Raw genomic sequence first — 55,702 nt, forward strand, 5'->3', positions numbered from 1 at the left:
ACAGCCAGATCTTCTCGGGGCGCACGGACACGCTGACGGCGGCGCCGTCGTCGATACCGCTCCGCGTTCCGACCGGCAGGGCGGGCCCCTGGTCGAGAGTGACCTCACCGCCCCGGTAGGTGCCGGTCATCAGGTTGGAGGTGCCCATGAAGGAGGCGACGAAGCGGGTGGCGGGGTGCTCGTAGATGTCCTCGGGGGTGCCGCACTGTTCGATGCGCCCCTCGTTCATGACCGCGATCCGGTCCGACATGGTCAGCGCCTCGTCCTGGTCGTGGGTGACGAAGACGAAGGTGACGCCGACCTCGCGCTGGATCTGCTTCAGCTCCACCTGCATCTGGCGGCGCAGCTTCAGGTCCAGCGCGGCCAGCGGCTCGTCGAGGAGCAGGACGGCCGGACGGTTGACGAGCGCGCGGGCGAGCGCGACGCGCTGGCGCTGGCCGCCGGACAGGGTACGGGGCTTGCGGTCGGCGAGGCCGGAGAGCTGGACCAGCTCCAGCATCTCGCCGACGCGCCGGCGGATCTCGGTCCTGGCGACGCCCTGGCGCTTGAGGCCGAAGGCCACGTTGTCGGCGACGCTCAGGTGGTCGAAGAGCGCGTAGCTCTGGAAGACGGTGTTGACGTTGCGCTTGTTCGGTGGCAGCGCGGTCACGTCGTCACCGGCGAGCAGCACCGAGCCCTCGCTGGGATCGCTGAACCCGCCGATCATGCGCAGCGTGGTGGTCTTGCCGCAGCCGGAGGGGCCCAGCAGGGAGAAGAAGTGGCCGGCCTCGATGTCGAGGTCCAGGTGGTGGACGGCGTAGGAGTCGGCGAACCGCTTGGAGACGCCTTCGAGCCGGACGGCGGGGGTCACGTCCATGAGTCACTCTCCGGAGAGGATGTCGAGGCCGCCACGGCGGCCGAAGAGGCGCGGGATGAACAGGGCCAGGGCGATCAGGCCGATGGATCCCGCGAGCATCAGCGTGCCGACCGCGTTGATGGTCGGCTGCACGCCGAAGCGGATCGCCGAGTAGATGCGCACCGACAGCGGCTGGGGGTCGACGCCGGTGGTGAAGTAGGCGAGGACGAAGTCGTCGAAGACCAGCGCGAAGATCAGTACGGCACTGGCCAGTACGGCGGGGAGCAGGGCGGGCAGCGTCACCAGGCGGACCGCCTGCCAGCGGGTGGCGCCGAGGTCCATCGCGGCCTCCTCCACCTCCGGGTTCAGCGTGGCGACCCGGGACCGGAGGATGACCGTGACGTAGGAGATGGAGAAGGTGATCTCGGCGAGCATCACCGTGCCGGTGGACAGGGCCACGCCCAGGCCCTTGAACAGCAGCATCGACGCCACTCCCGTGACGATCTCCGGCGTGATCAGCGGCACCAGCATGATCAGGCCGGCCAGCGAGCCGAGCCGGGTGCGGCAGCGGACCAGGCCGAGCGCGAGCGCCACCCCGAGGACGACCGAACCGGCCATCGCCACCAGGGAGATCCGCAGGCTGGTGCCCAGCGACGCGATGAGGACGTCGTCGTGGACGAACGCGCGGTACCAGCGCAGGCTGAACCCGCCGAAGACGGTCAGGGACTTCTTGGAGTTGAAGGAGAACAGCGCCACGACCGCGATCGGCAGGTAGAGCAGGGCGAGGAAGAGCGCGGTCACGGCGATGAGGACGCGGGGCTTGCGATCGGCACGGCCCCGCTTGGTGCGGGTCCGGGCGGCCGGCCGGGCCGGGGCGGTGACGGAGGGCTGTTTGACCATGGTCATCGGCGGGCCTCCGCCTCGTCCTTGCGGGTGCGCCGCAGGTAGCCGAACATCCCGACCAGCAGGACCAGCATCAGCAGCATGGTGAGCGCGGAGCCCAGCGGCCAGTTCTGGCCCTGGAAGAACTTGTCCTGGATGAGGTTGCCGATCATGATCTGGTCCGGTCCTCCCATGAGCTGTGCGCTGACGAAGTCGCCCATGGCGGGCAGGAAGACCAGCACCAGCCCGGCCGCCGCGCCCTGCCGGGTGGCGGGCAGGGTGACGTGGAAGAAGGTGCGGACCGGACCGCCGTACAGATCGCGGCCGGCCTCGATGAGGGAGACGTCCAGCCGTTCCAGGGCCGCGTACAGCGGGATGATCATGAAGACGACGAAGCCGTAGACGAGTCCCGCGACCACGCCGACGCCGGTGTTGAGGATCTTCGTGCCGCTGTCGGCCAGCCCCACCGCGCGCAGGGCGCGCAGCACGGGCCCGTCGTCGGACAGGACGACGGACCAGCCGTACATCCGGACCAGGTAGTTGGCGAAGAAGGGCACCACGATCGCGGCGATCAGCGCGTTCTTGTACCGGCCGCCGTACAGGGCGATCGTGTACGCCACCGGGTAGGCGATCAGCAGGCAGAGCGCGCAGGTCAGCAGGGCGTAGCCGAGGGAGCGGGCCAGGACCTCGGTGTAGGCGGGGTCGGCGAGGGCGCGGACGCCGGCCAGGTCGAAGCCGAAGCGCGGGTTGCCGAGGTCGTCGGTGGTGCCGACGGCGAGTACGGCGACGAGCACCAGCGAGGCGATCAGGAAGCCGGTCATCCACAGGGTGCCGGGCAGCATGAACCAGGTCCACATGCGGGTGCCGGTGGCATCCCGGCCGCGGCGGCGGGCGCGTGCGAAGTGGCGGAGCAGTGCCATGGGTCAGCCCGCCTTCACATGGGTCCAGGCGGTGTCGCGGGCGTCCTCCGCCGCGCGGCCGCCGTTGCGGAAGAACAGGTCCGCCTTCAGGTCGTCCTCGGTGACCAGGCACTCGGGGAAGGGTTTGACCAGCTCGGCGTAGACCTTCTCGGAGCCCGCCACCGGCATCGGGTAGCCGATGTACTCGATGTTCTTCTTCACGTTCTCCGGCCGCAGCATGTAGTCGATGAACAGCATCGCGGTGCCGGGGTGCGGGGCGTTCCAGGGGATGGCGTAGCAGTCGGAGTTGATCGGCGTGCCCTCCCTCGGCGCCTCGAAGCCGAACACCGAGGGGTCCTTGGCCTGGTTGAGCATGGCGGCCATGTCGCCGCTCCAGGCCTGCGTCATGACCGCGTTGCCGTTGAGGAGGTTGTTGTAGCTGTCGCTGGAGAAGCCGCGCAGTCGCGGCCGCAGGGTGTTCAGCAGGGCGGTGATCCGGTCGAGGTCGCCGCTGTCACCGGTGCTGACGTCCAGGCCGAGTTCCAGGGCGCCCATGCCGAGGACCTCGTCCCGGTCGTCCAGCAGGAACACCTTGCCCCTGGCCTTGTCGTTCCACAGGTCCTTCCAGGAACCGGTCAGCTCGCCGATCCGGTCGCGGCGCCAGCCGATGCCGGTCTTGTACGCCGTGAAGGGGACGGTGTGTGCGGAACCGGGGTCGTACCAGGGGTCGGCGAAGTAGTCGTAGGAGCCGAATATGGCGTGCGCGTTGGCGAGCCGGGAGTGGTCGATACGGCGCAGCCGGCCGCCGCGGACCAGGCGCTGGGCCCATTTGGCGGTGGGAAAGATGATGTCGTAACGGTTTCCGGCGTTGAGCTTGGCGACCATGCCCTCCATCGAGTCGAAGTTCGACTGGACGACCTTGACGCCGTACTCCTTCTGGAAGCCCTTGAACACGGACGGGTCGACGAAGTCGGCCCAGTTGAAGTAGACGAGATCGCCGTCGACATGCGGCTCGATCGGGGCGAGCTGCCGGGCGTCGGGGGTTTTCGCGGGCATGAACCCGCAGCCGGCGGCTGCGGCGCCCAGCAGACCGCAGGCGCCCGCCCGCAGCACGGCGCGTCGGGTCGGCGGTGGTACCTCGGGGGACATCGAACGTCCTCTCCGTCGAGGAACGGCACAACTCCAGGGCGGGACCGGTTGGTCGGCTCACGGAGGCCCTGACTCCGTAGGGAAGACCGGTCTGGGGAGGGTGCGAGGGTGCGTCAGCGGGCGCGGGGTAAGCCCGACCGCGGGCCTGTGACGGCGTGCGGGTGCGACGCGTGCGCTGTGCCGGGAGGAGTCACGGCGTGGGCCCCTCCACGTCGTCGCGGATGCGGCGGGCGAACCAGCCGACGGCGGCCTCGCGCTGCGACAGCGGCCCCGGCTCGAAACCGGGCGTCCGCAGGCCGGCCTGTACCCGCTCCACCAGCTCGGCGTCCTCGTCGTTGGTGACCCAGCCGATGTGGATGTTCAGCCGCCGGGCCAGCCGGGTGCGGATGCTCTCCCCGTGCCGTGTGTAGAAGCCGCCCGGGATCGCCGCCCGGTCCTGGGCGGTCGGCAGGGCGGTCCATGCGAGCACGTGGTCAGGGTAGAAGTCGATGAGCGTGTTCGGGTAGATCACGGCGTACCGCCACACCCGCCGGTCGGCCTCGGTCAGTCCCGGCATCGGGGTCGCGAGGCGCTGGTAGAGCCGCTCGGTCCAGTTCGAGGAGGGCTTGTCGCGCAGCGGAGACTCGAACAGGACGTAGTTCTCCTGCACGTCCACCGTGTACGCCTGGTAGTCGAGTAGTCGCATGAGCGCGGGGTGGGCCACGGGGACGTGGTAGCCCTCCAGATAGTTGTCGACGATCACCTTCCAGTTGGCGTTCTGCTCCTCGCCCTCCGCCAGATCGTGGATGCGGTGCTTTCCGACGGGTACGAGGCCGGGTCCGGCGTAGTGGCCGACGGCCTCGGCGAGACCGGCGCAGCTCTCGGCGAGCGGGGTCGCCTCCATGTCGAGGTTGACGAAGACGAAGCCGAGGAAGGACTCCACGTTGACCGGGTGCAGTCCGAGCCGGGGCTTGTCCAGGCAGGGGATCCGGCGCGCCTCGGGGGCGCCGACCAGCCGTCCGTCCAGCTTGTAGGTCCAGCCGTGGTACGGGCAGCGGATCGCCTTGCCCGACGGTTCGGGGGCGGTGACCAGGCGGGTGCCGCGGTGCCGGCAGACGTTGAGGTGGGCGGCGAGGCCGCCGTCCTCGGTCCGCACGACCAGCACTTCCCGGGCGGCGGCGGTGGCGGTCAGCCGGGCGCCGGGGCCGGGCAGGTCGGACTCGTGGCAGACGAGCTGCCAGGACTTGGCGAAGACGCGGTCGGTCTCGGCCTCGGCGATGGCCGGATCGGTGTAGTAGCGGGCGGGCAGGGCCTCCCCGGGGTGCTCGGGGGGCGGCTCGGGCGGGGCAGGGGAGACGGTGTCGGCTGCCCGGGTGGTCGAGGGGTGCATCGGGTCCTCCTCGGCGCCGCCGCGGCGGCGATGGGCGGTGAGTCCGTGGGCGGAACGCAGGGTGGGCGCGGCGTCGGACGACGCGTCCCGGCCTGCCGGAATCCGGCTGACTAATTGGTTAGTCAGAGTGAGACGAGGGCGGGATCAAGTCAAGGCTTGTGGGCTGACTAATTAGTTAGTTAGTGTCGTGGCAGGCGGACGACCTGGTCCCGCAGCCGCTCGGCCGGGCCCGTACCGCCGCATCGCGGACCACCGTCCGCACAGATCCGGACACCCTCGGTCCACGCCGGTCCGGGCAACCTCGCCCACACCGGTCCGGCCACCCTCCGTCCACGCGGTGCACGGCCCCGGCCGGGCACCCCGCACAGCTCCCCGCCCCTCTCGTCGCGGCGCCGGAGCACCCCCGTCCACGCCATCGCCCCGCCACCCCGTCTCCGGACCACCCGGAATCGGTGCGACCCCGGAGGCACGCATGAGCGCACGCCGAAGTCTGGAATGGCTCGGCCTCACGCCGGAGCCCGAACAGGAACTGCCCGCCGCCGTGGCCGCCCTGCGCGCCCCCGCGGCCGACCGACCGCCGACGGCCCTGATCGCCGCCGAGCGGCACCGCGTCGAGCGGCTCGTGCTGCGCGGCACCCAACGCGGCTGGCTGCGCTACCTCCGCGAGGTCACCGAACTGGTCGTCGAGGCCGCGGCCGGATCCGCGACCGCCGACCCACGGCCGGCGCTGGTGGCCGGCGAGGTCGTCCTCGACCACCACCGCATGCTGATCGGCCTGCCCGGGGCCGGCTACGCGCACACCGCCACGCAACGGCGCGATCTCGAACGGGCGCTGGCCCGCCTGAGGTCCCGCCAAACCCGCGAGCCGCAGCGCGCTGCCGCCCCCATCGGCCACTTCGAGCCCAGGAGCACCGTATGACCGGCGTCTTCTCCCTCCTTCCCGAAGGACGACCCGGCCTCCTCGTCCCCGTGCCGGGTGCCGTGCCCGGCGGGAGCGAGGACCTCGCCCGGTACCTCGCCGTGGGCGGCTACGCGCCGCTGCCCGCGCCCGACCGGCTGCTCGACCGGATCGCCGAGGCGGGACTGCGCGGCCGCGGCGGGGCCGGATTCCCCGCCGCCGTCAAGCTCCGCGCCGTCCGCGACGCACCGGGCAGAGCTGTCGTGGTCGCCAACGGAGAGGAGGGCGAGCCGGGCTCGGTCAAGGACCGCTGGCTGCTGCGCCACCGACCGCACGTGGTCCTCGACGGCCTGCGCCTCGCCGCGACCATGACCGGAGCCGGGCGCGGCTGCGTGTACCTCTCCGACACGCCCGCCGAGCGGGCCGTCAGCCGGGCGCTCGCCGAGCGTCCCCCGGAGCTGCCCATCGACGTCGTACGCACGGAGCACGCCTACGTCGCGGGAGAGGAGACCGCGGTCGTACGACGCATCGACGGCGGACCGGCGCTGCCCACGGCGAAACCCCCGCGCCCCTTCGAGAGCGGTGTCGGCGGTGCCCCCACCCTCGTCGCCAATGTGGAGACGCTGGCCCGGCTCGCGCTGCTGCACGCGCGCCCCGACGCCACGGACGCCGTCGCGGGCAGTCACCTGGTGACCCTCTCGGGCGGCGTCGGCCGGTCCGGCGCGGGCGGTGCCGCCGCGCTCGTCGAGGTCCCCGTCGGCACGCACCTGAAGGTCCTCGCCGACCTGTGCCGGCACGGCAGGGCCGAGGCGGTCCTGCTGGGCGGCCTGTTCGGAGGCCTGCACGGCGCGGGCTGGACCGACCTCCAGCTCGACCACGACCGCCTGCGCGCGGCCGGCGGGGCCCTCGGCTGCGGGGCGCTGCACTTCCTGCACCCTGAGGACTGCCCGGTCTCCGTCGCCACCGAAGCCACCGCCTACCTCGCGGCACAGAGCGCCCGGCAGTGCGGGGTGTGCGTCTCCGGCACCGGAGCGCTGGCCCGCACCCTCACCGCCGTCGCACACGGCGAGGCGGACGACGACGCGGCCGACAAGCTGCTCCGCTGGTCGTCGCAGCTGCCCGGCCGCGGAGCCTGCGGCCTGCTCGACGCCGCCGCCCGCATCGTCGCCACCCTCCTCGCCCACTTCCCCGACCGGGTCGACGCCCACCGCCGCGCCGCCTGCCCCGCCTGCGCCGGCGCCACGCCCGAGGACGGGCGCCGCTTCGCGGTGCCGGTGCCCTGACCCGGCCCGCGCCACTCACCCCACCGAGCCGCCCGAACCTCCGCACCGAAAGGACAACATGAAACTCCTGTTGGACTCCACCCGCTGCCAGGGCTACGGCCTCTGCCAGGAACCCGCGCCCGAACTGATCGACCTCGACGAGTGGGGCTACGCGCAGGTGCGCGCGACCGAGGTTCCGCGGGACGGCCAGGACGCCGCCCTGACCGCCGTCGCCGCCTGCCCCAACTCCGCCCTGCGGCTGGTGAAGTGACATGGGACGCGATCTGTCGGCCCTCTTCGACCCCGTCTCCGTGGCCGTCGTCGGAGCGAGCGACGACCCGGCCAAGTACGGCCACGCCATCGCCGCGCAGGCCGTCCGCGCGGACGGCCGCCGCCCCGTCCACCTGGTCAACCGCCGCGGCGGCACGGTCCTCGGCCGCACCGCCGCCCCGAGCCTGAGCGCGATCGGCGAGCCCGTCGACCTGGCCGTGGTCTCCGTGCCCGCCGCCGGCTTCGAGGACGCCGTCGACGAGGCGCTGCGGTGCGGGGCCCGGGCGATCGTCGCGATCACCGCCGGCTTCGCCGAGACCGGCGACGCGGGACGTGCGCGCCAGCTCGCCGTCGCCGAACGCGTGCGCGCCGCCGGTGCCGTCATGGTCGGGCCCAACTGCCTCGGGCTGGCCGACAACACCACCGACCTCTTCCTGGCCTCCGACACCTTCACCCCCGGCGGCGTCGCGCTCCTCAGCCAGAGTGGCAACCTCGCCCTCGAACTCCAGCTCCGCTTCCGCCCGCACGGCCTCGGCTTCTCCCGCTTCGTCTCGCTCGGCAACCAGGCCGACGTCACCCTCGTCGACCTGCTCGCCGACTGCGCCCGCCACGAGGGCACCCATGCCATCGCCGTGTACGCCGAGGACTTCGCCGACGGACGCGCCTTCGCCGAGGCGGCCGCCGTCGCCGGGAAGCCCGTGGTGCTGCTCACCGCCGGACGCGGCGACGCCTCCGCACGCAGCGCGCAGTCGCACACCGGGGCGCTGACCACCTCCGCCGACGTGGTGACGGCGGCCTGCCGCGACGCCGGCGTGGAACTGGTCGCCACCCCCCGCGAACTCACCGTCGTCCTGGCCGCGTTGAACGGCGCACGGCGCGCGGCCGGCCGCCGGGTCGCCGTGCTCACGGACGGCGGCGGGCACGGCGTCGTCGCCGCCGACGCCGTCGAAGCGGCCGGCCTGACCGTGCCCGAACTCCGCGAGCCCACACGGCGGTACCTGCGCGAAGCCCTGTGGGAGCAGTCGGCCGTCGCCAACCCGGTCGACCTCGCCGGGATGGGCGAGCAGGACCCCGGTTCGTACGCGGCGACCGTCGCCGCGCTGCTGGCGGCCGAGGAGACCGACGCCGTGGTGATGACCGGCTACTTCGGCGGCTACGCGGCGGCCGACGGCGGCCTCGGCGGCGGAGGCACGGTGCTCGCGGACGGGGAACAGGCCGCCGCCCACCTCATCGCCGACCGGCACCGGGCCACCGCGAAACCACTCGTGGTGCAGTCGATGTACCCCGACTCTCCCAGCTGCCGCGCCCTTGCCGCCGCCGGCATCCCGGTGTTCGACGCCACCGAGGACGCCGCCCGCGCCCTCGCCGCCACGGCACCCGGCGCACCGCACACCGGCGTCACGCCGCTTCCCCGCCCCGCGCCGCCGCTGCGCGCGAGCGGCTACATGGAGACCCGCAGAGCCCTCGAAGAGGCCGGACTCCCCTTCCCGGCCGCCCGGGAGATCCACGACGAGGCCGAACTACTCGCTGTCACCGCGGAGTTCACCGGCCCGTACGTCCTCAAGGCCCTCCACCTGCTGCACAAGTCCGACGCGGGCGGTGTGGCGCTGGGCCTGGCCGGACCCGACGAACTGCTCGCCGCCTTCTGTGAGATGCACGCCCGGCTCGGCGCCTCCGCCTACTCGGTGGAGGCCATGGCGGACCTGACCGACGGCATCGAGCTGATCGTCGGCGTCAACCGGGACCCCCGGTTCGGCCCCGTCGCGATGGTGGGTCTGGGCGGCGTGCTCGCGGAGGCCCTGCACGACGTCGCCTTCACGCTGGCCCCGGTGCCCGCCGACCGCGCCCTGCGCCTGCTGCGCGGGCTGCGCACCGCCGCACTGCTCGACGGTGTCCGCGGCCGCCCGCCGGTCGACGTCGAGGCGGCCGCCGCGGCCATCGAGGCGATCACGGCGTTCGCCGCCGCCCACCCGGAGATCGCCGAGATCGAGGTCAACCCCCTGCTCGTGCGCCCGCGCGGTGCCCTCGCCCTCGACTCCCGAGCCGTCCTCGACTGACCGTCACCACGACCCTGATCGCCACCACGACCCTGACCGTCACCACAGCCCTGATCGCCACCACGACCCTGCCCTCCGCCACCACCCCGCCCCTCCGCCCGCCCGCCCGCCGTCCCACGACCGAAGAGGCCCCCATGGACATGCGCTACACCCCCGAGCAGGCCGACCTCAAGCGTCGCGCCGCCGACTACGCACGCCTGCTCATGCGTTACGAGGACCAGTCCGAGCGGGCCGGCGGACCCCTGCCGCCGCAGCTCGTGACCGAACTGACCCGGGCCGCCATGGACGCCGGCGTCTACGCCATCAACATGCCCGCCGAGTGGGGCGGCGCAGGCCTCAGCCTCCTCGACCAGGTCATCGTCGAGGAGGAGTTCGGCAAGGTCACCAACTGCCTGTGGGACATCCCCTGGCGGCCCGCCAACGTCCTCGCCCAGGGCGACGAGCGGCAGCGCGAGAAGTACCTGCTGCCGGTGATCCGCGCGGAGAAGTTCGACGCGTTCGCCGTCACCGAGCCCGGCGCGGGCTCCGACCCGTCGTCCGGCACCTCCACGGCCACCCGCACCGAGGGCGGCTGGCTGCTCAACGGCGAGAAGTGGTTCGTCACCTGTGGCGACATCGCCGACTTCCTGCTGGTGCAGGCGGACGCCGGACCCGAACGGCTGGCCACGCTGTTCTTCGTGGACAAGGCCGCGCCCGGCGTCGAGATGACCCGGGTCCCGCACTTCATGCACTCCGCGGTCAACGGGCATCCCGAATTCACCTTCACCGACGTCTTCGTGGCCGACGAGGACGTGCTCGGCGGCGTCGGCAACGGCTACGAGCTGACCAAGGAATGGTTCACCGACGAACGCCTGATGATCGCGGCCCGCACCGTCGGCGCGGCCGAACGGGCGCTGCAACTGGCCCGTGACTGGGCGGTGGAGCGGGAGCAGTTCGGGGCGCCGATCGCCTCGTACCAGCTGATCCAGGGGATGCTCGCGGACTGCGCCGTGGACATCGCCGTCAACCGGGCCTACACCCACCAGGTCGCCTGGGAGGCCGACCAGCCGCACACCGACCGCAAGACACTGCACGCCAAGGCCTCCACCGCCAAGCTCGCCGCCAGCGAGGCCGCGGGCCGGGTCGCCGACCGCTGTCTGCAGATCTTCGGCGGCCGGGGCTACGACCGCACCTATCCCGTCGAGCGCATGTACCGCGAGCTGCGCGTCGACCGGATCTGGGAGGGCACCTCCGAGATCCAGCGGCTGATCATCGCCAACGAGCTCATCAAGCGCGGCACCGGCGCGCTGGCCCTGCCCACGCACTGACGCCGGCCACCCCTCTCGACGAGCGCACCACCGCCGCCTTCCACCCCTTCACCGCACAGCGAGGACTTCCATGGACTTCCGCTTCACCCCGCGCCAGGAGCAGCTCAAGGCCGACGCGCGCGCCCTCACCGACCTCATCACCGCGTACGAGCTCCCGTGCGAGGAGGACAACGGCCTCCCGGCGAGCGCCCACGCCAAGATCCGCGACGCGGTCCTGGACGCGGGACTCCAGGCCGTCAACATGCCGGCCGAATGGGGCGGCGCCGGACTCACCATCGCCGAGCAGGTCACCGTGCAGGAGGAGCTGGGGCGGCTCACCGGCGCGTTGTGGGACATGGTGTGGCGGCCCGCCAACGCCCTCCGGTTCTGCACCCCCGAGCAGCGCGAGCGCTTCCTCGTCCCGGTGATCAAGGGAGAGCGGCGCGACTGCTACGCGGTCACCGAGCCCGGCGCCGGCTCGGACCCGCAGAACCTGGCCACCACCGCGACCAAGAACGACCAGGGCTGGGTGCTCGACGGGGAGAAGTGGTTCGTGACCGTCGGCGACCACGCCGACTTCATGATCGTGCTCGCCGCGGCGGGCCCGGAGCGCGCGCCGACGCTGTTCCTCGTCGACAAGGACACCCCCGGCATCGAAATGACGCGCGTGCCGCGTTTCATGCACACCTTCGTCTACGAGCACCCCGAGTTCACCTTCACCGACGTCCAGGTCGGCGAGGACGCCGTGCTCGGCGGTATCGGCGAGGGGTACGACATCACCCGCTCGTGGTTCACCGAGGAGCGCCTGATGATCGCGGCCCGTACGACGGGTGCCGCCGAGCGGGCCCTGGAACTGGCCCGTGACTGGGCGGTGGAGCGGGAGCAGTTCGGGGCGCCGATCGCCTCGTACCAGCTGATCCAGGGGATGCTCGCGGACTGCGCCGTGGACATCGCCGTCAACCGCGCCTACACCCACCAGGTCGCCTGGGAGATCGACCAGGCCTCGCCCGAGGACCGCAAGACGCTGCACGCCAAGGCGGCCATCGCCAAGCTCTCCGCGAGCGAGGCCTCCGGCCGCGTGATCGACCGCTGCCTGCAGATCCACGGCGGCCGCGGCTACGACCGCTCGTACGCCGTCGAGCGGCTCTACCGCGAGCTGCGCGTGGACCGGATCTGGGAGGGCACCTCCGAGATCCAGCGGCTGATCATCGCCAACGAGCTCGTCCGGCGCGGGACGGGAGTCCTGGACCTGCCCGTCGCCTGACGCTGACCACGGCCGGGGCCACGCGCCCCGGCCCCCCTTCCCGGCCCCTTCCCCCGGCCGGATCGGAGAGGAGATCGGATGACCGACATCAAGCGCGTCGGCGTGGTCGGCTGCGGCCTCATGGGCGCGGGCATCGCCGAGGTCTGCGCGCGGGCCGACATGCCGGTGACGGTCGTGGAGCGTGACGCGGAGGCGGCCCGCTGGGGCCGACTGCGCATCGCCCGCTCGCTCGACCGGGCCACCGCCCACGGCAGGCTCACCGCCGAACGACGCGAGACGGCCGCGGCCCGCATCACGGTGGTCGACCAGATCGAGGCCCTGCACGAGCACGACCTGGTGATCGAGGCCGTGGCGGAGGACGAGGCGCTCAAGCTCGACGTCTTCACCCGCCTCGACTCCGTCGTCACCGGCGACCACACCATCCTCGCGACCAACACCTCCTCGATCCCGGTCATCCGGCTCGCCGCCGCGACCAGCCGCCCCGATCGCGTCGTCGGCGTGCACTTCTTCAACCCCGTTCCGGTGCTGCGCCTGGTCGAACTCGTCCCCTCGCTGCTGACCTCGGCCGACACGGCGGCACGCGCGGAGGCCTTCGTGACCGGCACGCTCGGCAAGGAGGTCGTACGGACCCAGGACCGAGCCGGTTTCATCGTCAACGCGCTGCTCGTCCCGTACCTGCTGGCCGCCGTCCGCATGGTGGAGTCGGGCAGCGCGACCGTCGAGGACATCGACCGAGGCATGGTGCTCGGCTGCGCGCACCCCCTCGGACCGCTGGCCCTGACGGACCTGATCGGCCTGGACACCACCCGTGCCATCGCCGAATCCCTGTACGCCGAGTTCCGCGAGCCGCTCTACTCACCGCCCCCTCTCCTGTCCCGGATGGTGGAGGCGGGCCTGCTGGGGCGAAAATCGGGGCGGGGCTTCCACACGTACGCCGGCCGGCCGGAACGCGAGGCGGCGGTACCGCAGGAGCGGCCGTGAGGGAAAATGGTCTTGGCGTACGACCGTCGAACGAGGGGAGCCGCAGGGTGTCCAGCAAGGTGCGCACGGCAGACACACGCGAGCGCATCCTGACCGCGGCGTGCGAGGCCATCGCCGAGATCGGTTTCGAGAAGATCCGGATGCGCATGGTCGCCGAGCGGGCCGGTGTGTCGACCGCCCTGCTGCACTACCACTTCGACACGCGCGAGAAGCTGTTCACCGAGGCGATGACCCACTCCTTCGCCAACACCGCCGTCGACGTCGAACGCGACGCCGGAACGGCACCGGCCTCGGTCATCCTCGCCCGTATCGTGCGCAGCCTGTTGCCGACCGACCCCGAACTGCGCCAGGACTGGCGCCTGTGGCAGGAACTGTGGGCACGGGCGCTGCGCGACGAGACGACCCGCGTCTTCGCCGTGGACCTGTACGCCCAACTGCACGCCTGGGTGGCCGACGCGGTCCGGCGGGGCATCGCGTCGGGCGAGTTCACCCCGACCGATGTCGACGACCTCAGTACGCTCGTCCTGTCCCTGAGCGACGGATACGGCATCCGCCTGATGCTGCGCGACCCCACCGTCACCCTGGACACGGCGCTCGGCTCCATCTGGCGCCACATCTCCACCGCGCTGGGCCTGCCGGAGGTCATGCCGACCGAGTGACCACGGCGGGGCCGGGCAGGCCCGTGCAGGCTGACACCGACCAATTCAGCCTGTGCCAGCAGCTCATGACCATGATCAGGGGGATTCATCCATGCGTACTGCCGTCGAACGCCGACGCTTACTGGCCGCCGTGGCCGTCGTGCCCGTGCTGGCCCTGGTTCCGGCATGCTCGTCCGGCCACAGCGACACCGCCCGCCCAGGTGAAGCGCGTCAGGCCGTCGATGCCTATGTCGACGCGCTCAACAGCCGCAGCGCGGACGACCTGATGGCGGTCGGCGGCGTGCCCGACGCGGCCTGGTCCCGACGCGAGGCGGCGCGGATCCTCGCCGACAAGGGCGGACGGGGCTGGACCGTCAAGAACGTCCGCATCGAGTACGACATCAGCCCGGACGTGGGCAGCGCCCGCGTCGAGGCGACGGACAAGAGCGGTCGGGCCCTGCGGGACAGGTTCACCCTCTTGCGGGAGAAGGGCGACTGGCACCTGATCGTCTTCGAGGACGCCCCCGCGCCGACGAACAAGCCGAGTTCGTCCGTCGATCAACCGGCCTGAACTCCTTCGGAGCTGAAGGTCGCCGGCCTCAGCGGGTCGGCAGTCGCGTACCCACGATCACGCTGAGGTCCGGCGCGAGGCGGAGTTCGGTGGCCCGGAGTTCGGGGTGTTCGAGACCGGCATCCCCTCAGCTTCCGCTCGCGGAGGAGGCCGCGGGGTGGGCCGCCGCCTCCTCTCCCGGGCTCCGGCTGTGTCACGCGGCTCCGCTGACCCCGGGGGCGATGAAGCGCCGGTGCAGCGGAGCGAAATCACTCTCGGGCGCGCCGGTGATGCCGGCCTTCTCGACCGCGGGGGCCAGTCGTTCGGCGAAGAAGGTCTGGAAGGTCTCCTCCGACTCCCAGACGTCGATCACGTGCAGCCCGTGGTCGTCGAACCAGGCCACGTGCACCTGGCCGCCCACGGGTGCGACCTCCTCCCACCGCACCGCCTCGCGCACCGTCTCGTACTGCTCAGGACTCACCCCTGCCCAGCTCATGGACATCACGACAGCCATGTTCCCCTCCTGGTCCCCATCGGGTACGACCCGCCCGCACGGCGGTCACAGGCCGGCGACCGCTTCGGCATCGTCCCGCGGGGGTGCGCCCGGGGCGAAGAGCGTGCGGAGGCGCGGCACGGGAACCCCTCGACCCTCTGCGCCCAGCACACGCTCCTTCTCCCGGTGGGGGCGCCCCTGTCACAGCCCGTTCGTGGCCCGGGCGCGCGCCCTCTCGAACTCGGACAGCGGGTCGCCGTCGACGCGCCAGGGCCAGGCGGTGACCGTGCCGCCGATGGCCTCGAAGACCGGACGGGCCTCGCCTCGCCGTTCGGCGGCCATCAGGGCGTAGGCGAGCAGGTTCAGGTCGGCCAGAGCCGCCGCGTGCTGGAAGAAGTCGGGCCGGGCCCAGCTGCCGGCGGCACGGTCCAGGGCCTGGGCGGCCGTGGCGTGGGTCCAGTGCTTGCGTGCCATGAGCGCCTCGACGCCGCCCAGGGTGAGGACGGAGTGGTACTGGAGTACCTGGGCGGTGAGTTCCGTCGCCGCGCAGGCCGCGTTCTCGGGCGTACGGGCGCGGACGGCGTCGACGAAGTCCAGCACCTGGATGCGCGATCCCATCTCCTCCGGGCCCAGATAGCCCAGCATGCTCAGGTACGCCTCACGATTCCAGCGGTCGCGGGTCAGCACCTCGTTCCACAGGCCGAACACCTCCGACTGATTGCGGCGCTCCAGCCGCGCCAGCCCCAGCAGCACCACCCAGGGCGTGGGATCCGCCGGCGCGAGTTCGGCGGCGCGGAAGCAGCTCTTGGCGATGGCATCAGCGTCCTCCAGGTTCCCCTGGGAGCGTCCGCGTACGAGATGCGCCCAGGCGAACAGCACGAGCGCGCTCACATTGCCCGGCTCACGCGTGGCCCAGGCCCGAGGCACGTGCGACTCGGACAGGCTGAACGCCAGGACGGACAGCTGGTGCGTACGCCGGTCCCAGTCGACCGTCTCCTGGTCCAGGAGACGGGATATCTGGGCCGTACACAGATCCGTCGTCGCGATCGTGCCGGTGCTGGTTGTCGCCTGGAGCGACTTCAGCAGCCGCTTGAGGGCGACGTCGTCCAGCTCGGGGGCGAGGCGTGCCCTTCTGCGGCGACTTGAGAGAAATGCCATGTCCGGAGGCTAGAGGTGATCAGCGGGCGCGCAAGGTGTGCGCCGCGATCGTTATCCATTGCACGTGTCACTGTGCCCTACTCGCTCGTACGGCGAGACATGTGCACGCGCCACTCATCATTCCCGGGGGTGCCGGCCCCCCGAGCGAGCCATGAGTGTCGCGACCTCTTCACCGATGACGTCCCAGGCCGTGGCGTGCAGGGAGCCGATCTCCGTGCCCCGCAGATCGTCGAGGATCTGCTCGGTGTCGGCGTCGCCATCGGCGTCGTACCCGGTGCTGTCGCTGATCACCTCGTAGCCGTCGCGAACGGCGACACGAAGGCGGGTGCGTCCCCCCTCGTCGTCGGCGTGCAGGGCGGTGGCGACGACCAGGGGCGGCTCCCCGCCGGCCTCGCCGGAGAACTTCCGGTACCCGCTGGCTATCGGTTCCTTCCAGTGGAGGCTGAGCAGGACGTGGCGCTTGGCCACGACCTCGGCCAGGTCGGTCTCGTAGAGGGAGCGTGCTCCGAGCACCGTGCATCGGGCGTCCAGTACGAGGGCCGGAGGCAGCAGGCAGCGCAGTGTGCTGCCGACGAGGTTGCCGCCGACCGTCGCGGTACGGCGCACGGCTCCCGTCCCCACCGAGGCCGCCGCCCGTCGCAGCACCTCCGGCAAGGGATCGCCGATCTGATTCAGCATCACGGCGGCCCCCAGCGCCTCATGCCCGACGACGTTGGCCTCCGGTACGTCACGCAGGGAAACGGCCTGGTCGGGAAAGCCGTCGCGTTGCCAGACGGCCCACACGAGGGTGGCGCCGCCGATCGGCACCGCCCCCTCGGAGAGGCACTCCTGCGCTTCGGACACGGACTTGGGGAGACGCAACAGCACGGGAGCGGACCTGCTTTCCTCGAACGCTGGGCCATGCGTGACGCATTGACTCAGCCAGATGACCGCCGACATGGCGCATTCTGCCCACGCACGCGGGGGCGCATACAGGGCTCACCGTTGCCCGCGACGCGCCCATCGGGCGGCCGGCGTCCAGGCCGGGGCGCTCCGCGTTGACATTATGCAGGTAGCTACCTGCATAATGGAGGTGCAAGCCTCGCGGTTGGACGCTGCGCGAGCGATCAGCGCCATGAAGAACAGGCAGAGGAGTACGTCATGACCGATGCATCCACATCCGTACCGGCCTACGTCTACGTGACCTACATCCGCGCGAGCGCGGAGCAGGTGTGGCAGGCACTGACGGACGCGGACCTGACGGCGCGCTACTGGGGACACGCCAACGTTTCGGACTGGCAGCCCGGCTCGTCCTGGGAGCACCGGCGCGTCGACGGGTCGGGCGCCGTCGATGTCGTCGGTGAGGTGCTCAAGGCCGAGCCCCCCACGCGCCTGGTGATCACCTTCGAGGACTCGCCGGACGCCGAACCGTCGAGGGAGCCGTCGGTGGTGACCTTCCTCGTGGAGCCGCACCAGGACATCGTCCGCCTCACGGTGACCCACGAGAACCTGCCCAACCTGGACATGCGCAAGGGCATTTCGCACGGCTGGCCCGCCGTGCTGGCGAACCTCAAGTCGCTGCTGGAGACCGGCGACGTCCTCCCGCAGGCGCCGTGGGAGATGTACCGCGCGCACACGTGAGACGGCGGTCGCCCCAGCCCTTCGCGCATCCGTTCCGCCTCCCACCGCGCACGTCCGCAGAAAGAAGAGACACGATGGACACCACCAAGCTTCGGGACGCCTACGGTGCCCTGCTGGACGCCGCCGCCACGGTGGCCGACTCCGGTGACACGCCGCCCGTGCCGCCGGCCGGCGAGTGGAACGCCGACCAGATCCTGGCGCACGTCTCCCTGATCAACGCCGCCACCATCACCGCGGTGTCCTCCCTCGCCTCGGGTGCGGTCACCACGTACGACAACCGTGCCGCGCTCGACACCTGGACCCTCGAACGCGTCATCGCGCTCGCCGGTGGCAACGCGGGGCTCCAGGACCGCATCCGCATCCAGGCGGACGCCCTGTGCGCCCTCGGCGGTCCGATGCTGAGCGACGCGGAACTCGACACCGTGCTGCCCACCCTGCTCCTGTCCGACGACAAGCTCCTGCTCGATCGGCCCGTGCCGCTCAGGGACCTCCTCGCGGGCCTCGCGGAGGTGGAGCTCCCCGGTCATACGCGGCAGCTTCTGAGCCTGCTGCCGTAGGGCGGCTCGGGCAGCCGCCGGCCCTGACCGCGCTGCGCGGCGAGGCCCTCGTGGACGTCATCATCTGCCGCCAAGTCACCTGTTCGGATCAAGAGCCGCGGCACGATCGAGTCAGGACCCGGGGCTCGGTCGCGTCCGAGGCCAGGACCGTGATCCCAGGTGTGCACGGGCCCGCGCGGCGGGTGTTGAGGTGTCCCGCCCCAAGAGTGTGCTGATGCGGTGGCCGCGCGGCGGTGTGACGCTCAGAGTGTCCCGTCTCGCGATGGATGCACAGCAGCGAGGTCAGCATGTCCAAGGCCACTGGAACCGCCAAGCTCCGACTCGACCCGACCGTGTGGAGCGGACTCGAAGACGCCGGAATCACCGTCACCGCGGTGGCGCCGGCCGCACCGCTCGACGACGCGACCGCCCCCGGCGCGCACTTCACCGTGGGCAGCGCGGAGGTGAGCGCGATCGGCAAGGGGTACGCCGGCTTCGAGGGCGGGCTACGGCTGGAGGACGCCGCCGGAGCCTTCATCGAGCTGACCGACCCTCAAGGGACGCTTCCCGCCGGGAAGGTCGTGTTCGCGGTCAAGACAAGCACGGACGGCAGCAGACAGCGCATCGAGGCGTTCGGCTACTCCCTGCTCAAGTCCCTCCGGGCCAACGCCTTGGAGACGTCGTTCAGCGTCGAGGACACCGAGCTGAAGGTGACGTCCGACTTCGCCGCCCTTCTCTCCGGCGTCCTCGACGGAGCCGTGGTGGACGCCGGTTCCGTCTTCGCCACGGCGTCGGCCCAGTTCACCTTCAAGCCGAACCGTCTCTGACCGGCACGTCCCGCCGGTGCCGGGCCACTGCCGCCCGGCAACCGGCCGGGTGCCCGACCCTGCCTGTCTCAGCGGATCACCGTCAGTCCACGGGGGCTCCTCCCGGCGCGGCCACGCCGACCATGGGAGCGGGAGGGCTGCACTCGTACCCGGGAGTGAGTTGGGGATGATTGCGGAACGGACAGTGCCCGCCGTGTGGTGCCCGCTCCCCTCGGCGATTCATCCGTCGTGGCAGCGGATCCATGAGGACGCGGTCGACTGGATGATGCGCATGCGGCTGTACCGGTCCCCGGCCCAGCTGTCACGCAACGCCTCTTCCGGCGCCGGTGAGTTGGCCTCCCGCGTCGCGGCGGACGCCGACGAGGAACCCATACGGCTCTACGCGCACTTCCTCATATGGCTGTTTTCCTTCGACGACGAGTGGTGCAGCGAGGGCCGCTACGGTGCGAGCCCCGAGGAGTTGGCCGTACTCGCCGCCCGGCTGCTGCGGGTGGCCGAGACACCCGGGCCCGAGCGGATGTTCGGCGACGAACCGTGGACCACCGCGCTGCGGGACATCCGGTCGCGCCTCGCCTGCGTCGCCTCCGACACCCAGATCGCCCGCTGGGCGCACGCGATGCGGATGTACCTGTTCGGCCAGGTGTGGGAGGCCGGGCTTCGGGCGAAGGGGCTGGTCCCCGACCTCAACGACTACATGGCCATGCGCATCCACTCCGGCGGGCTCGGCCCCTGCGCGGCCCTGCTCGACGTCCTGCACGGTCAGGAAGCCACCCCGGCCGAACTCCACCGACCCGAGGTCAAGGCGCTGACCGAGATGATGTCCATCATGGTGGGGGTCGACAACGACATCATCTCCCAGCACAAGGAGTCCCGCCGCAGCACCCAACCGCTGCGCCTCCTCAACGTCCTGACGCGCCATCACCAGCTCACCCAGGACGAGGCGGTCGAGGAGGTCATCGCGCTGCGGGACCAGGTGCTGACCCGGTATCTGGCGCTTCGGCGCGACACCGGCCAGGACGCCGCCCCCGGCCTTGCCGCGTACCTGACGGGCCTGGACCGATGGATCCGCGCCAACCTCGACTGGTCATACACCTGCGCCCGCTACATCCACCCCGAAGACCCCGTCACCATGCCGTGCGCCACGCTCGCGGCCCCGCGCCCCGGCCCCGCCCGCGAACGCCTGTGTATCCCCTCCATCAGCTGGTGGTGGACGTGAACGCGACGGATGCGCCACTGAGTCCCGGCACTTGGACGGTGCCGTGCCACCTGCTGGGAGGGCCGCATGAACATGAATGACCTCCGCCGTACGCTCCGGGGGTCCACCTGCGGTCGCGAGCCGTCCGGGACGCCGGACGAGGTTCCCGTGGTGGCGTTCCCCATGCCCGTCCCCGCGATGTCGCCGGCCACGGCGTCCTCGGGTCCGAAGGCCGCCGCGCTTCGCGCGCAGCTCGCCGAGACCCTGACCGCGGCGGACCCATGGAGCGGCCGGGCGGCGCTGCCGCCCCTCCTCCTCACCGCCGCGGGACTCGCGGCGCGACTGCGGGAGGAACTCGGGGTGAGCGTGTCCGGGGCATCGGTCGAGGCGTCCGTCGAACCAGCCGACACACCCGTCCACTCCGACTTCCGTACGCGCACGCTGCCCCTGACCGCCTGCCAGACGCTTGCCGAGGGTCTGGGCGTCCTGGGCCGCGCCGTCCTGGACCTGGCTCACACTCCGCTCGGCGCTCATGACGCGGTGGCCGAACTGGCCGCCCTGCGGCAGGCGATGGAGTACTGGGCGGACGCCGCGGGAGTCGGCTCGGCCGAAACGGAGATCCGGCCGTCGCGCACCGCATCGCTCCCTCCCCCCGAGGCCCAGGGGGAACCCCCGCTCGGTGCGGGTGCGGAGCGATGGTTCATCGGTCACCACAGCCGCTTCTTCCTGGAAGCGACCGCCGCCGCGCTCCTCACCCGCGCCGTCACCCATGTACGGCGCCGGCAGCCGGAACGTGCCGCGGCCGCCCTGACGCAGGCGACCGTGTGCGTCCAGGGCATGCCCGCCGCCGTCGCCCACGCCTGCGCGCTGCCGGCGGCGCATCACGGCGACGAGACCACACCCCCCGAACCGGACAGCCCCGACCGACCGCGGCCCCTGAGCGGTCGGACGCACCTGACCTACCGCCACTACCGGCAGGCACTCGCCCGAGTCCTCACGGAACTGCCCACGCCCGCCGCGGAACTCCGCGACCAGCACCCCGGCCTGGCCCACGCCCGGACCGGTCTGCTCCACGCCGACCTCATCGACGGCGAGCGCCACGTCCACATCGCCTACACCCTGCTGGGTACGGCCGGCTCTTCGGCCCAGCACCCCGTCGCCCCCACCAACGCAGTCACGGAGCTACGCCGCATCAGCCACCACCGCGCCCGCCAGTACGCTCCGCTGCTGCGCCCGCCCGATCGCTCCTGACACTCACCGGTGGGGCGTTCACCCATCGGCCCGGACGAAGACGGGCTTGAGGTGTCTTTCCGGCAGCGCGGTCGGCAGGTCCTCCCAGTCGATGACTTGGGAGACGACCCGTTCGGGGGCGACCTTGCCGGAGGCGGCCAGGGCCAGGGCGTCGGGAATGTGGGCGCGTACGTTGTCGCGGGCGACGCGCAGCGTGACGCCGGTGAGGTACATGTCGAGCAGGGGCAGTTCGCCGGGGCGGAAGTGGTTGCCCGCGCTCTCGCAGATCCCCTCCGGGGCAAGGCACTTGACGGCCAGGGCGAGGTGGTCGACACGACCGGTGGCCTCCACGGCGATGTCGAAGCCCTGCGGGATCGGTTCCAGGACTTCGGCGGTGGCGGCCCCGAAGGCGCGGGCTAGGTCACGGTGTTCGGGCTCGGGATCGACGTAGAGCACGTCGGAGGCGCCGAGCGCGCGGGCGATGTCGCAGACGTACAGGCCGATGCTGCCGCGGGCCACGACCAGCACCCGGGCTCCTGGGCGCGCCTGGAGATGGGGCGCGACCAGGCGCCAGGCCAGGGACCAGTTGTCGCTGGCCGAGGCCATGGCGACCGGGTCGAGGCCGCTGGGCAGCGGCACCGGCATGGCGTCGGCGTAGGGCACCCGGACCAGGTCGGAGAAGAGCCCGCCCCAGGTGCCGCCGATCGGTGCGCCGTACATCGCCATGTACGGCACGGCAGTGCAGTGCGCGGTCAGTCCTGCCCGACAGCGGTCGCAGGTACCGCAGTTGATGGACCAGGGCACCACGACCAGGTCGCCGGGGGCTACGGCGGTGACGGCGTCGCCGGTCTCCACGACCCTGGCGACGCACTCGTGCCCGAGGGCGAAGGGCGGCTCGACGAAGCTGTGACCGGCCAGGATCGAGGAGTCCACGTCGCAGGGGGTCGCCGCCACCGGCGCGACGATCGCCGCCCGCCCGGACCGGAGCTTCGGGTCGGGCGCCTCACGCCATTCGACCGTGCGCCGGGCGACGTAGGTCAGCTCACGCATCGCTGTTGCCCGCCTCGCCTCGCCCGGCCAGGGCGACGAGGTCGGCGTAGCGGATGACGGAGCCGCCCGCGCCCCAGGTGCCGTCGGGCTGTTCGTGCACCAGCACCCACACCCGCAGGGCGTCGTCCGGGGTGAGTCCGGCGGCGGTCAGTACGGTCCGCGTCGCCTCCTCGACCAAGCCCGCCTTGCGGCGCTCGGACAGGGCGCCCTGCGGGACGGTGACCTCCACCAGGAAGCGGGGCGCGTCGTCCTCGGCGGTGGTCTGCGCGCCCTCCGGCAGCTCGACGAGGTAGCTCCACGCCTGGGCGCGGAAGAACGCGGTGTCCGGTGCGCCCTCCCAGCGCAGCAGCACCGAGGCGAGGTCGCGCTGAACACTGTGGCGGCCCTGTTCGGTCAGGGCGCCGGCCGGGGCGGTGAGCCGGATCGACGGCATGGGCGTGCCTCTCTTCCGTTCGTTCGACGGCGTACGAGGTCTATGACACTCGTTATAGACGGCGGTCACGCTAGACTATGACGGTCGTTATAGCCAGTGGGGTCGGAAGGGATCGCGTACGTGACACAGCCCAGCGGGACAGCGCGCGAGCGGATCGTGGCCGGTGCGGCCGACATGATCAGTCGGCGCGGCCTGAACGCGACGAGCATTCGCGAGACGGCCAAGCACGCCCGGGCGCCGCTCGGCTCGACGTACCACTACTTCCCCGAGGGCAAGCAGCAGCTGGCCACCGAGGCCGTCCGGTACACGGGAGACCTCATCGCCCGAAGTCTGCGCAAGGAGCTCGAAGCCGGTCCGGTGGCCGGACTGCGCGCCTTCCTCGGCCTGTGGCGCAAGATCGTGGTCGACACCGACTTCCGGGCCGGCTGCCCCGTCCTCGCCGTCTCCATCGAGGAGCCCCCCACCGACGAGACGCCCGCCGCTCTGCTGGCCGCCGCCGCAGTCTTCGAAGAGTGGGAGAGCCTGCTGGCCGCCTCACTGCGCGACCACGGCGCCGAGCCCGAGGAGGCGGCCCAGCTCGCGACCCTCATCGTCGCGGCCGTCGAGGGAACGGTGGCCATGTGCCGAGCCAAGCGCAGCACACAGCCCCTCGACCGCACCGCCGAGCAGTTGCAGGCGCTCATTCTCGGAACGTGTCGCTGAGCGCAATCCAAATCGGCGCCGCCGACGTACAGGAGGCAGGGCCACTCTCGTGCCGCCGAGAGCCGCGCGAGACGATGAAGGAAGGGGCGTGTCCATCATGCGAGCACACAGCGTGAGGCGTCTCGTCGCGGTGTCCGCGGCCGGTCTGGTGATGGCCGGCGGCGCCGCCGTCGGCGCGGCGGGTACGGCGGAGGCGGCAGCCCCTGCCGTGCACACCCGGGTGACCACCGACTCGTGCTTCGGCCACGACGACTGGCGCTGCTTCGACCACGGCGGGTTCGGCTTCAACCACGGTGGGTTCGGCTTCGGCCGGCCCGGGTTCTGCTTCAATCACCCCGGGTTCTGCTTCAACAACGGCTTTGGCCACCGCTTCGATCACCGCTTCGATCACCGCTTCAACAACGGATCCTTCGTGATCATCTTGGTCCGATAACCGTGTCGCACGGCGTCCTGCGGCAGCACCGCGCGCAGGACACCGCGGGGATCACCGGGTTCTGACGTTTCCACGGTCCGTCCCACTCCGGGACGGACCGTTCCGCATGCCGCCGTGGCCATCGTCGCGGTCCCCGTCGCCCCGCCTCACCCCACCCCGACCTGGGGCAACGGGCCACTCGGGTGGTCCCCGACGCAAACGGCAGCCGTGGGCGGCGCGGGTCCGGGGGACCGACCTGCGATCAGCGTTTAATCGCGCCGCAGAACCGTTACGCCGGGCGCGGAGTTCCGAGCCATGCCCCCAGCGCGCGAGGGAGATTTGCCATGAGCGGCACCAAGGAGTTGCCCACACCGTCCGGTCCGTACCTGGACAGTGGAGCACTGCCCGCCGACTTCTACGCCTTCGAGGAGCTGCTGTCGGATGCGGAGCGGGAGAAGATCGAGTCCGTCCGTGCGTTCCTCCGCACGAAGGCCGCCCCGATCGTCGACGACTACTGGTCGCGGGCCGAGTTCCCCTTCCAACTGGTCGAGGGCTTCGGCGGGCTCGGTCTGCTGAACTTTGCCGACCCGGACTCCTCGGAATCGAAGCCGGGCAACCTCTTCGCGGGGTTCCTCGCGATGGAGCTCGGGCACGCCGACGCGTCGTTGGCGACGTTCTTCGGCGTGCACTCGGGTCTGGCCATGGGCACCATCCTCAGCTGCGGCTCCGAGGAACAGAGGCGGCGGTGGCTGCCCGCGATGAGCCGCTTCGAGAAGATCGGCGCGTTCGCGCTGACCGAGCCGCACGGCGGCTCCGACGTGGCCGGCGGACTGCGGACGACCGCGCGGCGTGACGGCGACGGATGGATCCTCGACGGATCCAAGCGGTGGATCGGCAACGCCACGTTCGCCGACCTGGTCGTCGTCTGGGCCCGCGATGTCGAGACGAAGCACGTCCTCGGGTTCGTCGTGGAGAAGGACACCCCCGGGTTCACCGCGACGAAGATCGAGAACAAGATGGCGCTGCGGATCGTGCAGAACGCCGACATCGTCCTCGACAACTGCCGTGTTCCGGAGGCCAACCGGCTGCAGAACGCGAACTCGTTCAAGGACACCGCCGAGATCCTGCGCCGGACGCGCAGCGGGGTGGCGTGGCAGTCGGTGGGAGTGATGTTCGGCGCCTACGAGATCGCCCTGGAGTACTCGAAGGTGCGCGAGCAGTTCGGGCGCCCGATCGGCAGCTTCCAGCTCGTGCAGGACCTGCTGGTGAAGATGCTCGGCAACGCCACGGCCTCGTGCGGGATGGTGACGCGCCTGGCCCAGTTGCAGGACGCCGGGGTCTACCGGGACGAGCAGTCCGCCCTGGCCAAGGCCTACTGCACCGTGCGGATGCGCGAGAGCGTGGGGTGGGCTCGGGAACTGCTGGCCGGCAACGGCATCGTTCTCGACTACCAGGTCGGCCGCTTCGTCGCCGATGCCGAGGCCCTCTACTCGTACGAAGGCACTCGGGAGATCCAGACACTGATCGTCGGACGTGCCGTCACCGGCGGCCTGAGCGCCTTCGTGAGGTGACGACGATGACGAGCGAATCCGTGTTTACCAGCCTCAAGGTGCTCGACGTGTCGAGCTTCATCGCGGGTCCCGCCGCGGCCACCGTGCTCTCCGACTTCGGAGCGGAGGTCATCAAGGTCGAGCCGCCGGGACAGGGCGACCCCCAGCGGCGGCTGAGCGCCCTGCCGCCCAGCCCCCGGGCACAGGCCAACTACAGCTGGCACCTCGCCAACCGCAACAAGCGCGGCATGGTCATCGACCTGAAGTCCCCGGCGGGCACCAGGATCCTCAAGCGCCTCGTCGAGTGGGCCGACGTCGTCATCACCAACTTCCCGCACGGCACACGCGAGAAGCTGCACCTCGGCTACGACGAGGTCTCGGCCTGGAACCCGAAGGTCGTCTACGCCGACATCACGGGTTTCGGGGACGCCGGTCCCGACGCCACGCAGCCGGGCTTCGACCTGACCGCCTACTGGTCGCGCAGCGGGCTGCTGGCCTCCACCCGCGACGCGGGAGCCCCGCCGACGGTGCCCGTGTGGGGCAGCGGCGACTACATGTCGGGCATCGCGATCTACGCGGCGATCGTGACCGCCCTGTACCGCCGCGAGCGGACGGGACAGGGGAGCAGTGTCGGGACGTCGCTGCTGGCCGCGGGTGTCTGGGCCACGGGAACGCTGGTGTCCGGAGCGCTCGCGAACGGTACGCCGTTCCAGCTCCATGACCGCAAGGCGCCGGTCAACCCGTTGGTCAACCCGTACACGACCTCGGACGGCGAGTGGTTCATGCTGGTCGCCTCACCTCAGCACTGGCCCGGTCTGACGCGGGCCATCGGGCACCCCGACCTGCTGGGGGACCCCCGGTTCGCGGACGTCGAGGGCTTCGCCAAGAACTCCGCCGTACTGTCCCAGCTGCTCGACACCGAGTTCCGCGCGCGGCCCTTCGCCCACTGGAAGGACGTACTGGACCAGGAACGCATCACCTACAGCCTTATTCAGACGCCGGAGGAGACCGCGCGGGATCCACAGCTGCGCGCCAACGACATCGTCGTCCCGCTCGAAGGGGTCAGCGGGCTGGAGTACACCGTCAACAGCCCGGTCAACCTGCGAGGCGTCCCGAAGGTCCCGGCCAAGCGGGCACCGGACCTGGGCGAGCACAACGACGAGATCCTCGCCGAGCTGGGATTCGGGGCCGCCGAGATCGAGGAGCTGCGGACCGAGGGAGCGATCCCCGCGGCGACGGAAGCGGGGGCTTCGGGATGAGCCCGGCGCGCGCGGCGGCCGAGGCACTGCTCCACGGGCACCGCCGCGGCGTGCCGACCGTACGCGTGCCGTCCCCGTCCTCGCACCGTTCGCGTCCGACTCCCAGGAGCAGTGACCAGCCATGAATGCGCACAGAGCCGTGCACCGCGTGGCGATCGTCGGGACCGGCACCATCGGTGCCAGCTGGGCGACGCACTGTCTCGTCCGCGGCTTCGACGTGACGGCCACCGATCCCGCCCCCACCGCGGAGGAGGCCCTGCGGTCGTACGTGGCGGCGGCCTGGGACGCGGCCGCCTCGATCGGGCTCGCGCCCGGCGCCTCGCCCGATCGCCTGAGCTTCACCGCGGACATGCGCGAGGCCGTAGGGGACGCCGACTTCGTCCAGGAGAACGCGCCGGAGCGACCCGAGCTCAAGGTCAAGCTGTTCGCCGACATCGACGACGCCACGCCGCCGGACGCGATCATCGCGTCGAGTTCGTCGGGCATCACGATGAGCGCCATCCAGGCCGGGTGCCGGCGCCCGGAGCGGACCGTCATCGGGCACCCCTTCAACCCCCCGCACATCGTCCCGCTGGTCGAGGTCGTCGGCGGAACGAAGACCGCTCCGGAGACGATCCGGGAGGCCATGGCGTTCTACGCCGCGATCGGCAAGAAGCCGATCCACCTCAAGAAGGAGCTGCCCGGGCACGTCGCCAACCGGATCCAGGCCGCGCTGTACCGCGAGGTCGTCTACCTGGTCCAGCAGGGCGTGCTGGACGTGGCCGACTCCGACGACGCGGTGTCCTGGGGGCCGGGGCTCCGCTGGGGCGTCATGGGTCCCCATCTGCTGTGGCATCTCGGTGGGGGAGCGGGCGGCATCCAGCACTTCATGGAGACCCTCATGCCGCGGATGGTGCAGTCCTGGCAGGACCTGGGCACGCCCGAGTTCACGCCGGAGCTCGGGGCAACGATCGTCAACGGCGTGCTGGCGGAGGCGGACGGACACTCGGTGGACGAACTCGCCGCCCGGCGCGACGCGATGCTCTCGGCCCTGTTGGCCGTGCGCGCCGAGCACGATCCGTCCGGAGCGCGCGGCGCCGCGGCCGGCCGCCCCGGGAAGGACGCACCGTGACGCGCGGCCAGGAGAGACTGTTCGTCCTTGAGGCCAGCAGCGGCGGCCGCCTGTTCTCCGTGAACCCCGACGGCTCCGACAAGAAGGTGATCGTCTCCGGGTGCCGGATCCCCGACGGGGTCGCCGTCGACGTCGCCGCCGGGCACGTCTACTGGACGAACATGGGCGTTCCCGCGGAGAACGACGGCTCGATCGAGCGCGTGGACCTGGACGGGGGCGACCGGACGACGATCGTCCCCAGTGGCGGCACGCACACGCCGAAGCAACTCCACTTCGACGCCGTCGGGCGGAAGTTGTACTGGGGCGACCGCGAGGGCATGCGCGTGATGCGCTGTGACCTGGACGGCTCGAACGTCGAGACCCTCGTCCAGACGGGACAGGGGGCGGACGACCAGCGCGACGAGACCAAGTGGTGCGTGGGAGTCGCCGTCGACCCGGCCGCCGGTCACCTCTACTGGTCCCAGAAGGGCCCGAGTGACGCGGGGCTCGGGAGGATCCTGCGGGCCGGGATCGACCTGCCCGCCGGACAGAGCCCGGCCGAACGCGGCGACATCGAGGTGCTGTTCGACGGCCTGCCGGAGCCGATCGACCTGGAGTTCGACCTCGCGGAGCGCACGCTGTACTGGACGGACCGCGGGGACCCGCCGCGGGGCAACACCGTGAACCGCGCGCCGATGGACTCGCCGGACGGGCCCGGGACTCCCGAGATCCTGGTGACCCACCTCATGGAGGGAATCGGCCTCGCCCTCGATCCGGACGACGGCCACATGTACGTGACCGACCTGGCCGGGAACATCTACGCGGCCGACCTCGACGGGTCGAACCAGAAGGAGATCCTTCTCCTCCAGGGCAACCTCACCGGCATCGCCCATGCCGTGCTGCCGGCCTGACCGTCACCTACCGAGCCGCGGGCTTCGCGCAGGGTGCATGCGGTGTACGGGTCGCCGCCAGCCCCAGCAATTCGTCGACCGACCACTGGTCGTAGGCGTGCTCGCCGTACTTGGCGGCGAGCACGCAGCCGTCGGGTGCGATGAGGAAGTCGGCGGGAAGGCCGAGCCGGCCGCCGTGCGGGCGGGTCGCGGGCAGGCGCTCCCGCCCGCGGGCCACCTGCCACAAGCCGCTGACGACCGCCCGGACGATCGGCCCTCAGACGCGCGGGTTGAGCAGGGCGCGGGGCGACCGCTCCACACCGAACTCCACGTACAGCCGCTTGTCGGGGTCGGCGACGACGGCGAACGGGATGTCGGGGGTGTGGGGCCGGAGTTCGTCGGCGGGCGAGTGGAAGACGACGACCTCGCGGACTCCGGCGGCCTCGAGCTCCTCGTGCCGCCGTACCTCGAGGTCATGGCGCGGCGCCTGCGCGACGCCGTGGGCGCCCACCCCGCGGTCGTCCCCCTCACCATCACCCACCGCCACCGCTCCCTCGCGGGGCTGCGCTGGTCGGAGACCGTGCTCGCCATCCTCACCGCGGCGGGGATCGAGGGCGAGCGACGGGTCATCGCCCTGCGTGGACTGCTCAGTTACGTCATCGGCGCGATCCAACTCGAACACCTCGGGGCGCTGTCCGGCCCGGGCACGGTGGCCATCGCCTCGTTGCCGCGCGAGGAGTTCCCGTACATGAGCGAGACCGCCCGGCACGCCCGAAAGGTCGGCGCGGACCGGGAGTTCCTGGGCGGGCTCGCCATGCTGCTCGACGGCCTCGGTGCGTGAGCCGCCGCTTCAGGCGACGGATGAGCCCCTCGGGTGACGGGTCGGTTCGCCGGAGGTCAGCCACCGCCAGCGTCGGCGCTCCGTGACGAGGGTGACGACGGCCATCAGGGTCACGAGCCCCGCCGCCCACACAGGCCACGCCAGCCACGAGGAAGCCACGGCCGCGACGAGTTGGAGAAGCACCAGAAGGATCGTGACCCAGCCCGGTACCGCGATGATCACGTGCACCTTGTCACCCGGGGTGGAGAAGCACGTGGGAAGACCGATCAGAACCACCACGGACAGAACGGCGAGCAGCCACGAGTGGCCTGCCAACGCCCAGGGAGTCGCCACCCAGGCGACGAGTTCCACCGCGAAGCGCAGAACGGACGCGGTGCGGTCGTCGGGCCGCGCCGAAATCGTTTCCCCAGCAGTGTCGGTCACCTGCGGACGATCTCACGACCCGAACCCAACGGCCAAGAGCCGGGGCGCCGTTGCCCGTCTCCGCGATCTCGAGTTCCACCAAGATACCGGCCCACCGCGGGCTCGCCCGTCACGACGACGAGCGGTGCGTGGCAGGGGCACGGGGTCTCCGTCCGGTACCGCCCGGCAGCACGCTGGAGCACTACCTGGATCAGGTGGGGCGGTACGAGATGCGCCGAGACGGCCGCTGACCGGTTCGCAGCCGCGTGGATCAGGGCGCGAAGGTCACCGGGTGGACGGTGTGACTCCCCGGCTAGCCCGTCTGCGCTGTCGCCGCCGTGTCGTCGAGGCCCGAGCCGGGCGGGAGCGGCTGCTCCGCCCAGATCGTCTTGCCCCGCTTGTGGTAGCGGGTGCCCCAGAGGTTGGCGAGCTGCGCGACCATGAACAGTCCGCGTCCTCCCTCGTCGGTGTCCAGGGCGCGCCGGATGTGCGGGGACGTGCTGCTGCCGTCGGAGACTTCGCAGATCAGGCTGCGGTCGCGGATCAGCCGCAGGGTGATGGGGGACGTGCCGTAGCGGATCGCGTTGGTGACCAGCTCACTGGCCAGCAGTTCGGTCGTGAAGGCCAGGTCGTCCAAGCCCCATGCGGCCAGTCTCCGCGTCACCAGACCACGTGCCCGGCCGGCCGACTCAGGTTCGGCGAGCAGCTCCCAGGACGCCTGGTGCTCGGGACTCAGGGCGCGCACCCGCGCCAGCAGCAGGGCCACGTCCTCCTGGAAGTGGTCCGGGAGGAGGCCACGCAGAATCTCGTCGCAGAGACCGTCGAGCCCTTCGGGCCGGCCGGCATCCTCCGCGCCCGAGGCCGGTCGGCGCGAGGACAGCGTCGAGCGGAGCCGCGCCAGGGTCTCGTCGCTGCCGGCACAGGGCTTGCTCGGCCGCACCGTGTGCAGGATCAGGATGTCGCCGTCGGCGATCGAGACGTGCGCGTATTCGAACGGCATGCTGCTCGTGCCCAGCGGCGCGCCCAGGGGGACGTCGATGGGCTTCACCTCTCCGCCGGCGGCCAGCAGAGCCGGCGAGGGGTGGCCCGCGCTCGCCAGGGCGCAGGACCCCGTGATCGGATCGAAGATCGTGTACAGACAGGTGAGAGACCGCTCGTCGGCGTCCGGTGTGCTGCCCTGCTCGTCATGGAGCCGCCGGACCTGGTCGTCCAGATGCGTGAGCACTTCCTCGGGCGGGTAGTCCAGCTCGGCCAGGGTGCGCACGGCAGTTCGCAGCCGGGCCATCGTGACCGCGGCGTGCAGCCCGGGACCCCCGGCATCGCCCACCACCAGACCCACGCGCGCACCCGACAAGGGGATGACGTCGAACCACGCACCGCCCAGCACCACCTGCCCATTCGCCGGCAGATAGCGCGACGCGCTCTCCACGCAGCCGAGAACCGGCAGGTGCTGCGGCAGCAGACTGCGCTGCAGCGCAGTGGCCGTGGCGCGTTCGCGGCTGTAACGGCTCGCGTTGTCGATGCAGATCCCCGCCCGCGTCACGAACTCCTCGGCCAGCAGGACGTCGTCGGCCTCGAAGGGATGCACGCGGGCGAAGCGCACGAACACCGCCGCGCCCAACGCTGCACCGCGCGCGTACATCGGGACCACCAGCCAGGAGTGGACCCCGCGCGCGCCGACCTCCGCGGCCTGCGGCACCTCCACTCTCGCCAGCTGTTCGTCCAGCTCCGGGCCGGTCAGCAGAAGCGGCCTGCCCAGGGTGAAGGCCCGGAGGGTGGCCGATTCGGACACGGCGGCGAAGGGGTCGACCTCGCCCAGACCGACCGCCATGGCGGAGCATTCCCCGGGCAGTATCGTCTCGGCGGCCCGCCGGAGCGGCATCGTGTCCGGGATCGGCCCGCTCAGCGGTTCCCCGCCGGCGAAGACCGGCTCCAGTAGATTCACAAAAGCGAAGTCGGCGAACCATGGCACGGTCACATCGGTGAGTTCCTTGGCGGTGTGCAGGACGTCCAGCGTGCTGCCGATCCGGGCACTCGCCGCGTTCACCAGGTCCAGCCGTTCCCGCGCCCGGGCCTCCTCGGTGGTGTCGAACACCATGTGGGCCAGCGCGACCACCTCGCCGAAGCTGCTGCGCAGGGGCAGGATGCTCTCCGACCACACCCTGTCGCGGTCCGGCTCCCTGGGGTCACGGCCGCGCACTTCGGTACCGATCAGCGGCTTGCCGCTGGCGAAGACCTGCCTCTGGCGCTCCTCCAGCGAGTCGGCGTCCAGCAGCCCGGGCGGAGCCACCTCCCGCATGGTGCGGCCGATGATGCTGTCGGCGAAGCCCGGGGCACGGCTGTTGGAGCGGTTCTGGGCCAGGAACCGCAGCCGCGAGTCGAAGACGTCGATGATGAACGGCGACTCGGTGAACAGGCCTCTCATGAGTGCCTGCCGCAGTTCGTACTGGCGCATCGCGTCCGTGCTCTCGGCCTGGACGAGCCATTGCTCCGCGTCGTCGCGTGCGGAGCAGTGCGCCCACATCACGGCCCCCACCGCGTGGCCGTCCCGGTGTCGCAGCTTTGCCGCGCCGAGAAAGACGGTACCCCCGGCGGGGCGGAGGTCCGCGATCCGCTCCGCGTCGCTCCGGGTGCTCAGCAGACTCACCGCGGGCAGCCCCCGCGCCTGGGGTGCGGTGTAGCCGAGCAGGCGCTCCGCCCCGGGGCTCCAGCTGACCACCACGCCCCGTGCGTCCACGACGGCAAACGCGTCCCCCCGAGGCTGCACCAGGATGTCGGCAAACATCGCGTCGCACCGTCCGTAGTCCGTGCCCCCCGGAGCGTCCCGTCCGAGGCACCTACAGGTGAATTGTCCCTCCCCCCATGATCTGCACAAGGCCACGCCCACGGCCAGGCACCGACCGGACACGCGGCCTTCCGCTGACCCCCCGGCCCGCTGGTGACACCCAGCCCGGTCTCCGGCCGACTACAGGTCGAGGACGACTTCGGCGCTCGGTTCGCTGCAGCAGACGAGGACGGTGCCCTCCTCGGGGAGTTCGAGCGGTGGCGTGGTGTAGGTGACGTCGCCGGCCAGCAGGTGGGTGATGCAGGTGTGGCAGACGCCCGTGCGGCACGACCAGCGGGTGGGGACGTCGCAGGCCTCGGCGAGATCGAGGAGTGAGGTGTGGGCGGGCGACCACGGGGTGGTGATGCCGCTGCGGGCGAAGGTGACGAGGGGGCCGGCGCCCGGTGGACCGGGTGGCTGGTGCGGCCGAACCATCGCGGTGGGCGTGACACCGGGGTTGATCGCGGGTAGGGCGCTGAACTGTTCCGTATGGATCCGCTCGGCGCTCAGGCCGTGGTCGCGCAGATAGCCGGCCAGGTCGTCCATGAAGGCTGTCGGTCCGCAGAGGTAGGCGTCGGCTTCCGTCGGAATACCCAGGGCCGCGAGTGAGCGGGCGGTCGGCCGTCCCTGGGTGATGTGGGGCCCGTCCTCGCGTGCGGCTTCGGCGCTGTAGTAGATGTGCTCGTGCGCGTGGGGGAGTTGGACCAGCAGCGCGTGGGTCTCGTCCGCGAAGGCGTGGTGGGCGCGGTCGTGGGCGGTGTGGATCCACCAGACGGGGCGTGGGTCTCTGTTCGCGGCGAGTTGGTGGAGCATCGCCAGGACGGGAGTGGCACCGATCCCCGCCGAGAGGAGGACGATCGGGCGGGTGCCCTCTTCCAGGACGAACATCCCGCGGGGGCTGGCGATGTCCACGAGGTCCCCGGGGCGCAGTGCGGCATGAATGTAGCCGCTGACCGTCCCGTGGGGTTCGTGCTTCACGCTGATGCGGTAGCCGGCGGCTGTGGGCGCGGCGGACAGGGAGTAACTGCGCACCGTGGGGGCGGCGTCGCCGATGGCGAGGCGGACGGAGAGGTACTGGCCCGGGCGGGCCTCGGGAAGAGGCGTTCCGTCGGTGGTGTCGAGGTAGATCGACGACACGGTGGGGGTCTCGGGGACGACGCGGGTGACGCGCATGGTCCTGAAGCCCGGCCATCCCGGTTGTTTCCTGGGCTGTTGGGCGCTGCTGAGTTCGCCCGGCCAACCCGGCTCCTGCGTGGGCTGCTGGGCGGCGGCGAGTTCACGGAAGGACTGCTGCCAGCCGGGGCTGAGGGCGGGGATGTTCAGCGCTCTGCGGAGCCGCGCGGGGTCGCGGTCGGGGAGGTAGAGCAGCGCGTCGGTGTCGGCCACGCTGAGTTCCTCGGGGCCCTTGCGGGTCAGGGAGATCTCGTCGCCGGCCTCGACGTGTCCCTCGGTCAGGACACGCAGATAGAAGCCGGGGCGGTGGTGGGCGACCAGCAGCGAGGCCATCGTGGGCTCGCCCAGGCGCATGCCAACGCGATAACAGGTGACGCGGGGCTGGGTGACCTCGAATTCGGCTTCGCCGATGCGGTACCGGTCGCCGATGCACACTTCGTCGTCGGGCAGGCCGTCGACGGTGAAGTTCTCCCCGAACATCCCGAAGCTCAGGTCGTCGCGACCGAGGTGCTTCCGCCAGTACTGGTAGGACTGCACCTGGTAGACCAGCACGGCACGAATGTCACCGCCGTGCCCGGCCACGTCTCCCTGGCCGTCCCCGTCGATGTTCAGCCGACGCACCATGCGGGGGCCGTGCACGGGGGACTTCCAGGCTCCGGTGTGGACGGTTCTTCCCTGCCAGGGGACGTCCTTGGGCATGCCTACGTTGACGGACAGCAGCGTCGCCATCGCGGACCTCCTGCGAGGTGTCCGGTCGGGGCAGCTCATGGCGCTGTGATCCACGCCCTTCGGCCGATGGTAGTTCTTGCGCCGGTGCCGCCGCGATTCCGGTGATCATGCGGCCCCGGCCCCGGCCCCGTCGCGGGTGCGCCGGTGGTGGCGCCTGGCCTTCATCCGGTTGCCGCAGACGGCCATGGAGCACCAGCGGGCGGTGTTGGCCCTGCTGCGGTCGAGGAGGAATCGCCGGCACTCCGCGTTGGCGCAGGGCCGCAGTCGGCCGGGCATCGACTCCCGCAGCGCACCCCACGCCATGACCGCCGCCACCGCCGACCGGCGGGCCGCGTGGGCGGCCGGCTCCCAGGACAGCCCCGCGGGGGACACGAGCGGGCGGGCTGTGACGCCGTCGAGGAGCGGGGCCGGCGAGGCGGCCGGTGCGCTGCCGCGCGCGACGGCCTGCAGGGCATCGCGCGCCCGCACGAGGTGCCGGCGCTCCTGCGCGCTGCCGTTGCCGCCGTGCGCCACCTGCCAGCTCCTGGCCGTGTCCGGGTCCGCCAGTTCGTCCCGGACCACGCCGTTCACGACCGGCGTGGTGTTGAGGAGCTCCAGCAGCGCGTCCTGCTGCTCTCGGGTGCCCTCCATCCCTCACTCTCCTAACCATCAAAAGCTTCTTGACAGGTTAGTCTATGTGTGGTCGACTAAATGCATAACCACTAAAACTCCGCAGAGAGGTTAGGGCTATGGCCTCCGCAGTCCACCACCGCACCGCCACCGTCAACGGGCTTGAGGTCTTCTACCGGGAGGCCGGCGACCCGCAGGCGCCCGTCGTGGTGCTCCTTCACGGCTTCCCGACCAGCTCGCACATGTTCCGCCACCTGATCCCGGCGCTCGCGGACCGCTACCACGTCATCGCGCCCGACCACATCGGCTTCGGCCAGTCCGCGCTGCCCGCCCTGGGGGACTTCCCGTACACCTTCGACGCCCTCGCAGAGGTCACCTCCGGCCTGCTCAAGCACCTGGGCGTCGACCGGTTCGCGATGTACGTGCAGGACTACGGCGCCCCCATCGGCTGGCGACTCGCCCTCCAGGCCCCGGACCGCATCAGCGCGATCATCACCCAGAACGGCAACGGCTACGAGGAGGGCCTCGTCGAGCCCTTCTGGGAGGCGGTCCTCGCCTACGCCAAGGCCCCGGGACCGGACACCGAGGCGCCCATGCGGGACGCCCTGACCCTTGAGTCCACCCGCTGGCAGTACCTGAACGGAGTCGCCGACCCGAGCCTGGTCAGCCCCGACACCTGGCTCCACGACCAGGCACTGCTCGACCGGCCCGGCAACGACGAGATCCAGCTCAGGATCTTCCGCGACTACCCCACCAACATCGACCTCTACCCGCAGGTCCACCAGTACTTCCGTGACTCGCGGGTGCCGCTGCTGGCGGTCTGGGGCGCCAACGACGAGATCTTCGGCCCCGACGGCGCCACGGCGTTCCGCCAGGACCTGCCCGATGCCGAGGTCCACCTGCTCGACTCCGGGCACTTCGCCCTGGAGAGCCACCTCGACACCATCACCGAGCACATCCGCGACTTCCTCGGCCGCGTCCTCGCCTGACGCCCGGCGTCGACAACGGCCGCGGCGGCCGCGGATCACACCCCGGCCGCCGCGGCCGGCGGCAAGACCCGTCATCCGTACCCGCAAGGAATCCGCCATGGGACTGTCCTGGCAGCAAGGCCCCCTCTCCGCAGGCGCCCTCGGACACTTCCTCACCCCCGAACCCCTGCCCGAGCGCCTCCTGTTCGCCGAGCGGCTGCGCCGCCGCATGCGCGTCAGGTTCAACGACACCTGGATCGCCGACAGCGAGGACGTCGTCCTGCTGCACGAGCCGGGCCGCTACCCCGTCGCCTACTTCCCCCACGCGGACGTCGACGAGAAGGCCCTGGTCGCGAGCGACAAGGTCACCCACCACAAGGATCTCGGGGGCACCGCCTGGTACGCGGTAAGCGCCGGCGACCGCACCACGGAGCGCGCCGCCTGGGAGTTCACCGCACTGCCCGGACACGCCGCCGACCTCCAGGGCCGGATCGCGTTCGCCTGGCGCGCGATGGACGGCTTCTACGAGGAGGACGAACGCATCCTCGGCCACGCCGCGGACCCCTACCACCGCATCGACATCCGGAACACCGCCCGCACCCTGGAAGTCCGGCTCGGCGACACCGTGATCGCCCGTTCCGAACACCCCGTCGTGCTCTACGAATCCGGCTTCGCCCCGCGCTGGTACGTCCCGCGCGCCGACATCGACGAGAGCAGGCTGCGCCCGGTCGAGGGCCAGACCTTCTGCCCCTACAAGGGACTGTGCGACTACTACGACATCGGCGAAGCGCCCCGCGCGGCCTGGTCCTACCGAGACGCCTACCGTGAGGTCGAGCGGATCGACGACCTGGTGTCGTTCGAAGCGGACCAGGTGGAGGTCTACCTCGACGGCGAACGCCTGCACCTGGAGCCCGGGCAGAAGGTCGTCGCCCACGGCGTCGACCGTGGTCTCGACGCCGAGGAGGTCACGGCGCGCTGACCTCCTCGGGCGTCAATCCTCTTGCCGACGGGGTCAGATGAGGGGCAGTCCCCAACGGGGCGGGTCGCCGATCGGCTCCACGGGCAAGATCGTCAGGTCGGGCCGGTCGCCCCTCGTCGTGATCAGCGCCGTCTCGTGTCTGCCCAGGGTGATGCGGAGCGTGCCGTCACCGGCGTCGGCGTACGGCAGGGCACGCCCGCGCCCGTCCCGCACGTCGACCGGACCCACGATCCCGTGCCGTACGACGCAGGGCGCGCCCGCCTCGCTGACCAGCCGCACCCAGCGCGTGGCGCCGCCCCGGCGGAGCGCGCTCAGCAAGAAGGCGCCCTGAGTACGGAAGTGATGCACGGTCAGATCCGCCCAGGCCGCCGGCAGCGCCGGGAACACCCTGATGATCCCGCCCCACGACTGACACACCATGTCGTGCAGCGACTGGGCCGCAGACAGGGGCGTCTCGATGACCGGGCCGGACTCCTTGTACATCGTGTTGGGCTGAATGAAGCGCGTCATCAGCCGACCGAGGTACTTCAGCGCGTCCTCACCCTTGCCGAGCAGCGCCGACATCGAGGCGGCACCCGTGAAGGTGTAGCCCTGCAGGGCCCCCTCGAAGCCCACCCAGTGCGCCAGTGTCGTCTCGATCAGGGCGCGTTCCTCGGGGGTCCGGCCGGTCACCTCGTACAGCGGGTAGACCGCGAGCAGGTGCGAGTAGTGGCGGTGGGACTTCGCGAAGGGAAGATCCGCGCCGATCATGAAGCCGTTCACATTCGTCGGGTACGGCACCCGCTTCGCCAGCACGTCGCGCCAGCGGGGCGCCAACGGGTCGTCGATGCCGAGCAGTTCGGCGGATTCGAGCAGGGTCCGGCAGCCCCAGGTCAGCAGCATCAGGTCGTAGTTGCAATCGCGCGAGTTGCCGCCGTACTCCGGCGAGAAGGTGGCGGGCAGGTGCAGCTTGCCGTCCGGGCCGGGCTCCAGGAAGTGCAGGTAGTAGGTGATCGCCTTGCGCAGCAGGGGGAAGAGGACGTCCCGCAGGATCGACTCGTCCATGGTGTGGCGGTAGCTGAGCCAGACGTTGTGCAGTGCCCACGTCAGATTGCCGATCTCAGGGGTCGGCGGATCCTGGCCGGGGATGCCGACGCCGTAGCCGGTGAGGGTGCCGGCCGCGCCGTTGACCAGGTGGGGGTCGGTGGTGCGGGGGATGCCGAGCGAGTCGGCGCGGTAGGACGGCGCCACCTCCTTGGCGAGATTGTCCCGGAACTCGCTCAACGCCCGGGTGATCGCGTCGAGTTCGAGGTGGTTGGAGCCATGGATGAGCCAGTACTCCAACTGCGCGTTGAGGTTCCACCAGGTGTTGGGCCACGGGGTCGGCTCCAGCCAGGGGCCGCTCGTCGCCATGACGGGGGCGTCGCGGCGGGCGGCGGAGGCGGCCTTGTACAGCTGGATCCAGTAGAAGCGCTGGATACGGGCGTCCGGAAGGGACAGGAAGCTCTTGCGGTAGTAGGCGTGCCACCAGGCGCGATGGTCCACCGCCAGGGCGGAGTAGGGGAGCGGGTCCACGGCGCGGACCGCCTTCAGCGCCCGGTCCAGGGCGGTGGTCCGCGGATGGGAGTGCGCGACGTGCACGTACAGCGTCCGTGTCCGGCCCCTGGTCCGCTCCCGCCAGGCGGTGACGTGCTGTCCGCCCGCCAGCAGTGACTGTACGGCGGCGGTCACACCGTCGTGCTCGGCGACCTCGGCGGGCGGGTTGCCCCGGTAGCCGTCCGGCAGCGGCTTGAAGGCGGCCCGCGGACTGATCGCGTCCGCCGGGTGGAACACCCAGCGGAAGCCGCGCTCGCCCGCGCTCGGCGTCACCTCCACGGCGAGGACCGAGCGGTTGTTGTGGACCAGGGCGCGCAGGGCCAGCGTGCCTTGGTCGGTGGTGAGCGTGCCGGTCAGCTCGGCGTCGTGCAGCGCCAGCCGCCAGTCGAGACCGGTGATCTCGCCCACCGGTTCCAGGGTGAAGTACCCGACGGGCAGCCGGGCCAGGCCGAAGAGGGAGCCGAACTCGGGGCGGTGGTCCTGCACTTCGGAGTGCTGGACATTGAACCGCACCGCCTTCGTCGCGGCGCCCGGCTCGGCGTAGATCCCGGAACCGAGCAGGCCGTTGCCGAGGAACGGGCCCTCGTACCAGGTCGCCGGCATCCGCTGCCAGACCAGGTCGGCGTCGTCGAGGACGGTGCGCCAGGGGTCGGAGGTGGCCGCGGCGGCCGTGTCGGGGTCCGCCGCCGTCGCCTGCCCGGGGAGCCCGGCGGCCAACAGGGCGCCGCCCAGGGTGGATCCGGTGGCGAGAACAGTTCGTCTTGACGGGCTGGGCACGTTGCCTCCAGGCGGCTCGGTCACTCATCGGAGCTATCCCGCGATGCACCGTAGGTTCAGGTCACTTTTGCGTCAACGGGGTGGGATAGCTCCGATGTATCTGCCTGCTGGTTGTTAACCGGAGCGATGTTCCGTATCGTGTTTAGCGGAACGCTGTTCCGTTTGTGTCAGCGTACTGCGCCGCAGTCGGCGTCTGCCAACGCACGAGGAGAACCATGAAGTACCGCACGCTGGGCCGGACCGGCATCAAGGTCAGCCCGTACTGTCTGGGCGCGATGATGTTCGGCGCCATCGGCAACCCCGACCACGACGACTCGATCCGCATCATCCACAAGGCGCTGGATGCGGGTGTCAACTTCGTCGACACCGCCGACGCCTACTCGCGCGGCGAGTCCGAGGAGATCGTCGGCAAGGCCCTCAAGGGCCGCAGGGACAACGTCGTTCTGGCCACCAAGGCCCATCTCCCGATGGGGGACGACCCCAACCAGCAGGGCAACTCACGGCGTTGGCTGGTCCGTGCGCTGGAGGACTCCTTGCGCCGCCTGGGCACCGACCACGTCGATCTGTTCCAGATCCACCGGCCCGCACCGGACACCGACGTGGAGGAGACCCTCTCGGCCCTCACCGACCTGGTGCGCGCGGGAAAGGTGCGGGCCGTCGGCACCTCCTCCTTCCCCGCCTCGGACATCGTCGAGGCGCAGTGGGTCGCCGAGCGGCGCGGGCTGGTTCGGTTCCGCACCGAGCAGCCGACGTACTCGATCCTCAACCGCGGTATCGAGCGCGAGGTCCTGCCCGTCTGTGAGCGCTACGGCATGGGCGTCATGGTCTACAGCCCGCTCGCGGGAGGCCTGCTCACCGGCCGCTATCGCAAGGGCCGCCAGGCCGACAGCCACCGCGCCGGCTTCGGCTTCAAGCACCTGAGCGACGAGCGTCGGCTGGAGGCCGTCGAGCGGCTCATCCCCCTTGCCGAGGAGGCCGGGATGTCGCTGACGCACCTGGCGACGGCCTTCGCGATCGCCCACCCCGGCGTCACCTCCGCGATCATCGGACCGCGCACCATGGACCACCTCGACGACCTGCTCGCCGGCGCCAAGACCTCCCTGACCGACGACATCCTCGACCGGATCGACGCCATCGTGCCTCCCGGCACCGACGTCGGAACGCTCGACATGGCCTACAACCCACCGGCCATCCAGCGCACCGTGCTGCGCCGCCGCCTGCCCGACGAGCGCTCCGCCGTCTGACCCGGCCCCGGGAACCGCGCTCGCGTCAGCCGCGAAAGGCCGCGATCCCGCGAGCCGCCCGAGCGCCCAGCCGGGCCCCGGCGAGGTAGGCCTCGCCGACCCGGAGCATGTCCATGAGGCGCTCGCCACCCGCACCGATGGCGAGGAACTCCTCGTCCGGCTCGACGATCGCGATGCGCGCATCCTGGTCGCGCAGTTCGCGCAACACCGCGTTGGTGGTTCGCTGCTGGGCGAGCGCCGCCGGGTGGATCGGGCCGGGATCCTCGGCGGTGAGCGGGAAGCAGGACACCGCGATGACCGTCTCGTGGCCGCGTGCGAGATCGGCGTTGAGCGGATCCCGCAGGCCGCCGTCGATACAGCGACGTCCATCGATGCCGATCACCGGAAACACGAAGGGGACGGAGCAACTGGCAGCGACCGCGCGGGCCAGGGCTACGGACGCATGCTCGTCCCAGACCTGAAGCCTGCCCGAGTCGATGTCCGTCCCCGTGCAGACGAACGCGGGCGGCCATGCGTCGCGGACCAGTTGCTCGAGGAGGGCGACCTAGGCCTCCTCGGGCATGGTCGGCGCGTCGGACGCCGGCCGGCCCAGAGCCCGGTTGCTCTCGCGGGGGTCGTCGGCCGAGGCCACCGCGGCCATGGCGTCGAGCAGTCCCGCGGTCGACTCGGCGTCGGGGCGCGGTGGAATCGGCGCGTCGACCGGTTCGGGGAGCAGGCCGCTCATCGCGGCCGGCTTCTCGACGGCGCCGCCGCCGGTGCCGGTGTCGATGCCGCTCTTGAGCAGCGCGCCCACCGCCGCCCCCGCGGACGTCCCGACGACGAGGTCGGCATCGGCCAGGTCGACGCCCTCGGAACGCAGCCCGGTGAGCAGTCCGATCTCCCAGGCCATGCCGACGGGCCCACCGCCGTCGACTACCAGTGCTGTACTCATCTGTGCCTCCTGTGCCAGGGGGCGCCCCGCAGACGCTGCCGAAGAATCGCAGCTCAGGACCGCTTGGCAGTCACTGTCAAGATGAGGGTGAATGCCAGCCTGTCATTCGGGTACCGTGGGCGCATGACGCGGGAGGCACAGCAGGAACAGCGGGACATCAAGGAGCGCGCCGGAGCCGGATCGGTGTGGGAGCGGTCACGGATGCTGGCCAAGCGGGAGATCCTGGAAACGGCCTTCCGTCTGTTCACCGGCCAGGGATTCGAAGAGACGACGATCGCCCAGATCGCGCGCGAGGCGGGCGTCTCCCAGCGCACCCTGTTCCGCTACTTCGGCACGAAGGAAGACCTCGTGCTCGGTGACCACGCCGAGTACGGCAGGCTCCTGCAGGCCGCCCTGGAATCCCGCCCGGCCGATGAGCGCCCGTGGACGGCGCTGCGGGCGGCCTTCGCGTCACTGGCCGCGTCCCTCCCGTACTCCCCGGAGGACATCCTGAAGATCGCGAGCCTGCTCGACACGTCACCGTCGCTCCGGGCCCGCCAGTTGGAACGACGGCAGCAGTGGACGGACCTGCTCGTGCCGGACATCACCCGCCGTCTCGACGCGCCCTCCGACCCGATGACCCAGGTACGGGCCCAGGCGCTCGTCACCTGCGCCCTGGCCTGCTCCGAGATCGCGGTCGACGCCTGGGGTCGCAGCAACGGCACCGTCGACCTGGAACGGGCCTACGACGCGGCGGTCGCCGCGGTGCGCGCCGAATAGGTGGAATGTAGCCGTCGTGCGCGCATTGGCCGTGGTCTGTTCCGTGGGTGTCTCAGGGGCGTAACCGGGTGAGAGGGCCACGGACGCGGCCCCGTACCTCGTCGCGAAGGCTCCGGGGGCCGGAGCGTACGACGCGAGGAGAGCCCGATGTTCAACAAGCACTTCGGAATGATCGCCGCCACCGCCGCTGCCGGCGTCCTGTTCCTGACCGGTTGCAACGGCGACGGCACGGACGCGGGCGCCGCCGGCACGCACGGCTCGGCCGCCGCCGGGCAGGCCGCCGGAGCCCAGGACCTGAACTTCCTGAGCGGCACCGCGCGGCACAACAAGGCCCGGCCCAGGACCGGGGACTGGGCCAACGGCCCCGGCAAGCCCGCCACGCGACCGGCCGCGAAGAAGTGGGTCCAGCTCAGCGCGGCCAGGGCGGGGAACCTGAACCCCGTCGTGGTCAACGGCGCGGGCTTCACGCTCTACCGCTTCGACAAGGACAGCGCGAACCCGTCGAAGTCCAACTGCAACGGCGACTGCGCCACCACCTGGCCGCCCGTCGTGGTCGCTCCCGGCGGCAAGATCTTCATCGACGGAGTCGACAGGTCGGACGTCGGCGTCGTCAAGCGGGACGACGGCAACCTGCAGGTGACGATCGGCGGTTGGCCGGTCTACCGCTTCAGCAAGGACCTCAAGCCCGGTGACACGAACGGGCAGGGCGTCGGTGGCACCTGGTTCGGCGTGACCCCCGACGGCCACAAGGCGGGCGGCGGGCAGAACGGCGGACAGGTTGGCGGCGACAACGGAAACGGCGGGACGGGGCAGTCCGCCACCAGCGTCACCCTCTCCGACGAGACGAACTTCGGCGACCCGTCCGAGGGCCTCGCCGGATCCGGCTGCCAGAACGTCGCCCGCGACGACAGCGCCTCGTCCCTGCAGGCCTCAGGCTCCCTGAAGATCTGGTCCGAGAAGGACTGCAAGGGCACGTCCAAGGTCGTCAGCGGCGATGTCGCCGACCTGTCCACCATCGGATTCGACAACGCGATCTCGTCGGTCTTCCTCGGCTGATCGCACGGTGACCGCAGGCCGCGACCCCTGGCCGGGGCCGCGGCCTCGCGCGTCGTCCGCTCCTTCAACGGATCGTCAACCTCCGTACGAGGCGAAGATCTTTCCGAACTCGTAGGGCGACTGCGGGATGTTGGTGCACCGGTACAGGGCGCCCGTGCAGGCGTTGCGGTCGCGCGTCGACTCCCAGAAGGCCAGCTCGCCGAGGTGCTTGTCCTTGGCGAAGGCGACCAACTGGCGGGCGTCGGCCTGGTCGTAGATGTGGCCGTCGTCGTTCTGGCCGAGCATGGGCGTCACACCGACCATCGCCCACACCTGGGCGTCCGGCCTGCCCGGGTAGAGCGACTTCAGCTGGGTGAAGGTGCTCTGCGCGGCCTGGACCGCGGCGTCGCCGTAGTCGACGGTGCGGTAGTAGTCCATGGCCATGACGTTCACGACGTCGAGGTCGACCCCGGCGTCGCGGGCCGACTTGACCACGTTGAGACCGTCCGCGGTCAGGCCCTCGGGGAGCACCGGGAGGGTGAGCGAGATCCTCAGTCCCGGATGGGCCTGCTGCAGCCGGGCCAGCGCCTGGGAGCGGCGGGTCACGGAGGCCGGGTCCGCGGTGGCCGAGCCCTCGATGTCGAAGTCCACGTACGTGAGGCCGTAGGCGTTCACGACCGCGTTGTACTCGGTGTAGAGCGAGTCCACCGAGCCGCAGGCCTGGGCCAGTTCGATGCCGGACGCGCCGCCGAAGGAGACCTTGACGTCCCCGCCGCCGGCCCGGATCGCGTCGATCTGGTCCTTGGCCCAGGCGTCACGCGGGTCATAGGCGTTGAACCACATCGCCTTGCAGCCCGAGGCGGTGATGAACGCCATGGTGTAGCTGCTGACCCCGCTCGCGGAGGCCATCTCGGGCATGCTCGGAGTGGGCCAGGCGCCCATGTCGACGTACGGCGCGGTGTGCACACCGCCGCCCGGCTGGGTGCCGCCGGAGGTGGTGGTGCCACTGACCGCCGGGCCGTAGGCGGAGGCGTTGCCCGCCGCGTCCTTGGCCCGGACCCGGAAGGAGTAACTCGTGCTCGCCTGCAGCCCGGTGGCGGTGTACGAGGTTCCCGTGACGGTGACGGGCGTGCCGCCGTCGCGCGAGACCTCGTAGCCCGCGACCGTTCCCGAGTCGTCGGTGGCGGCGGTCCACCGCACGGTCAACGACGAGTTGGTCGCCGAACCGACGGTCACTCCCGCCGGCACGCTGGGCGGTGTGGTGTCACCGCCGCCCGAACCGCCCGTGCAGGGGCCACCGTTGAGCTTGCAGTTCGCGGGGGTGCCCGTACCGCTGGACACCCAGCCGAAGGTGGCGGAGGCACCGGGCGCCAAAGTGCCGTTGTACTCGCGGTTCTTGAAGGTGTAATGGCTACCGCTCTGGGTGAGCAGGGCGTCCCAGTACGAACCGACCGTGGTGCCGCCGGGCAGGTCGAACTCGACCGACCAGCCGGACAGCGTGGAGCTGCCGCCGTTGGTGACGGTGTACGCGCCCTGGTAACCGGTGTCCCAGGCGGACGACTTGGCGAAGGTGGCGGTCGGCGAGCCCGCCGCGGTGGCGGGCGGGGCAAGAACGAGGAGCAGCGCTCCGAGGAACAGAGCGACGAGTGCCGTTGGTCTTCGCATTGCTGCCTCCAGTGGGGGTTGGCCGCCTGAGCGGCGCGCGAGGCCGCGCGGATTGGTCCATACCAAAGCTCTGTCATGTGCATACAGAGTGGCGGGCCGTCCGTCAAGCAGTGGCCAGACCTGGAACCGGCTCGGACGTCAGTCGCTCCAGCCGCTTGATCTTCTTCCGCACGACGTGGAGCGGGATGACTCCGAACACCCCGAAGGACATGTCGATGACGCTCCACCAGAAGGGAATTCCGCGGACCGGTCCGCAGATCAGCGCGAGCGGGATGATTCCGGCGCAGGCGATCATCCCGAACTCGACGACCCAGATGTTGCGTACGGGGTCGCGGTAGGGGCCGTAGAACGCGACCGCGATGACGAGGTGGGCGAAGGCGAGCCAGTCGGTGCCGTAGAGCACGAAGGGGTAGTCGGCGTCGGCGGTGTCCAGTCCTTGCCGCACGTGTGTGATCCAGTCCGTCAGGGCCGGCAGGTGCTTCGGCACGGACAGGACTCGCAGCAGGTCCTCCGTCCAGCGCAGTTCGTGCACCAGCGGGAAGGCGGTGGCGCCGCTCAGTGCCAGACATACGACGAAGAAGGCCAACCAGGTGCGGATGTCCTTGAGGAGGGCGGCTCTGTCGCTCATGGGGAGATCGTACGCCTTGAATTGAACGCGTTCAAAACTGCCTGGACTCCATTCCACCCGTACCTTCGCGACCTTCCGGTGTACGGGAGTTGACGTGCAGGCGTGGCGTGGGCGGCGAAAGGGCCGGGAGGCGGCTGACCGGCGTTTTTCCCCTTCGCCGGTGATTACGTTGGGGCTGTGCGGACACAGGAGCAGGCTGGGGGCAACAGGGCCGAGGGTTCTCGTGGGGCACCCCGCGTCGCGGGGCCGCCCGCCCCAAGTGCGGCTCCCCACGCCCTGCTCGGCTTCCAGCAGGCAGCCGGGAACGCGGCGACCACGCGGGCCTTACGGAGCGGGCAGGAGGGGGTCGCCGGACCCCGCGCCCGACAGCGGCCCTCCGCTCGGCAGCGGCCGGCCGCCCCGCCGCCCGGTGTCGACGAGCGCTCCGAGCGCGGACTCGTCCTGCCGCCCTATCTCCTGGACCTGGAGACGGGCGGCCTGTCCACGGCGTACGGACTGACCGGGCACGAGTTCGTCCGGAACGCGGTGGCCGCGGTCGTCGGACACGGCGACGGCACGGTCGCCGACATCGCCGCCGAACTGGCCGGGCGGCCGGAGACCTTCTTCGGGCAGGGCCGCGCCTTCGCCGTCCAGGGCCGAGACGGCAAGGAGTGGTACGACGTCACGGTCACCGTCTCCCCGGCGCCCGACGACCGGCCGCCGGTGTTCCACCCCAAGGCCGCCCTGAACGATGCGGTGCCGGACCCGAACGGCGCCCCCGCGGCCGAGTTGGACGACGCCGAGGGCAAGGAGACCAAGGTCGACGTCCAGCACAACACCGCGGCCACCGTGAGCGGCACGGCCGGCGGGTCGTCGAGCAAGGGCGTGGGCGGGCTGGCCTTCGGGCTCGCACCCGTGGTGCCGGGACTGTGGCTGGGCGGGGCGGCCATGGGCAACGTGCAGCCCTGGCAGTCCTCGCGGGAGTCCCGTGCCCAGCGGAACGTGGCCGAACCGCGCGTGCTGCGCAGCGACAAGGGCTCCGTCGAGGTGCCGCGCAAGGTGCGTTACGGCGTACGGGTCGGCAAGCACGGCACCGATGGCGAGCAGACCTTCCGCGGCTCGGGCACGCTCACCCAGCGGGTGCCCACCGAGCATCTGATCCCGGCCGGCACCGAACTGCCGCGCGCGCCGCGGCCGGTGCGCGCGGAGACCGCCCGGCGCGTCTCGCTCGCCGACTCCATGGCCCCGGTCGGCGTCGCCGACACCGCGGCACCGCACCAGGGCGGCGGCGGACTCTTCGACGCGGTCTCCTCCGTCCTGCACCCCTCGCTCACCGCACCCGGCGCGCCCGGCCGGGCCCGGCTGTACCAGGCGACGTCCACCACGACCGTCCTGGAGGATCTGCCCCGACTGCTGCGCGACGGCGTCGTCGGCGAGGACCTGCAGGCCAAGGACGGCAGCACGGTGGGCAGTTACCGCATGCACGCCGCCATCACCGGCCTCTCACCCGCCTGGGGCACCGGGAAGACCCAGCTGCGCACCCACCAGCAGACCCAGCACACGGTCACCGAGACCGCGGGCAAGGGGCGCGCCGTCGCGGTCGGCCTCGGTCCGGCGATCGGTGTCGGGGTGTCCGGCAGCGCCGCCGTCGTACGGGGCACCGCCATGCCGGTCGCGGCCGCCCGCAAGGCCCGGTTCACCGTGACCGAGCAGACCGTGTCCAGCCGGCAGGGCGCCGAGGTCCGGGGCGACAAGGTGCTCTACCTCGGCACCGTGCGCTTCACCGTGGAGGGCACCGGCCCCCGCTCGCCCGAGATGATCCTGAATCCGGGCTCGCGCGTCGCCGGGCACTCCATGAACGTGTGGATCAGCCTGCGCGCCGACGAGGCACGGGAGTTCGGGCTGCCGCTGCCGCCCGGGGTGACGGCGGGCGAGTTCATCAAGAAACCGAAGCGGCAGACGGAGGCCGCGGACGGCACCCGGACCGAGGAGGACGTCGAACGCCATCTGCCCTTCGGCGGCGTGGGATCGAGCGTCACGCTCAGCCAACTCGACACCGGGCCCATGGTGAAGGCCGTCCAGGAACTGTTCGCCACCGATCCGCGGCTGGCCGGCTATCTGCCCGGCTTCGGCACCACCCCGCCCTCGGCGCACACCAGCAGGGAGGAGGACGAGGTCCAGCGGCGCAACTACCGCGAGCTGATGGCCGCCCTGTCGGAGACCAACCTCCGCGTCAACAAGGACCAGTTGCTGTCCACCGGCATCCGGGTGCGGCTGCGCCGCAAGACCACCCTGCACGCCCACGACGTCCTGATCAGGGTCAAGGGCGGGCTTCGCGAGACCGGTTACCTCGGCGACACCGACGACTGGCTGGTGCGCAGCCACGTCGGTGTCACCAGCAACCTGCAGAGCGGGCGCAGCAGTTCGCGCTCCGTCGGCGGTCTGGTCCTGGCGCAGGCCCGGCTGGTGCCCGGCGTGCTGACCGGCGCGGCCCGCTACGAGCGCAACAGCACCGGCTCGCACCGCAACCAGGCCGGCCCCACCACCCGTACGGACATCCTCACCAACGGGTCGGAGAAGGCCAGTGCCTTCGGGGCCGCCCTGCGCCTGGACGTGGACGTCACCATGACGTCCCGGCAGCGCAAGCTCGCCCGGAGCCTCACTCCCGGCTCGCCCGGCCAGGACGCAACGAAGTCCCGGCTGATGGCGGGGCTGAACCTGGGTGAGCAGGACGTACGGCTGGTCACCTCGCCGGAGTTCACGCTCGACGCGGACGAGAAGCGGCGGCTCGACGCCGCCGCCCCGCAGGCACCCGTCCCCGGGCGGGCCGTCAACGCCGCGGGCATCGGGGACCTGGTCGGCCTGGCCCCGCAGCCCGCCACCGGGACGGCGCTGCCCGACTGGCAGCTCGTGGAGACCATCGGCGACGGACAGCCGGTACGCGACCTCGCCTTCCGGCTCCTGTCCCGGGCGGCGGCCCGCAACAAGGGCGTACGCGAGGACTCGGCGCTGCAGACGGAGGGACTCGCCCCGCGCCTGGCGATCGAGGAGCGGTTCAGCCCGCAGGCGATCACCGCGTCGCTGCGCCAGGCCGCGTCCGCGGGCTGGGTGGTGAAGAACCTGCGCCATCCGCGGCGCCTGGCCGCGCTGAACGGCGCGGTCGGCACCCGCCTCGCCCTGGCCAACCCGAGGCTGGTGCACGAGGGCGCGGGCCCGGGTACCGAGACCTTCGTGCTGGGCGGCCACCAGGCAGGCGGTCAGCAGGGGCACGGCACCAACAGCACGGTGCAGTTCGGAACCACCGTGTCGGAGAACGGCGCCGAATGGCGCACGGGCCAGGGCCTGTCCACGAGCCGCGCCAAGAGCCAGGGCGCCGCCGAGTCCTTCACCGTGTCCGGCACGGTGGAGCGCAACGCCCACACCCCGAAGAAGGCTCCGCTGTACCTGGTCCGGTGCGACCTGCTGGTCAGCATGGTCGCCGAGGTCAAGGTCACGGGCGGCGGCCCGTACGTGGCGACGGGGGCGCTGACGCTGCCCGCGGCGGCGGGGGTGTGGCTGACGGCGCAGCAGCTGCGGTCGGCGGGGATCGACCTGCCGACGTCGGCACGCAGGGCGCTGAAGCTGGACGAGAACGCGGCAGGAGCCGGAGCGGGGGCTGGTGCCCGGCAGGCGGGTTCCCAGGAGGCGGGCAGCCGGCCCGAGAGCTCCCGGATGGCCGCCGAACGGGCCGCCCGCCAGGGCCGGACCGCCGCGACGGCCGGCGAGACCGCGGGCGGCACGACCTCCTCCGCCGCGCCCACCCGTCCCAGGCCCACCCTCGCCCGAGCCCTCCCGCTCGGCTTCGGCATGATCGAGAACCTGCCGGACTTCACGTTCCTCCTGGAACAGCTCCGCCGGAACCTCACGACCAGTGGCCGCAAGGAGCTCGCCGACGACCTGCTGCCCAGGCAGCAGCTCCGGGACCGCAACGACAACGTGCAGCGGCTGCTGCGCGTCCTGGACCGGGACGGCAGCGCCGGTCTGCTGTCGAGCGCCATGGACGGCGGGGTCACCGTCGAACTGTTCGACGGGCGCAAGACGCCGTACTGGGCGGTGTTCAAGGTCAGCCGCGCGGCCGAGGGCGTCTTCGACAGCGAGGCGGACGACGGCCGCGACATGGAGTACATCACCTCGGCGGTCGCCCAGCAGGCCACCTCGCGGGACGAGGGCGTGACGACCGGCATGGAGGGCATCCTCGCCGGATCCGGCAAACCCGACGGCGGAGCCGGGCAGTTGAAGAGCACGGGCGCGGCGGCGGGGCTCGGTGGCGCTTCGGGCGACTCGCGGCGCCAAGGTGCCGTCGCGCGAGGTCAGCTCGGCATGAAGACGGTCGCGGAGGCCAAGACAGCGAAGTCGGTGAAGATGAACGTACCGATCACGGCGAGCCTCGAACTCCACCGGGGAGACCACCGGTTGGGCCTGGCCTCCACGGGCCGTACGTCATTCACCCACCGCATCCTGGAGAACGACCTCAAGGCCCTCCGCCGTGTCGGTGCTCCCCGCAGGAACGCGGTCCGGCCCGCGCTCGGCCCGCAGGACGCCGCGCCGGCGGGGCTCGGCACCTGGCGGGCGGGCGGTGTGCGACTGCCGATGGAGGCGCAGGTCAATGGCTTCCAAGGGGCACCGCAGGTGCGGGAGTTGGTCACCTCGGCCGTACGGTCGGCCGGCGGTGGCGACCGGTTCAAGGACAAGGGGCAGGCCGCCGCGTACACCCTGAACGAGGCCGTCTCCACCGAGTGGCTGATCGCCGCGCTGCCGCTGCTGACCTCCGCCGGAGTGGATCTGCCGCCGGTGCACGCGAGCGGCGTCGAGGGCCAGGACCTGCGCGCGTCCCTGCACGCACGGCTGCGCGCCGGGCGGGTGCTGGGCGTCGGCGACAAGATGACCTTCGAGACCGTGGGCCAGAGTCACCTGCAGGCGCCCCGCCCCACCCAGACGGACGGCCAGAGCTCCGCCGAGCACGGCAGGTCGGCACGGGGTCTGTTCGGCGCCGGTGTGCTGAACGCCGACGAGTTCCGCCTCAACCAGCTGATGGGCAACGCGGGCGGCTCGGGCGGCACGACCGACACCGCGGTGAACGCGTCCGGCCCGATGCCGCTGCACAAGCCCAAGTTCGAGTCGGTCCTCGTCCAGTTCACGCTGGACGTGCGCGTGGTGGCCCGGGTGACCAACCGCGTGCGCTCCGGCCGTACTTCCACGACCGTACGAGAACTCACGCTGCCGACGCCGGTGGTGATCCGCATGCCCGCGCCCGTGGTCCGCCGCATGCTGGCGACGCAGGGAGACCAACTCCGGGACCCCGCCGACCGCCTGGGCCTCCAGGCGACGGCTACCCCGCCGCCGAACCGATAGGGCGCCCGGACCCGTGCCCGGCGGCGGTGTGCCCGAGCGCGGGCGCCGCGTCACTCCTGCTGGGTTTCGTAGGCGGCCCTGCTGGCCTGGATCTCCGCGATGTGTTCGATGGCCCAGCCCGCGAGCGCCAGGGCGGGCGGGATGAGGCTCCTGCCCATGGGGGTGAGAGCGTACTCGACGCGCGGCGGCACCTCCGCGTACGCGGTTCGGGAGACCAGACCGTCCCGTTCGAGGTTCCGCAGGGTCAGGGTGAGCATGCGCTGCGAGATGCCGGGGACGTGCCTGTGCAACTCGGTGAAGCGCATGCTGCCCTCTTCGAGCGTGGACACGATCAACAGCGTCCACTTGTCGCAGATCCGGTCCAGGATCGCGCGGATCGCCCGGCCGCCGTCTCCCCGGATCATGCAGGTGTGCTCGTACTGCGGCGCCTGCGCCATGACAGCTCCTTGTGCGTAACGCACATCGATGTGCCTTTTGTATGCCTTCCGATAGTGACTCATGATGAGGCAACTTACGGTTCGTAACTGAAGCGAGGTCCTCATGCATGTCGCGTACTGGATCGTTGCCGGACTGCTGGCGCTGTTCTACGCCTATGCGGGAGGCAAGAAGATCCTTCAGACCCAGGAGCGGCTGCGGCCCATGATGGGCTGGGTCGACACCGTGCCCATGCCGCTCGTCAGGGCGATAGGCACCCTGGAGGTTCTCGGCGCGCTCGGCCTCCTCCTCCCGCCCCTGACCGGCATCGCGGTCCCCCTCGCCGTCGCGGCGGCGATCGGCCTCGTCCTGATCCAGATCGGCGGCATGACGCTGCACCTGTCCCGAGGCGAAGTACGCGAGATCGGGCTCAACATCACCCTGCTGACACTGGCGACGGTGGCCGCATGGCTGGCAACCGCCTGGCTCTGACTCCGGTTAGAGGCCCGCCCGCGGTGGCGGACGGCCGGAATGATCGTCGCGGCCACCGTGTACGGCATCACAATGCGCCATTCCGACACGGAGCGCACGGCGCGGGCGTCGGCATGAGCCCCCACGGTGTCGTCCCTACGAAGGCGCGGTGAGGGCGACACCCAACTCCTCGCCCAGACCGTAGTGATCGCGCCGTCCGCCGCCGAACTCGCCGTCCGGGTCGACACGTTCTGGGATCATGGCCGCGCAGTGCGCTCCTCGGGTGCCTCCCGAGCCCCCGTGTCGGGTCCTTCGGCCGGTTCGTTGACCTGCGTGGACGCCCTGTTCCGACCACGCGTGGGAGACGACATGACCGCAGATCGCCCTTGGGACAAGGCCGTTGTCATCGGCGCCAGCTACGCGGGACTGGTGACCGCGCGGGTGCTGGCCGACCATTTCGGCGAGGTCGTCCTCGTGGAACGTGATCCCGTCGACGAGGACACCGGAGCACACCCGGGCGCTCCGCAGGGGTACCATGCGCACGCGCTGCTGGCCAAGGGAGGGGAGATCCTGGAGCGGTTGTTCCCGGGGCTGCGCGAGGAGTTGAGGGCAGCGGGGGCGCCGGTCTTCGACTACGGCGAGGGCATCGACTTCCTGCTGCCCGCCGGGCTCGCCCCCCGCCAGCACACGGGCATCCCGGTCCAGTCCTTCACCCGGGACGAGCTGGAACGCCGGCTGCGCCGCAAGGTGCTCGCCCTCCCCGAGGTCACCCTGATGCCGTCCACCTCGTGCACCGGTCTGACCCGGGATTCCTGGGGCCGGGTCAGCGGGGTGACGTGCGAACCCCGGGACGCCGCCGAACCCGTCGAGCTGTCCGCCGACCTGGTCGTCGACGCCTCCGGGCGGTCCAGTTCCCTGACGGACTGGCTGGGGGCGATGGGGATCGCCGTACCGCCCAAGAGGACCGTGAAGGCGAAGGTCACGTACACCTCCATGATCTTCGACCGTCCCGAAGAGAAGCACGACGGCCACCCGGACTTCTACGTCGCCTACCAGATGCCGTTCGCACCCAGCGTGTCCCGGGCCGGGGTCCTGCTCGCCGTCGAGCGCAACCGGTGGACGTGCTCGCTGTGCGGGTTCCACGACCAGCCGCCGACCGACGACAAGGGCTACCTGGCATTCGCCGAGTCCCTCAAGAACCCGCATCTGGCCCAGCAGATCGCCCGGCGCACCGTCCAGGAACCCACCTACCGCTACACCAACGTCGACAACCAGTGGCGGCCCTACCACGCCGTCAAACACTGGCCGGACCGGCTCGTCGCCGTCGGCGACGCCGTGTGCGTCTTCAACCCCGTCTACGGCCAAGGCCTCACGGTCGCCGCGATGGAGGCGGAACTGCTGCAGGGCATGCTGGCCCGCGCCGGCGCGTCCGCTCGACTGGACGGCCTCGCGCGCGACTTCCAGAAGAAGCTGGGCCGCCTGCTGATGGGCCCCTGGACGCTGTCCACCAACTCCGACCTGATGTGGACCCCGTCCGGCCAACCCCTCGCCGCGCGCTTCGCCCATTGGTACAACACACGCCTCTTCCGCGTGGCGGTGAAGGACGCGGCCGTATGGGCGAGGTTCGCCCGCGTGATCAACATGGTGGCCTCACCGGCCCTGCTGTTCCACCCGGCGGTGGCCCTGAAGGTGCTGACGGCGCGGGCGGCCGGGTCCCTCGACGCGGAAACCTCCTAGACGTTCCGCTGGAGTGCCAGGTCGCGCTGATACCAGGTGCCCGGCTTGCCGCCGACGTCGGCCGGATCGGTCGGACCGACCGCTACGAACCCGGCCTTGGCCAGCACCCTCTGGGACGCGGCATTCTCGCGGGCCGTGCCCGCCCTGAGCGTGCGCAGCCCGTAGCGCTGCGCCGCCAGCCGGCACAGCTCCCGGACGGTCGCGGTCGCCACGCCGTGTCCGGCGACGTGCTGCGCGACCCGGTAGCCGAGTTCCGCGGTGGCGTCCTCGATGTCGACCAGGTTGAACCGGCCGAGCACCGAGCCGTCCTCGGCGACGAGCACATGGAAGGCACAGATGCCCGCCTCCTGCTCGGCCAGCAGGGCGTCGTACCGGTCGGTGAACCGGTCGAAGTAGTCGTCGCCGCGGTCGGAGACCGAGGCGGCGAAGTAGGCGCGGTTCGCCAGCTCGAACGCCAGGACCGCCGGGGCATGGCCGGCACACAGCCGTTTCAGCTCGGGCACTGCCCGACCCTACCCGGACGGCGCGTGGAGCCCATCCGGGTTTCCGCCGGTCAGTATGGAGCCGACCCAGGTCGATGGGCGGTCCGTACGGTCAGAAGGTGGGCGCGTGTGTGCCGTCGAGGTCGGCAGTCATCGCGCGCCTCAACTTGGCCGCGTTCGCGCTGCCGGGCAATGCGCTCAAGATGACGATCTTGAGCTCGGACTCGCCGTCGGTCAGGACGTCGCAGTCCACTTCCACGAGCCCGACCTCGGGATGCTCGACCGCCTTGTGGTCCTCGCGGTGGGCGGCCACCGTGCCGCTCGCCCAGAGACGGGCGAATGTCTTATTGCCCGCGGTGAGATCCCGGATCAGCTCGGCCAGCCGTGCGTCATGGGGGAAGCGGCCGCTGGCGCGGCGCAGGTCGGACACGACGGCGAGGTCCGAGGCCTCGCTGTTCTCCGTGAACACCGGCCAGGAGGCGATGCGTACGGCGTCGGAGTCGTCCGGGCCGACCGGGAACCTCTCGCGGGCGAAGTTGCGCGGCTGCGGCGGCGAGGTCGACGGGTCGCCGAGCAGCGCCGCCCACCCTGGGTTCCACCAGATCATCTGCCAGTCCGCGGCGAACACGGCGACCGCGACGTCGCCGAGCCGGTTCAGTACGCGGTGAACGCCCGGCGGCAGGTGATCGGGGATCGGGGCGTCGTTCGGGGGGACCAGCCCGGCCATGCGGTAGAGGTGGTCACGCTCGGTGGTGGTCAGTCGCAGGGCGCCCGCAAGGGAGGCGACGACCTGGGCCGACGGCGCCGTGGCCCGCCCCTGCTCCAGGCGCACCACGTAGTCGACCGACACCCCGGCCCGCTCGGCGAGTTCCTCGCGGCGCAGGCCGGTCGTGCGGCGTGTCCGGCCCGTCGGCAACCCCAGATCGGACGGGGACAACCGCTCCCGCCAGGCTCGGATCGTCGCGCCCAGCCCCACTCCCTTTTCCGGTGCCATGCCGTCCATGCTGCCCCATCCCCCTCGATGGTGGTACTGCCGTTCCTACGGTCGAAGCGTCCCTGGCAGGCCGTGCGGCGCAGGCGGACGATCGACGCATGACCACCATCTTCATCACCGGAGCCAACAAGGGTCTCGGCCACGAGACCGCCCGCCGCCTCATCGAGCTCGGTCACACCGTGATCGTGGGCGCCCGCGATCCGGAACGCGGCGCCGCGGCCGCCGCCACGCTGGGCGCGCGATTCGTCCGCATCGATGTCACCGATGACGCCTCCGTCGCCGCCGCGGCGAGCGACGTCGCGTCCCACGA

At 71.3% G+C, this 55,702-nt stretch carries 54 protein-coding genes (2 of these 54 running past the window's edge); 30 read left to right on the plus strand and 24 right to left on the minus strand.

Annotation, left to right across the window (positions count from 1 at the left end; genetic code table 11):
- From ACWGKT_RS05610 to ACWGKT_RS05630, 5 genes are all read right to left on the minus strand, one after another.
- Positions 1–856, minus strand: the 5' portion of a protein-coding gene (locus ACWGKT_RS05610; protein WP_453272589.1) for an ABC transporter ATP-binding protein. It extends 215 nt beyond the left edge of the window; the window shows 856 of its 1,071 coding nt (coding positions 1–856); the start codon lies at positions 854–856; its stop codon lies off the left edge, out of view.
- Between the two features lie 3 nt (positions 857–859).
- A complete protein-coding gene (locus ACWGKT_RS05615; RefSeq protein WP_453272590.1) occupies positions 860–1,741 on the minus strand; it encodes an ABC transporter permease in 882 nt (293 codons plus the stop codon).
- Positions 1,738–2,637, minus strand: a complete 900-nt coding sequence (locus ACWGKT_RS05620) for an ABC transporter permease (RefSeq protein WP_453272591.1) — start codon at positions 2,635–2,637, stop codon at positions 1,738–1,740. Before ACWGKT_RS05620 ends, ACWGKT_RS05615 begins: the two co-directional genes overlap by 4 nt.
- A 3-nt stretch (positions 2,638–2,640) precedes the next feature.
- Complete coding sequence (locus tag ACWGKT_RS05625; protein WP_356141067.1) at positions 2,641–3,765, minus strand: polyamine ABC transporter substrate-binding protein; 1,125 nt, start codon at positions 3,763–3,765, stop codon at positions 2,641–2,643.
- A 190-nt stretch (positions 3,766–3,955) separates the two neighbouring features.
- Positions 3,956–5,134, minus strand: a complete 1,179-nt coding sequence (locus tag ACWGKT_RS05630; protein WP_453272592.1) for an aromatic ring-hydroxylating oxygenase subunit alpha — start codon at positions 5,132–5,134, stop codon at positions 3,956–3,958.
- Between the two features lie 472 nt (positions 5,135–5,606).
- Here ACWGKT_RS05630 and ACWGKT_RS05635 point away from each other — a divergent pair, with 472 nt between their 5' ends.
- From ACWGKT_RS05635 to ACWGKT_RS05675, 9 genes are all read left to right on the plus strand, one after another.
- Positions 5,607–6,053 carry a hypothetical protein gene (locus ACWGKT_RS05635; RefSeq protein WP_453272593.1) on the plus strand — a complete coding sequence of 149 codons (447 nt, stop codon included), beginning with the start codon at positions 5,607–5,609 and terminating at the stop codon, positions 6,051–6,053.
- On the plus strand, positions 6,050–7,315 hold the full coding sequence (locus ACWGKT_RS05640) for an NADH-ubiquinone oxidoreductase-F iron-sulfur binding region domain-containing protein (protein WP_453272594.1): 1,266 nt from the start codon (positions 6,050–6,052) through the stop codon (positions 7,313–7,315). Before ACWGKT_RS05635 ends, ACWGKT_RS05640 begins: the two co-directional genes overlap by 4 nt.
- 58 nt (positions 7,316–7,373) lie before the next feature.
- Entirely contained in the window at positions 7,374–7,565 is a 192-nt protein-coding gene (locus ACWGKT_RS05645; protein WP_235460362.1) for a ferredoxin, read from the plus strand.
- Between the two features lies 1 nt (position 7,566).
- Positions 7,567–9,621 (plus strand): acetate--CoA ligase family protein, encoded by a 2,055-nt coding sequence (locus ACWGKT_RS05650; protein WP_453272595.1) that lies wholly within the window; start codon positions 7,567–7,569, stop codon positions 9,619–9,621.
- Between the two features lie 134 nt (positions 9,622–9,755).
- Entirely contained in the window at positions 9,756–10,928 is a 1,173-nt protein-coding gene (locus tag ACWGKT_RS05655; RefSeq protein WP_356141056.1) for an acyl-CoA dehydrogenase family protein, read from the plus strand.
- Between the two features lie 70 nt (positions 10,929–10,998).
- Complete coding sequence (locus ACWGKT_RS05660) at positions 10,999–12,171, plus strand: acyl-CoA dehydrogenase family protein (RefSeq protein ID WP_453272596.1); 1,173 nt, start codon at positions 10,999–11,001, stop codon at positions 12,169–12,171.
- 78 nt (positions 12,172–12,249) lie between these two features.
- The gene (locus ACWGKT_RS05665; RefSeq protein ID WP_453272597.1) at positions 12,250–13,152 is read left to right on the plus strand and encodes a 3-hydroxybutyryl-CoA dehydrogenase; all 903 of its coding nucleotides are present in this window, start codon (positions 12,250–12,252) and stop codon (positions 13,150–13,152) included.
- A gap of 47 nt (positions 13,153–13,199) precedes the next feature.
- On the plus strand, positions 13,200–13,811 hold the full coding sequence (locus ACWGKT_RS05670) for a TetR/AcrR family transcriptional regulator (protein WP_453272598.1): 612 nt from the start codon (positions 13,200–13,202) through the stop codon (positions 13,809–13,811).
- A 91-nt stretch (positions 13,812–13,902) separates the two neighbouring features.
- Positions 13,903–14,361, plus strand: coding sequence for a hypothetical protein (locus ACWGKT_RS05675; RefSeq protein ID WP_453272599.1), 459 nt, complete (start codon positions 13,903–13,905; stop codon positions 14,359–14,361).
- A 193-nt stretch (positions 14,362–14,554) separates the two neighbouring features.
- Here ACWGKT_RS05675 and ACWGKT_RS05680 read toward each other — a convergent pair whose 3' ends face one another.
- The 3 genes from ACWGKT_RS05680 to ACWGKT_RS05690 form a co-directional block, all read right to left on the minus strand.
- Entirely contained in the window at positions 14,555–14,854 is a 300-nt protein-coding gene (locus ACWGKT_RS05680; protein WP_453272600.1) for a hypothetical protein, read from the minus strand.
- Positions 14,855–15,034: 180 nt separating this feature from the next.
- Positions 15,035–15,991, minus strand: coding sequence for a hypothetical protein (locus ACWGKT_RS05685; RefSeq protein ID WP_453272601.1), 957 nt, complete (start codon positions 15,989–15,991; stop codon positions 15,035–15,037).
- Between the two features lie 117 nt (positions 15,992–16,108).
- A complete protein-coding gene (locus ACWGKT_RS05690; RefSeq protein ID WP_453272602.1) occupies positions 16,109–16,858 on the minus strand; it encodes an FAD binding domain-containing protein in 750 nt (249 codons plus the stop codon).
- A 273-nt stretch (positions 16,859–17,131) separates the two neighbouring features.
- Here ACWGKT_RS05690 and ACWGKT_RS05695 point away from each other — a divergent pair, with 273 nt between their 5' ends.
- The 5 genes from ACWGKT_RS05695 (at position 17,132) to ACWGKT_RS05715 (ending at position 21,420) form a co-directional block, all read left to right on the plus strand.
- Positions 17,132–17,611 (plus strand): SRPBCC family protein, encoded by a 480-nt coding sequence (locus ACWGKT_RS05695; protein ID WP_356141037.1) that lies wholly within the window; start codon positions 17,132–17,134, stop codon positions 17,609–17,611.
- 74 nt (positions 17,612–17,685) lie between these two features.
- Positions 17,686–18,168, plus strand: a complete 483-nt coding sequence (locus ACWGKT_RS05700; protein ID WP_453272603.1) for a hypothetical protein — start codon at positions 17,686–17,688, stop codon at positions 18,166–18,168.
- A gap of 287 nt (positions 18,169–18,455) precedes the next feature.
- Positions 18,456–18,974, plus strand: coding sequence for a hypothetical protein (locus tag ACWGKT_RS05705; protein WP_453272604.1), 519 nt, complete (start codon positions 18,456–18,458; stop codon positions 18,972–18,974).
- A 166-nt stretch (positions 18,975–19,140) separates the two neighbouring features.
- Entirely contained in the window at positions 19,141–20,190 is a 1,050-nt protein-coding gene (locus tag ACWGKT_RS05710) for a terpene synthase family protein (RefSeq protein ID WP_453272605.1), read from the plus strand.
- Between the two features lie 66 nt (positions 20,191–20,256).
- Positions 20,257–21,420: a hypothetical protein gene (locus ACWGKT_RS05715; protein ID WP_453272606.1), complete on the plus strand. Its 1,164-nt coding sequence runs from the start codon at positions 20,257–20,259 to the stop codon at positions 21,418–21,420.
- A gap of 18 nt (positions 21,421–21,438) precedes the next feature.
- Here the strand turns inward: ACWGKT_RS05715 and ACWGKT_RS05720 are convergent, their stop codons facing one another.
- Entirely contained in the window at positions 21,439–22,449 is a 1,011-nt protein-coding gene (locus ACWGKT_RS05720) for a zinc-dependent alcohol dehydrogenase (RefSeq protein ID WP_453272607.1), read from the minus strand.
- On the minus strand, positions 22,442–22,882 hold the full coding sequence (locus ACWGKT_RS05725; protein ID WP_453272608.1) for a tautomerase family protein: 441 nt from the start codon (positions 22,880–22,882) through the stop codon (positions 22,442–22,444). The genes ACWGKT_RS05720 and ACWGKT_RS05725 overlap by 8 nt, the downstream gene beginning before the upstream one ends.
- A 120-nt stretch (positions 22,883–23,002) precedes the next feature.
- Between ACWGKT_RS05725 and ACWGKT_RS05730 the strand changes: the two genes are divergently transcribed.
- From ACWGKT_RS05730 to ACWGKT_RS05755, 6 genes are all read left to right on the plus strand, one after another.
- Positions 23,003–23,584, plus strand: a complete 582-nt coding sequence (locus ACWGKT_RS05730; RefSeq protein WP_453272609.1) for a TetR/AcrR family transcriptional regulator — start codon at positions 23,003–23,005, stop codon at positions 23,582–23,584.
- A 97-nt stretch (positions 23,585–23,681) separates the two neighbouring features.
- Positions 23,682–24,017 carry a hypothetical protein gene (locus ACWGKT_RS05735; protein WP_453272716.1) on the plus strand — a complete coding sequence of 112 codons (336 nt, stop codon included), beginning with the start codon at positions 23,682–23,684 and terminating at the stop codon, positions 24,015–24,017.
- 323 nt (positions 24,018–24,340) lie between these two features.
- Positions 24,341–25,567 (plus strand): acyl-CoA dehydrogenase family protein, encoded by a 1,227-nt coding sequence (locus ACWGKT_RS05740; RefSeq protein ID WP_453272610.1) that lies wholly within the window; start codon positions 24,341–24,343, stop codon positions 25,565–25,567.
- Between the two features lie 5 nt (positions 25,568–25,572).
- Positions 25,573–26,805, plus strand: a complete 1,233-nt coding sequence (locus tag ACWGKT_RS05745) for a CaiB/BaiF CoA transferase family protein (protein WP_453272611.1) — start codon at positions 25,573–25,575, stop codon at positions 26,803–26,805.
- Positions 26,806–26,926: 121 nt separating this feature from the next.
- On the plus strand, positions 26,927–27,916 hold the full coding sequence (locus tag ACWGKT_RS05750) for a 3-hydroxyacyl-CoA dehydrogenase NAD-binding domain-containing protein (protein WP_453272612.1): 990 nt from the start codon (positions 26,927–26,929) through the stop codon (positions 27,914–27,916).
- Positions 27,913–28,806 (plus strand): 3-hydroxyacyl-CoA dehydrogenase, encoded by an 894-nt coding sequence (locus ACWGKT_RS05755; protein ID WP_356141013.1) that lies wholly within the window; start codon positions 27,913–27,915, stop codon positions 28,804–28,806. The genes ACWGKT_RS05750 and ACWGKT_RS05755 overlap by 4 nt, the downstream gene beginning before the upstream one ends.
- 7 nt (positions 28,807–28,813) lie before the next feature.
- Here the strand turns inward: ACWGKT_RS05755 and ACWGKT_RS05760 are convergent, their stop codons facing one another.
- Positions 28,814–29,032, minus strand: coding sequence for a hypothetical protein (locus ACWGKT_RS05760; RefSeq protein WP_453272613.1), 219 nt, complete (start codon positions 29,030–29,032; stop codon positions 28,814–28,816).
- A 30-nt stretch (positions 29,033–29,062) separates the two neighbouring features.
- On the minus strand, positions 29,063–29,296 hold the full coding sequence (locus tag ACWGKT_RS05765) for an AhpC/TSA family protein (protein WP_453272614.1): 234 nt from the start codon (positions 29,294–29,296) through the stop codon (positions 29,063–29,065).
- On the opposite strand from ACWGKT_RS05765, the gene ACWGKT_RS05770 reads away from it, so the two are divergent.
- Positions 29,261–29,626 carry a TetR/AcrR family transcriptional regulator C-terminal domain-containing protein gene (locus ACWGKT_RS05770; protein ID WP_453272615.1) on the plus strand — a complete coding sequence of 122 codons (366 nt, stop codon included), beginning with the start codon at positions 29,261–29,263 and terminating at the stop codon, positions 29,624–29,626. The two genes, ACWGKT_RS05765 and ACWGKT_RS05770, sit on opposite strands and share 36 nt — an antisense overlap.
- A gap of 9 nt (positions 29,627–29,635) precedes the next feature.
- Here ACWGKT_RS05770 and ACWGKT_RS05775 read toward each other — a convergent pair whose 3' ends face one another.
- The 4 genes from ACWGKT_RS05775 to ACWGKT_RS05790 all read right to left on the minus strand — a co-directional run bounded on the left by ACWGKT_RS05775 (position 29,636) and on the right by ACWGKT_RS05790 (position 35,384).
- Positions 29,636–30,049: a hypothetical protein gene (locus ACWGKT_RS05775; protein WP_453272616.1), complete on the minus strand. Its 414-nt coding sequence runs from the start codon at positions 30,047–30,049 to the stop codon at positions 29,636–29,638.
- Between the two features lie 292 nt (positions 30,050–30,341).
- Positions 30,342–32,813 (minus strand): SpoIIE family protein phosphatase, encoded by a 2,472-nt coding sequence (locus tag ACWGKT_RS05780; protein WP_453272617.1) that lies wholly within the window; start codon positions 32,811–32,813, stop codon positions 30,342–30,344.
- 180 nt (positions 32,814–32,993) lie between these two features.
- A complete protein-coding gene (locus tag ACWGKT_RS05785; RefSeq protein ID WP_453272618.1) occupies positions 32,994–34,754 on the minus strand; it encodes an MOSC domain-containing protein in 1,761 nt (586 codons plus the stop codon).
- A 105-nt stretch (positions 34,755–34,859) separates the two neighbouring features.
- Positions 34,860–35,384, minus strand: coding sequence for a CGNR zinc finger domain-containing protein (locus ACWGKT_RS05790; protein ID WP_453272619.1), 525 nt, complete (start codon positions 35,382–35,384; stop codon positions 34,860–34,862).
- A gap of 98 nt (positions 35,385–35,482) precedes the next feature.
- On the opposite strand from ACWGKT_RS05790, the gene ACWGKT_RS05795 reads away from it, so the two are divergent.
- Both ACWGKT_RS05795 and ACWGKT_RS05800 read left to right on the plus strand, forming a co-directional pair.
- Positions 35,483–36,352, plus strand: coding sequence for an alpha/beta fold hydrolase (locus ACWGKT_RS05795; RefSeq protein WP_453272620.1), 870 nt, complete (start codon positions 35,483–35,485; stop codon positions 36,350–36,352).
- A 97-nt stretch (positions 36,353–36,449) separates the two neighbouring features.
- The gene (locus ACWGKT_RS05800) at positions 36,450–37,310 is read left to right on the plus strand and encodes a DUF427 domain-containing protein (RefSeq protein WP_453272621.1); all 861 of its coding nucleotides are present in this window, start codon (positions 36,450–36,452) and stop codon (positions 37,308–37,310) included.
- A gap of 33 nt (positions 37,311–37,343) precedes the next feature.
- On the opposite strand, the gene ACWGKT_RS05805 is transcribed toward ACWGKT_RS05800, so the two are convergent.
- Positions 37,344–39,662: a glycosyl hydrolase family 95 catalytic domain-containing protein gene (locus ACWGKT_RS05805; protein WP_453272622.1), complete on the minus strand. Its 2,319-nt coding sequence runs from the start codon at positions 39,660–39,662 to the stop codon at positions 37,344–37,346.
- Positions 39,663–39,877: 215 nt separating this feature from the next.
- Between ACWGKT_RS05805 and ACWGKT_RS05810 the strand changes: the two genes are divergently transcribed.
- Positions 39,878–40,906 carry an aldo/keto reductase gene (locus ACWGKT_RS05810; protein ID WP_453272623.1) on the plus strand — a complete coding sequence of 343 codons (1,029 nt, stop codon included), beginning with the start codon at positions 39,878–39,880 and terminating at the stop codon, positions 40,904–40,906.
- A gap of 25 nt (positions 40,907–40,931) precedes the next feature.
- Here ACWGKT_RS05810 and ACWGKT_RS05815 read toward each other — a convergent pair whose 3' ends face one another.
- Positions 40,932–41,432 (minus strand): patatin-like phospholipase family protein, encoded by a 501-nt coding sequence (locus ACWGKT_RS05815; protein ID WP_453272717.1) that lies wholly within the window; start codon positions 41,430–41,432, stop codon positions 40,932–40,934.
- An 18-nt stretch (positions 41,433–41,450) separates the two neighbouring features.
- Positions 41,451–41,837: a patatin-like phospholipase family protein gene (locus tag ACWGKT_RS05820; protein ID WP_453272624.1), complete on the minus strand. Its 387-nt coding sequence runs from the start codon at positions 41,835–41,837 to the stop codon at positions 41,451–41,453.
- Positions 41,838–41,960: 123 nt separating this feature from the next.
- On the opposite strand from ACWGKT_RS05820, the gene ACWGKT_RS05825 reads away from it, so the two are divergent.
- Positions 41,961–42,596, plus strand: coding sequence for a TetR/AcrR family transcriptional regulator (locus tag ACWGKT_RS05825; protein WP_453272625.1), 636 nt, complete (start codon positions 41,961–41,963; stop codon positions 42,594–42,596).
- 147 nt (positions 42,597–42,743) lie between these two features.
- Positions 42,744–43,652, plus strand: a complete 909-nt coding sequence (locus ACWGKT_RS05830; protein ID WP_453272626.1) for a hypothetical protein — start codon at positions 42,744–42,746, stop codon at positions 43,650–43,652.
- A 75-nt stretch (positions 43,653–43,727) separates the two neighbouring features.
- Here ACWGKT_RS05830 and ACWGKT_RS05835 read toward each other — a convergent pair whose 3' ends face one another.
- Both ACWGKT_RS05835 and ACWGKT_RS05840 read right to left on the minus strand, forming a co-directional pair.
- Entirely contained in the window at positions 43,728–45,296 is a 1,569-nt protein-coding gene (locus tag ACWGKT_RS05835) for a cellulose binding domain-containing protein (protein ID WP_453272627.1), read from the minus strand.
- A 103-nt stretch (positions 45,297–45,399) separates the two neighbouring features.
- Entirely contained in the window at positions 45,400–45,924 is a 525-nt protein-coding gene (locus ACWGKT_RS05840; protein WP_453272628.1) for a hypothetical protein, read from the minus strand.
- 177 nt (positions 45,925–46,101) lie between these two features.
- Here ACWGKT_RS05840 and ACWGKT_RS05845 point away from each other — a divergent pair, with 177 nt between their 5' ends.
- Positions 46,102–51,294, plus strand: coding sequence for a hypothetical protein (locus tag ACWGKT_RS05845; protein ID WP_453272629.1), 5,193 nt, complete (start codon positions 46,102–46,104; stop codon positions 51,292–51,294).
- A 50-nt stretch (positions 51,295–51,344) separates the two neighbouring features.
- Here the strand turns inward: ACWGKT_RS05845 and ACWGKT_RS05850 are convergent, their stop codons facing one another.
- Entirely contained in the window at positions 51,345–51,731 is a 387-nt protein-coding gene (locus ACWGKT_RS05850; protein WP_235458769.1) for a winged helix-turn-helix transcriptional regulator, read from the minus strand.
- Between the two features lie 103 nt (positions 51,732–51,834).
- Between ACWGKT_RS05850 and ACWGKT_RS05855 the strand changes: the two genes are divergently transcribed.
- Positions 51,835–52,200 (plus strand): DoxX family protein, encoded by a 366-nt coding sequence (locus ACWGKT_RS05855; RefSeq protein ID WP_453272630.1) that lies wholly within the window; start codon positions 51,835–51,837, stop codon positions 52,198–52,200.
- A 348-nt stretch (positions 52,201–52,548) separates the two neighbouring features.
- A complete protein-coding gene (locus tag ACWGKT_RS05860; RefSeq protein ID WP_453272631.1) occupies positions 52,549–53,916 on the plus strand; it encodes an FAD-dependent oxidoreductase in 1,368 nt (455 codons plus the stop codon).
- Here the strand turns inward: ACWGKT_RS05860 and ACWGKT_RS05865 are convergent.
- The gene (locus ACWGKT_RS05865) at positions 53,913–54,419 is read right to left on the minus strand and encodes a GNAT family N-acetyltransferase (RefSeq protein ID WP_453272632.1); all 507 of its coding nucleotides are present in this window, start codon (positions 54,417–54,419) and stop codon (positions 53,913–53,915) included. The genes ACWGKT_RS05860 and ACWGKT_RS05865 overlap by 4 nt on opposite strands.
- A 91-nt stretch (positions 54,420–54,510) precedes the next feature.
- Positions 54,511–55,401 (minus strand): helix-turn-helix transcriptional regulator, encoded by an 891-nt coding sequence (locus tag ACWGKT_RS05870; RefSeq protein WP_453272633.1) that lies wholly within the window; start codon positions 55,399–55,401, stop codon positions 54,511–54,513.
- 89 nt (positions 55,402–55,490) lie between these two features.
- Between ACWGKT_RS05870 and ACWGKT_RS05875 the strand changes: the two genes are divergently transcribed.
- Positions 55,491–55,702: the 5' end (the start) of an SDR family NAD(P)-dependent oxidoreductase gene (locus ACWGKT_RS05875; protein WP_453272634.1), read on the plus strand. The gene runs 487 nt beyond the window's last position; 212 of the gene's 699 nt are visible here — the first part of the coding sequence; its start codon is at positions 55,491–55,493; its stop codon lies beyond the right edge, outside the window.

The organism is Streptomyces sp. NPDC054794 (assembly GCF_053611585.1).

Excerpts from the sequence above, each read along its gene's own strand:
- ACWGKT_RS05615 (WP_453272590.1), bottom strand. The coding sequence starts at position 1,741 with ATGACCATGGTCAAACAGCCCTCCGTCACCGCCCCGGCCCGGCCGGCC.
- ACWGKT_RS05620 (WP_453272591.1), bottom strand. The coding sequence starts at position 2,637 with ATGGCACTGCTCCGCCACTTCGCACGCGCCCGCCGCCGCGGCCGGGAT.
- ACWGKT_RS05625 (WP_356141067.1), bottom strand. The coding sequence starts at position 3,765 with ATGTCCCCCGAGGTACCACCGCCGACCCGACGCGCCGTGCTGCGGGCG.
- ACWGKT_RS05630 (WP_453272592.1), bottom strand. The coding sequence starts at position 5,134 with ATGCACCCCTCGACCACCCGGGCAGCCGACACCGTCTCCCCTGCCCCG.
- ACWGKT_RS05635 (WP_453272593.1), top strand. The coding sequence starts at position 5,607 with ATGAGCGCACGCCGAAGTCTGGAATGGCTCGGCCTCACGCCGGAGCCC.
- ACWGKT_RS05640 (WP_453272594.1), top strand. The coding sequence starts at position 6,050 with ATGACCGGCGTCTTCTCCCTCCTTCCCGAAGGACGACCCGGCCTCCTC.
- ACWGKT_RS05645 (WP_235460362.1), top strand. The coding sequence starts at position 7,374 with ATGAAACTCCTGTTGGACTCCACCCGCTGCCAGGGCTACGGCCTCTGC.
- ACWGKT_RS05650 (WP_453272595.1), top strand. The coding sequence starts at position 7,567 with ATGGGACGCGATCTGTCGGCCCTCTTCGACCCCGTCTCCGTGGCCGTC.
- ACWGKT_RS05655 (WP_356141056.1), top strand. The coding sequence starts at position 9,756 with ATGGACATGCGCTACACCCCCGAGCAGGCCGACCTCAAGCGTCGCGCC.
- ACWGKT_RS05660 (WP_453272596.1), top strand. The coding sequence starts at position 10,999 with ATGGACTTCCGCTTCACCCCGCGCCAGGAGCAGCTCAAGGCCGACGCG.
- ACWGKT_RS05665 (WP_453272597.1), top strand. The coding sequence starts at position 12,250 with ATGACCGACATCAAGCGCGTCGGCGTGGTCGGCTGCGGCCTCATGGGC.
- ACWGKT_RS05675 (WP_453272599.1), top strand. The coding sequence starts at position 13,903 with ATGCGTACTGCCGTCGAACGCCGACGCTTACTGGCCGCCGTGGCCGTC.
- ACWGKT_RS05680 (WP_453272600.1), bottom strand. The coding sequence starts at position 14,854 with ATGGCTGTCGTGATGTCCATGAGCTGGGCAGGGGTGAGTCCTGAGCAG.
- ACWGKT_RS05685 (WP_453272601.1), bottom strand. The coding sequence starts at position 15,991 with ATGGCATTTCTCTCAAGTCGCCGCAGAAGGGCACGCCTCGCCCCCGAG.
- ACWGKT_RS05695 (WP_356141037.1), top strand. The coding sequence starts at position 17,132 with ATGACCGATGCATCCACATCCGTACCGGCCTACGTCTACGTGACCTAC.
- ACWGKT_RS05700 (WP_453272603.1), top strand. The coding sequence starts at position 17,686 with ATGGACACCACCAAGCTTCGGGACGCCTACGGTGCCCTGCTGGACGCC.
- ACWGKT_RS05705 (WP_453272604.1), top strand. The coding sequence starts at position 18,456 with ATGTCCAAGGCCACTGGAACCGCCAAGCTCCGACTCGACCCGACCGTG.
- ACWGKT_RS05710 (WP_453272605.1), top strand. The coding sequence starts at position 19,141 with ATGATTGCGGAACGGACAGTGCCCGCCGTGTGGTGCCCGCTCCCCTCG.
- ACWGKT_RS05715 (WP_453272606.1), top strand. The coding sequence starts at position 20,257 with ATGAACATGAATGACCTCCGCCGTACGCTCCGGGGGTCCACCTGCGGT.
- ACWGKT_RS05720 (WP_453272607.1), bottom strand. The coding sequence starts at position 22,449 with ATGCGTGAGCTGACCTACGTCGCCCGGCGCACGGTCGAATGGCGTGAG.
- ACWGKT_RS05725 (WP_453272608.1), bottom strand. The coding sequence starts at position 22,882 with ATGCCGTCGATCCGGCTCACCGCCCCGGCCGGCGCCCTGACCGAACAG.
- ACWGKT_RS05735 (WP_453272716.1), top strand. The coding sequence starts at position 23,682 with ATGCGAGCACACAGCGTGAGGCGTCTCGTCGCGGTGTCCGCGGCCGGT.
- ACWGKT_RS05740 (WP_453272610.1), top strand. The coding sequence starts at position 24,341 with ATGAGCGGCACCAAGGAGTTGCCCACACCGTCCGGTCCGTACCTGGAC.
- ACWGKT_RS05745 (WP_453272611.1), top strand. The coding sequence starts at position 25,573 with ATGACGAGCGAATCCGTGTTTACCAGCCTCAAGGTGCTCGACGTGTCG.
- ACWGKT_RS05750 (WP_453272612.1), top strand. The coding sequence starts at position 26,927 with ATGAATGCGCACAGAGCCGTGCACCGCGTGGCGATCGTCGGGACCGGC.
- ACWGKT_RS05770 (WP_453272615.1), top strand. The coding sequence starts at position 29,261 with ATGGCGCGGCGCCTGCGCGACGCCGTGGGCGCCCACCCCGCGGTCGTC.
- ACWGKT_RS05780 (WP_453272617.1), bottom strand. The coding sequence starts at position 32,813 with ATGTTTGCCGACATCCTGGTGCAGCCTCGGGGGGACGCGTTTGCCGTC.
- ACWGKT_RS05785 (WP_453272618.1), bottom strand. The coding sequence starts at position 34,754 with ATGGCGACGCTGCTGTCCGTCAACGTAGGCATGCCCAAGGACGTCCCC.
- ACWGKT_RS05790 (WP_453272619.1), bottom strand. The coding sequence starts at position 35,384 with ATGGAGGGCACCCGAGAGCAGCAGGACGCGCTGCTGGAGCTCCTCAAC.
- ACWGKT_RS05795 (WP_453272620.1), top strand. The coding sequence starts at position 35,483 with ATGGCCTCCGCAGTCCACCACCGCACCGCCACCGTCAACGGGCTTGAG.
- ACWGKT_RS05800 (WP_453272621.1), top strand. The coding sequence starts at position 36,450 with ATGGGACTGTCCTGGCAGCAAGGCCCCCTCTCCGCAGGCGCCCTCGGA.
- ACWGKT_RS05810 (WP_453272623.1), top strand. The coding sequence starts at position 39,878 with ATGAAGTACCGCACGCTGGGCCGGACCGGCATCAAGGTCAGCCCGTAC.
- ACWGKT_RS05820 (WP_453272624.1), bottom strand. The coding sequence starts at position 41,837 with ATGAGTACAGCACTGGTAGTCGACGGCGGTGGGCCCGTCGGCATGGCC.
- ACWGKT_RS05825 (WP_453272625.1), top strand. The coding sequence starts at position 41,961 with ATGACGCGGGAGGCACAGCAGGAACAGCGGGACATCAAGGAGCGCGCC.
- ACWGKT_RS05830 (WP_453272626.1), top strand. The coding sequence starts at position 42,744 with ATGTTCAACAAGCACTTCGGAATGATCGCCGCCACCGCCGCTGCCGGC.
- ACWGKT_RS05835 (WP_453272627.1), bottom strand. The coding sequence starts at position 45,296 with ATGCGAAGACCAACGGCACTCGTCGCTCTGTTCCTCGGAGCGCTGCTC.
- ACWGKT_RS05840 (WP_453272628.1), bottom strand. The coding sequence starts at position 45,924 with ATGAGCGACAGAGCCGCCCTCCTCAAGGACATCCGCACCTGGTTGGCC.
- ACWGKT_RS05850 (WP_235458769.1), bottom strand. The coding sequence starts at position 51,731 with ATGGCGCAGGCGCCGCAGTACGAGCACACCTGCATGATCCGGGGAGAC.
- ACWGKT_RS05855 (WP_453272630.1), top strand. The coding sequence starts at position 51,835 with ATGCATGTCGCGTACTGGATCGTTGCCGGACTGCTGGCGCTGTTCTAC.
- ACWGKT_RS05860 (WP_453272631.1), top strand. The coding sequence starts at position 52,549 with ATGACCGCAGATCGCCCTTGGGACAAGGCCGTTGTCATCGGCGCCAGC.
- ACWGKT_RS05870 (WP_453272633.1), bottom strand. The coding sequence starts at position 55,401 with ATGGACGGCATGGCACCGGAAAAGGGAGTGGGGCTGGGCGCGACGATC.